We start from the raw sequence: 57,671 nt of genomic DNA on the forward strand, positions 1-57,671 counted from the left end.
TTGAAAATGCTTTAATAACAGTTGCTGGATTTTTTTCGAATGATTTGTCATACTGCTTCATGAATGACTCTACTTTTTTCACATCAGAGACAGCCGTAGTTAAGATAGAAGCATTGGTAACACGTTTTTTATCACTAGAGCTTAACTTATTATATTGAGTGGATAGCTCTTTAATTTTTTCTATAGACACTGTGTACATATCATTGTTTATCATTGCAGCGATTTCACTCTCTAATTTTGATACGTCTGGAACATTGCCATCTAATAGTTTAAGTAATTTTTCATACTCATCTTTAGCTAAATGCTGTTGGTTTGCAGGTAACTTTGCATAAGCTGTTTGCACTGATTGAATTTTCTTAACCTGCTTCGTAACATCTGTTTCTTCTTTAGCATCCTGTACTTTTTTAAGGAACGATTTGGCGCCTGAAATATCTTTACTTGCTGCTGTTAGTAGGTCGTAATTCGTCACATATTTACGGGCATCGGATGATAATTTTTTATATTCCGCTGTAGCATTCGCTACTTCTGTTTCTAATTGTTGCAGAGAATAGTTGGTGATGTTTGCAAAAGAATCGATTTTTGTTTTTAAAGCTAGGGCTGCTGCTTTATCTTGTGGTTCCTTACCACCGTTACCAACAGTCACATCTGGTGAATTATTTAAAAATTCTTTTGCATTATACACAAGTGATTGCTGTAAACTTGTTAGCTTATTATAGGCTTTTAGTGTACTGCTATAGCTTGATTTTAACTTACTCTCTGAGACCCCCGGTGTTTTCTTAAGTTTTAGATAGGCATCCATATCCTTAATAACTTTTTCAGCCGTCTTAAGATCTTTTTGCAATGTTAAAATACGATCATAGTCTTTAATTTGGGCCGCTGAAGTCTTTGTTAAGTTTTTATAATCACTGATTATTTTATTGACATTATCTACGTTCTCTTTCCATGTCTCTCTTGTTGGATTAATTGGATACTGCTTGTCCCCAACATACGATTGAATTAATGCGTTTAATTTCATAATTTGAATTTGTTCTGCATTTTCCGCATTCTGCAATTTTTCTTTATACGTATTTGGAACTAATAGCATTTGCTTGTAAGTTAACTTTTCGTAAGTAGAGCGGATCGATTTTGCAGTAGTCACTTGCTTGCTCGGTGTATCATTTGGCGACAATTTATCAAATGATTTTAAGTACTGCTCAATTTTCTTTATATCTTGCTTCGCTTCTTTTAATATTGTTTGGTTTTGTACGATTGCTTGGTAATCTTTTGACAGTTTTGATATACGCGTTTCAATTTGGTTCACTGCCGCTTGTAAAGACTCTAAGCTAGAAGGAACATACTTGATATAAGAATTTTCGTAGGATATTAATGCAGAAATTTGTTTATTAATCTCTCGTACTTCCGTAAGCTCGTCAATTTTGGATGGGTTATGCAATGCCATTTTTATCGCATTGTATATTTCATCATTAACATCTAAACTGCGCTGTAAATAGTCCAGCTTATTATAGTCCGCTTCAAGATTTTTCAAAAACTGAGGTAAATCCTTTTTATCAACATTGCCCATTTTATTCAATTTTTCTTTTAATGCATCGACAGCTGCAATATCTGCAAGTGCTCTTTTCAATACTTCATAATTAGTAACATTCGCTTTAGCAGTAGATGATAGAGCTTGATATTTTTTATCTAAGTCTTTCGCAAGTGCCTGAAATTCTCCAAAGGTTGTTGTCAAATTATATTTGTTGCCATCCTTCAGTAAATCTTTAATATTCTTCGTTAATGTCTCTGTCGGCTGTTTAGATACTGTAAGTACTTTTGAGGGATCCGATTCAAGTGTATGTGAACCTACTTTCGCAGTTACTTTCACAACAATATCTTTCGGTTCCTTGTCTAAGGCATCCGTAGGGATCGTAAATGTTGCTCCTGTTGCCCCATTAATAATGGAAAAGACTTCTCCTACTTTATAAAACCATTGATAGCTGTATGTAATTTGGTTACTTTCTAATTTCGTACCGTTTGCATCAATTACATTGGCGCCTACCACTTTAACAGTATCACCTGGTGTCACAAAGTTAGTTGTTGAGTAACCTTCAAAAACTGGTTCTTCAATGCTTAATTGCAATGGCTTTATCGTACATGTATTACTTTTATAAGTATCACTTGAAGTGACCGCTTTTACGATAATTGTTTTCTTTTCTGCTTCAGCAGGAACTTTAAAGGATATGCCTGTAGCACCAGGAATCAGTTTTTCAGAACCATCCGCTTCAATATAGTACCATTGATAACTGTTTACATATGTATTAGACGGTAAATTTTTCACATCCGCTGTGATTATGTCATTGACCTTCGCATCTGCGTTTATTTTAATAGTTGATGTTTCTTCTGCCCCTACTACTGCTGGTGCAACAATGACTGCAGGTATTGCTGCAACTGATAATAAAAACTTTTTATTCAAGACGTTTGTCCTCCTTTATACCTTCTAAATTTTATATCGGTCTGAATCTAAAAATTTCCCTATAATTTAGCAATCTATCCAAAAAGGTAGATAATACTTATCTTTTTAAATATAAATATTACTTATTTGATATCTCCACTATTATATTTGCGGTTACGTTCAGCAAAATATATAATCCATTTAACTATATGATATAAAAAAATAGGTCTAAGTGCTTTTCATTACAACAGGAAATACAGGAAGAAATAACACCTTCTTAACTCCACTCAACAAACGGTTTCCAGTATTAATAAATATATGTATAATACAACTGTTATTAGGAGGTCGATGGTAATATGGAAAATCTTTATAAACCTAGCTTAACAAGCCCTGATGTATACAGGACTAGAAGTTACGAAGTTAGTAATTTATTTTTTGTTGCTATGTTTGGTGGTATTTTTGCCATTGTAGCATTAGGTATGCAAAACGCAAAATGGCTAAAAATTGAGAAAAAATACATACAGCTACTAACGATCATTAGTATTGTACTCATTATTGCGAAACTGGCAATCGTTTATGCAATCGGACAACAAATACTACCAATTGAAGAGAAATATATAAAATTTATTGGACGATTATTTGGGGCGGCTTGTTTTTTCATCTTCTTTACATTTCTAAACGAACCCTATAAAGAGCATTTAGCAGTTGATGGTGAAGCAGAATCATTATGGAGGCCAGGGTTTATCGTTTGTATGATCTCGGGCTTAATTGAGGCTGTTACTACTTTGTTCATACTAGCACTTTAGGAAAGGAGATAAATAGAATATGAGTGAATACGAAGAATATGAAGAACCATCTTTTGAAGTCATAGAGCATTATTTCGATATAGGAAAATATACCCGAGTAATCGAACTTATCAATGAGGAACTACCTGACCATTTTGAAAACAGCAGGCTTTGGTATATGTTAGGATACAGTAATTATGCAATAAACGAATTTGACGAGGCAGAAGAACAGTTTCACGAAGCAATGAGATTAGGCTATGATGAGGATATCATATTTTATTTTCTCGGCCATCTTTACATGCAAACCGAGCGATGGCAAGAAGCAGAGGAAGCTTTTCTTGAAGCACTTCGCTTAAATCCAAATGATGCCGAAACACATGCTGCCTATGCTGTTTTAATGAAAAAGACAGGCCATCGTAAAAAAGCAAAGTTATTAATAAATAAAGCATTAGAATTAGATCCAGAAAATTCATATGTGTTACGTATGAACTTTATTTTAGAAGGCGTGCATGGAAATAAAGAGCAACAAATCCTTGCATTAGAACAATATATGAATTCAGCAGATAGTGAAATGGCTAAATTATTGCACCTTGGCATAAATGCCTCATTCCGAAATAATGAAAAAGAAGCGAAAGAATATTACAGACAAGCCTTTCTTTTAAATCCTGAAGATCAAACATTGCTCTCTATATTAGAAGAAATGGAAATTACAGCCCATCCGCTGTTAGCACCTAACCGTTTTATCGAGCGTTTAGGAGGTCCCTCTATTATTTGGTTAGTTGGTATTGGGATGACTTTCTTATTACTTGCAATAGGAGTCGACAATATTGCAATGGTATTTTTACAATGCTATGTAGTACTTGCACTATACACATGGATTTCAGTTCCATTAGTAAAAGGACTAAGAAAAATAAGGGGCCATCGATATGGATAAAATAAAATGGTTACAACAAATGGTAGAACAAAGCCCAGCCGACCCCCAAGCACACTATTGGCTTGGAAAAGAACTTGCAGATAATGGGCGTTGGCTAGAAGCCGTGCAAGCATATTCTACAGGCATTTCTCTCTGTACAGATGATACACTACGTATGGAAATTATTAATGAATTAACAAAAGCAAGTGTTCAAATTCAACAAACAAATTCAATAGATTTCCATTCACTAGTTGTTGAACATGAAGGTCATGATAATGATGAGATGATTGAGACTGAGGAAGCCATTGCCGCTTCTGCAGAAGAATTGCTTGAAAGAGAAGTCGAAAGTGACGAAACCGAGTCGGATCAAGACAACAGACAAATAAATCTTGGACCTAAGTTAAAAATTATTAACGGTGAAGTCCCTCAAAAAACCGTAAGAAAAGGTAAGGAACAAATCACTTTTGCGGATGTTGCTGGCCTTGATGACTTAAAAAAGACGATTAATCTTCGTATAATTAGCCCGTTTTACAACAAGGGTTTGTTTGCTAAATTTCGAAAAAAAGTAGGCGGTGGCGTTCTCCTCTATGGTCCGCCTGGATGCGGAAAAACATTTATCGCCAAGGCAACTGCTGGTGAATGCAAGGCAAATTTCTACCCTATTCATATTACAGATATATTAAGAGCATATACTGGAGAAAGTGAACTAAATTTAAAAAGCTTTTTTGATAAAGCACGCTTTCAAAGACCAAGCATTATGTTCTTTGATGAAGTAGACACACTTGGTTATAGCCGTTCACAGTCTTCAGAGAGTTCTAGAAGCTTAATTAATACATTTCTTACAGAGATGGAAGGAATCGATACAAGTACAGATGAAGTACTTGTCATGGCAGCTACGAATACCCCATGGGATGTTGATAATGCCTTAAAACGTCCTGGTCGGTTCGATCGCCTCATCTTTGTCGCTCCACCAGATATAAAAGCTAGAGAGCAAATTTTTAAATTGAAGCTAGCGGGAAGATATGCTGAAGAAATCGATGTAGCAACACTTGCCGCTCAAACTGAATTTTTCTCAGGTGCAGACATCGAAAATGTGATTGAATTAGCTATTGAAAATGTACTTGCAGAAATTTTAACAACTGGTAATGAACGTCCAATTACGACTAATGATTTATTACACACTTTAGAAGAGTTACAACCCTCTACATTAGATTGGTTACGGACCGCTAAAAACTACGTAAAGTACTCAAACCAATCAGGATTATATAATGATGTTGAAAAATATCTGCGGGCCCACGCTAAACGCATATAATAAATAAAATCAAAGAGGCATCTCAATTTGGGATGCCTCTTTTACATGTATGTTAATTTAGATTTTATGGGTATCTAAATACTGATGCCAGACTTGATCTTCCACACCTGTCCTTTAGCTTGCGTATTCATTTGTAACCTCCACTCTACAATATACTGACATTTTTTCACACATCATCTTGATGCAATTTCCTTGCCTGATGAGTTGCCAAGTCCGCATATCTTGTAGGGATTGGTAATCGGCTATCCTTTTCAATAAAATGCATCGTGATTTTAGTTGCTGTATCTAAATCAATGTCGTTTCCACATGAAACAAAAATTGGTTTAACATCCCTTCTACTCCTCAGAGCACGACCATATACTTCCCCTTCAATGACAATATCAGTAAACGCTCCTGTTCTATTTTCCGGCATGATAAAATCCGTATTTTCAATTTTATAATACGTTTTCGCTACACCAATTGTCGGTTTTTCTAAGTAGAATGAAGCATGTGTTGCAACGCCCATATTGCGCTTATGTAAATAACCATTTCCATCAAACATATAAAGGTTTGGATTCGTTTTCAACTTTTTAACAGCTTCTAAAATAAGAGGCAATTCACGAAAAGCTAAAAACCCGGAAATATAAGGAGTTGTAATTTCATCCATGTAATCAACTTGTTCCACTAATTTTTTTGAACAAAAATCAAAAACTTGAATGCAACAAACTCCATATTCTTTATTATTTTCACCCCAATAGGCAATATCCACTCCTGCAACAAGTTTAATTTGATCTTCAGAAAAATTGTTTTGTAGAGATATACGCTTTCTTAATTCATTTTGTTGAGATGTATAGTTTAGGATCATTTTTTCTATTTCCATGAAGATGATCATCTCCTCTTTATATAAATATACTATTACTATACGAAAATAATGGCATTTATCATAAAGATTGGCTCATCACCATAACGTGTGGTTGAATTCCGTTCCGGCTGGGCGCTTTGTTGCTGTCGCTTCGCTTTCGCACAGATAAAACATTTGCCGCTGACGCTTCGCTTTCGCGCAGAGCAGAGCTTCCTGGGGGCGTCCAGCCTCCACTTCAATCAACTTATATACATGGCATACGTTTTAACAAATGTCATCCCTATAAAATGGTGCAACTCAAAGCAAAACCTCCTAATCCATATTAGTACTGTGAAATCTACACAATACGAAAGGTTAGGAGGTGTGAAATTATTTATCTATTAGCCTCTACTATGAATTGGCCTTCTATTATAGGTGTCATGGCCAAAGTAATGGGTATGATTTCCTTCATCTACTTTAATTCGAATGGACATGCCTTCTCCTACATTGGTGTTAATAGAAAACTGACCATTAAAGGCCTGTACCCGCTCCTGCATACCCCTTATCCCCATTGAATCAGCTAGAATGATATCATCCTTTTTACATCCTACACCATCATCAGAATAATTGATTTCAAAACCATTTTCTGTTTCTAATAGGTGAATTTCAACAGTATTGGCATAAGAATGCTTCAAGGCATTGTTCAATAACTCTTGGAATAGCCGATAAATCATCAAGTTTAAACGCTCATCCTCTAAGTAAAGACGATCGATTGTGTAAATTAAAACAAAATCCGCACGCCTATGTATTTTTTGAATAAGCTTCTCAAGCGCAGCATTTAATCCCAATGTATCTAGTAAAGGTGGCTTCAAATTTTCACAGTAGCCTCTTAAATCATTCACCGATGTAATCATATGATTATGAATCTTAGTAAGGTTCGATTGAATATCCGCCTTTTTGTTTGCATGTATACATACATCCATTTCTCTAGCAATATGGAGTTGCTCTTGTAAAATCGTATCATGAAGTTCTTGAGCTAACTGATATTTTTCTTCTTCAAATCGTAACCAAAGTAACTTATTTAGCCAAGGCAGCTGACTTTTATCAGCTTCCTTCATATGCTTTAACTGTTCGAGAAGCTCCTCGACCATTTTTGTATTTTCTATAAAATTATTTAAATATAGAAGTAGTAATTCAAGCCATAATAATTCCTCATCCTTTAGATAAATGGATTTATGATGGTCTACAACTAGTATTCTTTTATAATTAACATCTTGGTGGATAAAGGCAATATAAAAATGATCCGTTTTCTTGATATCTCCCAAGCGGAGTTTCTCAAGTAAGTCTTCGTCAATTTGATTTTGTGTATGTTCTTTTGATTTGCCAGTTGAAATAACTTGGTGTGTTTGTAAATCATAGGTTAATACGTAAACATTATTCATCTCAAGATGTAAAGCAACTTCCTGAACAAATTTCTCAAGTAAGTCCTCAATTTTTACGACCCTTCCGATACTTTCAACTGTCTTATACAAGCGATGGATATAATCTCCTTTTGTTGAAAAAAGAATTTTTCGCTTTCGATAATCTACTTTCTCTTTAATATAGAAAAGTGCTATTAATGATAAGAAGGCAAAAAAGAATATTTCCGTCATTTTTGAAATAGATAAATCAGTAATCGAATAAAGGCCCATTAATAGCCAAATCGTAAAAGCAAATGAAAAATTAAAATAATGGCGCAAACGCGTAATAAAATATTCCATATCAAATATACGTTCAGTAAGCTGTGTAAATAGAAAACTATAAGGTATAAGCATTAAGAATAAGGAGCATACATCTGCTGAAACTATTTCTTTATGAAAGAATATAAAAGGCAACGCATAAAGAAAAAGAAATGGTAGAAAAGGAATAACAATACTTGATAATAATACTTTTAATTGCGGTGTTTTGTATTTGAAATAACAAATTATTAATGTACAATAATTAAAATAAGCAATACAAAAAATAACCATAAAATTGTATTAGAGATTATTGGTCTTGCAAATGGATAAATAATACTAAAAATACTTAGAATGACCGCAATCAATGGTATTGTATAAAACACTTGAATTTTTTTAAATAAAGCCCACTTTATTTCTAAAAAACTAAAATAATTTCTTAAAAAGTGTATTAAAAACACTAAACATAATAGCAAGCTACCACTATTAACAATTATTCCGATGTTATTTAATTTGCTAGATGCTCCGATGCTAACATATGCCAATGAAACAGTGAGTATAAACATATTAAGCAAGTTCAATAGCACATCTTTTTTTTGTTTGCAATATAAATAAATCGAGATAATTAGAGTTAGGAAATAGTAACAAGCAGGGACTATTAACAAATAATATAATTGTTGTGGAATGTCTAAGTGATTTATTTGTATTTCAATCGTTCTTCCATCAGCTTTTAGAATCGTTAAAACCTTAGCAGATAGTATAACCGAGTCGTACATAATACTAGGTAAATCATTAATTTGAGTATGATCTACTTCTAAAACAATATCTCCAGCTTCTATGTCTTGTTTATTTGCCCACTCTTTATAATAAGGATCGATAATAAGCCATTGTCCATTTTCATCATCTATTTCAATACTTAAAAAAGGCGCGCTATAAGTGACATAGAGCAAATATAACCCTAATAAAAGATAGACACTTATAGCAAGCCAGTAATACTTAAAATTTTTTAACTTTGCCAAATTCGACTTTTCATGCATAAATTTTCATCGAAAGATTCTATTATTGCCTTTTGTTCAAGCTCTGAAACACCAACTAGAGAAGCCTTTTTTTCTTTTAACAATGTTACCAACGACGGATTTTGTTCTAAAAATTGGATCATGTTCATCATTAAAATCTCCTCATTTCATTAGTTATTTTCTTGCGTTTGCTGTAGCCACATTTTTCCCAAAGTTGCTTTACCAATTATTTCCCAAGGAATAAATAACCAAATGTGTTACTACAACTTCATTATACAACCTTATTTTATACATTCAACAATTTTTTCTATAAAATACTAAAAAATATTAGATAATGTAGTATTTTTGCTCAATAGATATTTTTCGATTTTAAATTGTCAGATTATTATTACAAATCGCCATTTACGCCATCATTACAAAATAAAAAGCTTATTCCTTCTCACCCTTTTGGTTGGAATAAGCCAATGTAATATATAATGTTTTACTCTTTTTTACTTAAAGGAACTACTTTTAGTGTTTGTCCAATGGCCCCCAATGATTCAATAAGCTTTATAGCCTGATCGTAAGGATAGTCCTTAACAAGTTCACAAGGAAGATTTTTAGAACACTTTAGTAAATCAAAAGCAGCGATCTTTATGTGCAGAACATTTTTTATTTCAACTAAATCTTTTAATCCCCCATTTGGTGAAGCTGTTAACACAATATTACAAGTAACAATAGGGTCACCTAACTCTTCTTCCTCTGCCTCACTAGCACAACCACTATCAATCCAACTGTTAAAATCTACGGCAATGATAGATACATTTTGTGGATTCATATCTCCGCAACCCACTGCGAAAACCGTACTCCCTGCTGTATCGAGTTCCATTAAAAAGACAGTACCGCCTCCATCATCACCGATTGCAACATAGCCCTTTGCATATTCATTTACTTCCCAAGTTTCGTTTCGCTCTATTATTTCTTCTGTCCCGTAAATCAACACACCACCTGCAGTAGAGAGACCATTAGTGTATTTGAGGAAAGTTCTATATTCAGCGGGTAGCTTAAGATTCATCATGTCTTCAATGGCAAGTATTTCTTTTTCGCTTGCAGGTTCATATTTAGTTAAGTCTGTAATATTTTTTAATTCAAACATTTTTCACCATCCTGTGTATGTACCAAACGAACCTATTATCATCCCAAAAATTAATTTATTGATTACTATTTTCAATATACTTAGCATCAATCGAATCCACTAGCCAAACATTATCGTTTCCATAGTAAAATTTAACACCCTGGTCGTAGGCTTCTTTTGCTTTGATCTTCAATATTCGCGGGTCATGATCTCTTCTTTTTCCAACGAGAATAGCTGTCTCCATATCGACTGATAAATGTACATATTGTCGTGCTTGTGGAAGTAGTCCCTCTATCATGATTTTCTCCAGAAATCTCTTAGCCGTACCATGATACAATACATTTGGTGGTATGCTTTCTTCTTTTGCTATCTTATGGATACTATTTGAATGTCCATATAACGCTCTAATTTTATTGCCATATATCTCATGACGCTTCTTCTCTGCCATATTGACCATTTCTATAAAATCATTAACCTCTAACTTGCTCCACTTCGGAGTGGCTAAAAAAGCGTCTCTTAATTGTTTAAGAGAAACCCAGCCTTCATCATCTATTTCTAATTCATATTCCCATGGCGCGTGTCGCAGGGCATATGAAACTTCCTTGCTTAACTCTTCATAAGCCATAATTATTACCTCTCCCTTGTCAATTTAAGACGTTTCAATTCCGGAACTATTCTTTTGTAACCAATGTCTTGCCTCTTCGCCTACTAGAATTATTGGATGTTCATGTGACATTGATACTTTCTATAAAGGCATCCCTCAGTCCTCAAATCCCTGTTAATTTGGTTCCTTTTAGCAATGCTCTGTCAAACGATGCTAAACTTATATTAGCATTATGTAAAGTTGCTTCACGAAAATCCCCTTACATCTATTTAAACTTTTCTAAACTATAATATGGATTAGAAATAGTATCTCCTACTTCTTCGATTGTCTCTATTATTTCAACTAGTATTACTTGATCTATCCGTTTATTCATGTTTATAGATTCTTTTATTTTTTGAAAACTTTTTACTAGTCCAAGATTTACAACTATGGAAAGCATGATATCAACATCTTCATAAGAATCTGTATTCCATATTTTAGAAATCGTTAAATCCAATTTATCTCTTGTATTATTTTCTAATAATTCGTATGTCATAACTTGTCTATCAGTTAATTGACTAAGGATAAGTAAAAACTCACCCTTTTCAATCTTACTTTTTTCAAATTGAATTAAAGTTTTTTGAAAAATTAATGCTATCGTATCTGTTGCTAATATATCTGGTAAATTTTCAACTTCTTTTAGTTTCATATATCAATTTCCTACTCCTCCAATCCAAAACTAAAATGAAAGAAAGTAGTTTTTAATTTTTACCCATGTCTAATTCATGATTAATTACATAATACTTAAGTCTATCACTCTATTAAGCGGGCAGCCTTCAAACCACTGATGATCTGCTAACGTTAAATGGATCAACGTTCTCTTCTTCTAACAAATCCTCAAATTTCTCTGCCCCATATGTTGCAAAATAATCATATTCTGACTGTGAAATGAAAAATGCTAACAGTAATTTTCCATCCTTTTCGTTAGAGTCTGTACAGGCAATACTATATTCTTCCGGAAAAGCATATAACTCAGTAAAATAGACAGCGCTTTTATTATATTTTTGAACAAAAGCAGCATCAATATTCTCTACACCACTTATCGCTAAGCCTCTCCCAATATGCATTTGATTATGGATACAGTAAAATAACGTATTTGCGAGAATGTAGCCTGAGCTATTAAATGCTCCATCAACTACCATGGAAATCTCAATATAATCGCCCATTATTTCTGTATATTTACTCAAACCAAGTGTGGTATAAACCAAGCATTCTTCAAAAACATTGTCATACTTCAAAATTTGGATACTAGGCATTTCTTCACTATATTTATACACCTCTCGATCGATTGGCTCCCCTAAAAATTTAGTGTAATGATCGAAGTAAAGTGCTCCATAGTTAATCATCTAATTTCTCCTCGAGTTCCTTCTATATTATTTCTACTTAAATTTCAACTAAAGACAGCACTTCAAAACTAGCACAGTAAAATTTAATAATCCCGTTTTCATAATCTTCTACTAAATATTTATTACTTGATTCAAAACCATTATTACTTAAATTATTTATTGTAAAGCCCATCAATTGATTGTATTTATTTCCAAATCCTAATAAATCGAGGCAAGAAATATCATTAAATTTCATCTTCAACATATACCTTCTTCTATCCACTTCTACTAAAAAATCTACTTCTAAATAGGAAACTTCATCATAATATGAATTGTATCCTATAAAATAATGGAAACCTGTAATATAATGAACACTCGTTGTATTGAAATTAGGAATCTTTTTAGGTATTTCTGTATCTTCATACCACTCTTTTGTCATTCTATTAATACTCCTTCGGCCATTGTTTATGATTAAAGTTTCCTTATAGCACTTTCATCTGAAATAAAGACCGCATTCCCGATTAGCCCCAGGTTTAAATACATGGTGGAAACGAAATACCAGACAATTCTGTTCCTTCAGCCTTCAAAACTTCAGTTTTATTATGAAATATATCGACTATCACCGTTATTTCAATTTTTTTCGCGGAAAATATCCCTATCTTTTAAATATCTCCGATGCAAAAATTCAGTAAACGAATCAGTAATTTTATAAAATTCTCTTTTCTTATTTGATTCAGAAAATACGTAAACTGGTGGGTTCTCTCCCTCATTCATTTTAAAAAAGCAAAACATACAGCCCTGACACATCCAAAAAACAAATTCATTTTCAGTAAGCTTTAAAGCTACATTATTTTCTTCTAACAGTTCTGCTCCCCAAGTATTCAATTCTAACAATTCATCAATATAACAGGATTCTCCACGAAAAAAAGTGTTCTCAGTGCCTCTCCCCATTGTTTCCAGAAATTCAATGTAAGCAATCGGTAAATAATGATTACCTATGAATTTCTTAACTTCATGAATTTCTTGCGTTGTACAAGGGTGCATCGGTATATTGTCTTTTTGAAATTGTGTAACTAATTCATTCAAGTATTTCATGGTCATTCATTCTCCTTTATTAGGACACAAAATCTATACAATCAATAATAGTCTCTAAAGTAATTGGATTATACTAATAAAAAATGATGAATCAACAGCCTTTTAATAATAAAATTGGTTAAACCTTTCCTTTTGAGGGGTATATTCATCATCAAGCAATTCAACTTGTAGTAATTTTGTTTTATGCTCCAACTTGACAATGAATAGTTCATAGAAGTCTCCAGTAGTTGGATAAGAATATATCTCATATCCTTTAGAAAAGAGGACTTCAGTTAGTGATATTGCTCATACTCCTTAATTTTTAGTAACACTTTGCTAATTCGAACTGCTAATTTTTCTTGTTCATCTTTTGTTAATTGTTCATCACTAACATCCTTTATGCTGAACACTTGCAGCTCATATTTAACATCTTGAAAACCTTTCACTCCTGTTAATCCCTGATTCAATAAGTTTTCAGCAAGTGTAGTATAAACAATGAATTTTTCACTTTGTGTATTCCTACAATCTCTATCAAATCGTTGCAATACAGTAGAAACCAACGAATCTACATTTTTATTTTCTAACTCAAAATTGTTTATAAATTTGTGGACTTCATCTATTAATTCATCATCATACCAACAAACTCTTGAATAATAATCTAGCGGCATTTTTTTCAGCTCTTGTAAAACACGTTTTTGTCTAGAAAACAATTCATTAAATTGTTCCAATGTTAATTTATTTTCTTGTTTAATTACTGTAAAATCCAATTCCCTTAGTGCTTGTTCAATATAATTCTTAAAAGTAAAAAGAATTTTTTGATGAGTAATTATTATTTCCGAAAATACTACAAAAACCATTGCTTTATCTGTTTCACTTTTTTTCGCCAACATATCATATTCATAAAAAGTTCTTGCTATTGCCTCTCCTCTACTCATCTTTTCTTCTTCTACTAATTCATCATAATCTTCGTATATATAATTTTTATATTCTTCGTAACTAAACACCAAATCTAACTCCTCCTACCACTTTACAAAGCCAGGCAATAATTAGATTATAACTTCCAAATAAGTTTTTTTCAGTAAATAAATGATATATAGTCTGTTTCACCGTAATCTTTTAATCCTTCAACCTACTTCATACAAAAAAAGTACTTGATGCCTACAATCAAGTACTTAAACTTCAACAATATTTCATAAGCCTATGTTCTCTTCCATTACCAACACCTATTTTAATTGATTTCTTCCGGTATTTTAAATAAACAAAGAGTATCTAATGCTTCAAAAATGTTGTCGCCGAATTTATATAATGCACTTGCATTTTTGCCAAATACCTTACCCGATTGAGCGATAAACATAATTAAATAACCACGATATGCTTCACCAACTACAATAAGAGGCTCATTTATCCGCGCCTCAAATTCCTCAAAGTCTTCTTTTTCATAATAATCCCCTACTGTTTCTTCAGGACAAAAATGAAATGTTTCTATACTTCCGTCAGGGTGCTTAAATTTATATGTCATCCCACCAAAAACGGTTAATACATCACTCACACAATCATACACTTGATATCCCATCGCTTCCAAAAACATTACGGTTTTTGTTACGTCAATCTGATTATTTGGATCCCAGCCTGCCTGTAGTAGTATATCTCTCGTTTTTACCGACAATTTCTCCATAAGCACTCGTTACCAATACCCTCTCTCAAAATATCTATTTCTTTAACAAATACCGATATCCACAATACTGTATGCTCAACTGGATTTAGTTTCGATATATATACCCTTTGAGCTAACGTAGACTTCTTCAAAATCATCATATTCAAAGCTCGGCTCAACTTGGAGTACCTCATCAATATGCATCCCAATATGTATCTTGTTAGATAATAACCCTTTGTAATCTTTCAATGCCGTTATCTTAAAAAGCTTCCCATTCATCAAATTGAACCACAAGTCTACAGAATCTTTAATTTCATATCTTATAAAAAACGTTGTAAACAACCTTGACTTCTCATCCATATTAGCAATTAAATCGTAGAACTGGCTTATATGACTATAAAGCTTAACCCCTCCAAGTCCTTCCCAAGGAACGATTGGTGAATTGTTATCAATCACTCTACTTACTTCCTTTACGAATATAGTTCCAAGCCGTCTCGAGATCTTTAAATATCCATCCAACTTTATCGATTGATTCTTTACTATCAATTCCTAATAATAATGTTCTAACCGCTTCCTCACAGCCCAATCCGACAATAACAGCTAATGGTAATGTGTCATCTGTACTAATATTAAAAGCATATTCTAGCATATCTCCCCACTCGTAATGTAAATCTTGTAGATCAATAATAACGGCACCCGGATCCCATGCTTCCATTGCTGCCTTTCCCATAGCATTCATATAAATAGCATCAGTATTTCCAGCAGATCCGAACGCGTATTTACCAGAATACTTTATTACTAATATTTCGATTTCTTCTGAAACCCCAGTATAATATTCAACTTTAATATCACTCAGCTGAGAAAGTTCGACCTTCTTAAGATTTTTCATATTAATTCCCTTCTATTAAAAATAATTTCACGGAAGAATGGCATCGATTTCTATCAATACCTAGTGATGTTAATGACAGAATTGCCAAATTTACCGATTCACCAGCAACCAGAGATTTTAAATAATTACATGCCTTGGCCGAAAAAAATCCAAGCCAAATGTGCAAACTAGCCATCTATCCGAAAAAAATTAGGATAGATGGTCATTCATCGTGTGTTGAAGAGGTGCGCTTTTTTTATATTTCGGGCTTACAGAATATCTTGATTTATCTCCATTTATTCACCTCGTAAGAATTTTTACCTTTTAAAATTTTGAGTAATGTCAGTATCCATAACTAATTGAACGGTATTGAAGTAATCGTTCAAAAAAACTTTTGATACGTCTCCGTTCATATAGTTTTGTCGTTTGTTTATTCATCCAATATTTATTACGTTTTCTAAATGATTTCTCAAATAATAAGTGAAATCTTTAAAACACTCCATGAGTTCTCCCTATGATTTTCTGATATTTATAGTCGCTAGTATGTATTGGAATTTTCTAAAGGATTTTTGATAATTTTGTTCCATCAAACTTATTACCCCAGCCTTTATCCTCTCTAATAGAAGATTTTTCAAAAAGTTTAATGTCCGGTAATGGATAATTGTTTTTAATCATAGTATAAATAAGTATCTCTAAAGAGTTTAGACTATCTTCACCGTACCCACTTATACTACTATAAGCATGACTTTGTCCAAGCTCATGAATGTCTGATAATAATGAATTAATAGATTCATCAATTTTTTGATATAAATTATACAAATAATAAAATTCATTTTCAGTTAAACGTTCAAAGTCGTCTTCATCATATTCTTTAGATTCCAATAGACTTTCTGGGATTAATTCAGCTGTTGCTGAATTACAATCATCTAAATTATTGGAATTTGTGAATTCCCAGAGGTAATTTACAACGATTTTCCAGCTATTAAGATCATAGTTTAATGCTATTATTGCGTTTTCAAAACAACTTATGCCATATGCAACTCTACCTCTAAATGAAATTTCTTTAAATTTTCCTATATCCTTGAATTTTCCCTTTTTCTTTATTCTCTCTCTTTGTATATCAAGTACGTCTGTAATACCAGACTCTTCAAATCTTTCTATTATATATTCATGTCCGTATTGTAAAGCTAACATTCTTTCTTCTGTATAAATAGGTATTAACGTATAAAAATTAATACTTCTATTTTCCGAATCTATAAAACTTCTCATTCCTTTAGATGTACTGATTAAAATACACGATAATGCTGTATTGGAAGCGAATGGAGTTGGAGGTTCCCCATTTGGCAGCATGACTCCTTCCTCTAACCATTCATCATATTGATGTGGAATGTGAGCGACCATTCTCAACCACTGCAATGGCCAATAATAATCTTGCTTCGTCATTTCATTTCTACTTATTGGCCAATTTGCAGGCAACTTTAAGACTAATTCAGCGTACTTACTTCCCTTACATTCTTCTGAATCATCCATTGCACAATCACTCATTCCTGTAGTTACAAGAGTGATAAAATCATGTTCTTGCGACGGCAGTATAACTTGAATATCGATCGCTACCCTACTACCAGGTATGATTTCACTGATTGTATTATTGATGGGACCAAACTGTTCTGTTATAAAATCTAAAATACCAGTAGTTTCATTTTGCATCCTAGTTTCATACCCTTCTTTTTTATAAAGTCCTTACTTATAAAATTCTTCTACTGAAATGACTTCCATAGAGGTACAATAAAAATCAATAAATTCAAATCCATCATTTTCACCATATCCACTGTCATCATGTACATGATAACGCTGGCTGCTCACCAAACCTTGCTCTTTCATATCATGAACGATTAAGTCCCTTGACAACGGAAAAGTAGTTGCTTTTCTTATCGTTAAATCGTCCACATTATAATATCTAATCTTTATTTTGAATGGTTCCTTTGTTTGTAAAAGGACAACATGAAATGTAAGATCCATTGTTCCAACATAATTATCTTCAAAATCAATTTCGATATTATATTCAATATTTACTATTCTCTCGTAAACCCATGTACCATTTAGTGTCTGTTTAATTAGTTCTTTGTTTTTTAAATGCATAATGTTCTAACCACCTTTTTATCTACAAGAATATCCTGTTCTACATACCATAAACCTAATGGAAATCATACTAGGAATATCTGGAGCTACAATTGTAATCTCCTCACAAAAAGTTGTATCCATTTAAATGTAAAGCTTTAATATTTTCATGATATTTAAATGTATTGTTTTGCTACCTCACTTTTAGGCTTTAAGCTTACTATTTGTTCAGCTAATGTTTTAGCCTCTTGATTACTCAATAATTTATCAGGTATGTCATTAAAAAATAATAAATATTCTTTAAGCTCTACATCATCTTCATCGAATTCTACTGCCTTTTTTGCGTGATAATATGCTGCCTGATAAGCCCCCTCTAAATGACATAGTGGGTGAGATAATATAATTGAAGCAATATAGTGAAGGAAAGCTGTTTCCTTACTTTTTAACAGATCTAAAACAAAAGAATAATATAGGATGTTTTCTGATTTATAACACAATTCCAAAATACTGCATTCGAATTCATCTTTAGTCATACCATCCACTTGGGCTTTAGCTTCTGTAAATTTTAACGAAATAATTAAGTTTTCTAGTCTAGTTTTCATTTTTGATTTACCTCGCTCACAGTTAAATCAGAGTTATATCAACCCAATTTAGAAAAATAGTTCTTAATTTCATTCCCTAGATCATTTAAAATGATGGTTGTATTCTTAAAATCTACACTTTCTATTCCAACTGCTTCATCAAATCTTAGTTTTTCAAATGAACAATCAATAAACTTCACATTCTGAAAAATCGATGAGTGAAAACTAGAAATATCATAATTTACATTTTTAAATATTACATTTGAAAAACTCGCATTACTAAAAGAACAATTACGCATTTCTGAGTCAATAATCGTCATTTCAGAAAAATCACACTCATAAAAACTAGTTCTAAACCATTAATACCTGCAATATTTGTTTTTTTAAATATTGCATAATCCGAGTTCCCCTTAATAAAAATATTATCCTTGAAAATACAATCCTCAAAAGTACTACCGCATAAAGAAGCTCCACTTAAGTAAACTTTTAAAAAATCACATCCCTTAAAATTCACTTCTAAAAAGCTACTATTATTTAAATCATAATTTGGCTCATCACCAAAAGTCGTGGGTGACAAAATCAGCGGCCTGTTTCTAAACGTAAACGAAGGAAAAAACGGTCTTCATTTCGATAGCCAAAACCACGTCTTTTGATGAGTTTAATTTTATTATTCGTGCCTTCCATAATGCCATTCGATAGCGGTGAAATAATGGTATCCAACAACGCTTTTTCACGTGTTATCAATGTTTTTGCGATTTTAGAGACGGCACCACACATATGAAATTGATATCTTTTAAACCATTCTGTTAACCGTCGTTTTGCTTGTGTCATCGTTGTCGCTTTTAGTACATAACGCATATGATCCAATGCATGATAAATGTGTTTTGTATGCAAATCTTCCTGGTACCACTGTGCAATAAATCCACGTTCTTCTTCCGTTAATTGTTCAGGTTTTCGTGCCAAACAACGGTCGATGAATCGCGATTTATGATGCTTTTTGGCTTCTCCTAAATAACGTCGTCTTCGCTGTTGGGCATCTGTGAAAAATTGCACGAGATGAAAGCGATCCAGCACATGAATCGCAGTTGGATAAACTGTTTGTATCGCGTTTGCCATCGCTGGAGCGAAATCACTTACCACGGCACGAATAGGACCTATTACTTTCTGTAAAACGGCGGTAATGGCGTCTTGATCTCGATGAGGAACAATCGCCAAAATGTGACCTGTGTCGGCATTTAAAACACTGGTCGCATAATTATGTCCTTTGCGCAAGGCGAACTCATCAACGCAGATAGCTGTAGCTTTTTCTTCTACTAATTGATCTGGTGCATACAAGTAATACCAACGTTCAACAGTCGTATAGGGTAGTTCATATTCACGCGCTACATCAGCAATGGAACGCCCATGGCAACGCTGAACAAGCTCTTTACGAAACAAAGCTGATGACGCTTGTATAATCCCTAAACCAAAGTCATAGGTAAATGTAAGGTCACAAGCAACACAACGATGACGTGGAATTACCATCTCAAACCAAATCAATCCTAGGTGCCAAGCATAGCCATGACGAAAACGACGTAACGTTTGTGCATGACGAATTGTTTTCCCTTGGCAAAGTGGACATGGCACTGAATAAGCACCTACAGTAACAGGAAATACATTTGGTTCTTCATCAGATGGAAAAGAAACTTCGAAAAAAGATGGTAACGGTAATAGCATTTTGATAAACTTGGAGTACAAAGCGAAAACTCCTCTCGTGGTTTGTCTCGACAACAATTACGATACGTGAGTTTTCGCTTTTCTTCTATAGTAAAATGTAAAATTATTGAATTGATAGAAAATCAACCACCAGTTATGGTGATGAGCCATTATATAGGATGTTATCCTCAAAAAAAAGACTACACTTATCCTTAGATAATCCTAGTGAATAATCAGTGTATTTCTTTAATTGCTCATATATTTCTAACTTTACGCTTCAGCTCATTAGGATACACTCTTTATATTCCCGCATTGGCTAGCCTTTTATTTTTGAATTAAATATAGTCTATTACATTTAATATAGTATCTCTTAGTGCCTTATACTGTAAGTCTGGATAGGGTAATGTTTGTTCGTAAATTTCCAAAAATAACATTTTTAATTCTAATCTTTCATGTTGTGTCAAATCATCATCTATTTTTTCAAGCAATTGAAAAAAATCACCTAGCATAATACAAAGGTTAGATTCAGTATTTTCATTTTTGTCAATTAGGTATTCACTGTCAGGTAGTAGGTGTTTACTAGCTTTGTATATCACAATTCCTACCATCTCGTTATTCTGTAAAACAATTGAAAAATCTAAGGTCACCTTTACTTCAATGGAAGGCTTTGTTCTGATCCATTTTTCAGAATAGGATAGTAATATATCCTCTTCGACATAGTACTCGGTAAAATCTGATAATTTACAATCAAAATTCCCAACATTACTTATTTTTATATTTCCGTATTTTTCTTCTGCAAACATTATAGACGTTTTATCTCTTTTTACTATTATTGGCTCGTTCAATTTTATAACTGCACTTATAAAATCCAAACTGTCTTTGTCAAATAATATAGTATCTACATCAGACCATAACCAATTAAAGCTACCATAACTTGTATTTTTCAGCATTTCTATTTCGTAATAATTTTTCTCTTTACCAATCCATACACTAGACAAGTACCATCGTATTTCTAAATTGCTTATAATCTGTCCATCATTAATCATTATTTCCATGTTTATGCGCGGTAATTTTGCAAAGCAGATAACATAGCACACTTAAACTTTTTAACGTCTCTGCTTTATCTTTTACAACATTTCCTCCCTTTCAAATAATATCTTTAAATTATCACTTACGGCTTACGTATTTTGATACTTTTCAAGTTATTTAGTTTATGCAATAGGTTGTAACTTTTAAGAATTCCACTCAGAACTGCTTAGACCTCAGCAACAAAAAATGAAAAAGTTCAACTTATATAGCCTGCTTTTTTTAACATTACTACATTTACAGGTATAAATTGTTCTTGGCTTTTGGTGACTTTATCGGTTGCCTCAGTATATGAACATGTTTCACAAGATTTATACAAATTTATGCCATCGATATCGGAAAGAATTCTAAGATGGTCGCTTTGACAATGAGGACATATTGTTGAAGAAACAAATGTTATGATATCTGTTATTAGATTTGATACCCTTCTCCAAACTTCAATATCAGATTTAGGTGTTCGATTAATATAACTTTTAACAATTAATTTAAAATCGTCCCCTTTTGTACCAATAATATACATTTCGAGTTCAACCTTCACAATGAACCGGAACAATGTTCTTTCATTTTCTTCAAATTTATAAAACATATTCTGTTGAATATTATCAAAAAAATGCTCAATAGCTTCTTGATTACTTCTAACTATTTCTATTAACCTACGCAATAGAGTACTCAAATCTAATTTTTCTATTTCGCAAAACACTTCTAAGACTTCTGGCCATAATGAATCCCGAATTCTTTTTCTACTCATAGCCCGCACCTTTCATTGTCGCCGAAAATATTACTCTTACATCAAGAAAATGTTTTACTATCTTATATTTCTATTATTGTTTCGGCATGTTTTGTATCATTTTCAAAATTTTCAATCCAGAACTTCCGTTGCTCAGCTCCACCAATATTTATACCGAAAAGTTCTTGGCCATTGTTTAAGTTTAACTGAATGCTATCACAAATAAGTTGTTCCTTATTCAACTCCATACCATATATGATTATACTTTTAACAGTATTTTTAGCAGACATCGAATCTGTAAATATTATTTGTCTTACTGAAGTTTTACACCGCAGCATATCTTCATCATATTCAAACTTGTATCGTATTGAATCAACTATGCTCACACTTAGTTTTGAATACTGGTCAATTGATTCAAATTCGATACAATGTTCTCCTACTTCAAAATAATGTAAACGCATATCAGGATAGAACTCCGCAGCTCCATCTTCAATATCGACAAAACCAACTAAGTAAATATCTTGAACGGAATTATTCTTAAAAATATCTGTAAGTTTTTCCTGCATAAAAACTCCCCTTTATTTCGTGAAAAATTAAATACCTATGTCTATATGTTTTATGTACTTTTTACTATAGTATCAACAATAGTTCGTTGTAAATAAATTTCCAATCTCACTATATTTGGACCATCCAATTCAACGGCAAATTTTTCCTTTGAAATATTTTATAAAAATTACGATATCCTAGTTTTCCTTATAAAATCTTGATAATTATCATTTAAAGTTTCATTAGTAAAAGTTTTCAGCAATAACCTATTTGTTGAAGGAACAAAATAACAATCAAAAGGATGATGTACATGAAACAAAAGCTTTCACCTATATCGGCCAAAGAGCGGATAGAAACAATCGATGTATTAAGGGGGTTCGCATTATTTGGAATCATACTAGCAAATATTGTTTGGTTTCTTTATCCTGTCTACATGCAGGAAGATCCAAGTTTTAAAAATGAATGGACTTCTTTTTGGAATCAAGCCGATTACACAGTCAAATCTCTTCTTACTATGTTTGTCGATGGTAAATTTATTATGCTCTTTTCCATGCTGTTCGGTTTTGGAATGGTCATCATGCAGGAAAGAGCAGCCGCAAAGCAATTAAACTTCTGGGGAATTTATTCTCGACGACTTATTGCGTTATTTATTTTCGGTTGTCTCCATGCCTATTTCATCTGGTTTGGTGATATTTTAACAGACTACGCAATTTTAGGATTATTACTCCTTCTCATGCATAAGTTAAAACCTAATGCCATGTTAATCATTAGCATTACTTTATATAGCTTACTTTTTGGGGTTTTAACGCTAGGAGCTCTGTCTTCCAATCCTACTATGACCATGACTATGTCAGAGGAAAGTCGCCAGCTCATGCAAGTTACAATAGATGCCCACCAAAATGGAAGCATTCAAGAATTAATGGATGCCAACCTTATGGAAAGAACTTTTTATACAATGCGTAACGGATTATATATTCTTTTTTTAGGTGACCCTATTTTTTATTTATTCACAAATCTTCCGTTCTTACTAATGTTCCTATTCGGGGCAGCCGTTGCGAAGAAAAAATGGATTCAGCGTTTTGAAGACTATCGAAAAGGCTTTTTCATTACTTGGTTACTGACATTTATTACTGGTGGCACATTGAGCTGGATACTACCTTTCTTTTTAAAAAATGCATCAGCTGCTCAATTGATTCAATATATGAGCTCGCCACTCCTAACAATCTTTTATGCTATTAGCTTGATCTTCATCTATCAAACGGTTAAAGGGAAGAAAGTTTTACAGTGGTTAGCTTTCCCTGGAAGAATGGCATTCACAAACTATATCGGCCAATCAATTATTTGTACATTTTTATTTGGGCCGTTTGCATTTGGCGTATACGGAAAACTACACTTAACGACAGCCATCATCATTGCTATTGTCATTTTTGTGCTACAAATGATTTTTAGTAAGCTATGGCTATCCAAATTCCGCTTCGGACCATTAGAATATGTTTGGAGATCAATCACTTATTTAGGCATAAAAAAATAATTATTCAGTAAGCACGAAATATAAAAAAATAAGCGCACCTTCTCATGTCACCCTACATTAATTTTATGCATTTAACATTCTAAATTTAGATATACTAACTGCAACAACCTCTTAGAACACTAGATGAGGTCGTATAGTAAGAAGAGACGATACTCATCTTGACCCTTTTTTCATCATTAAGTGATTTTTATATTTTCTAAATACATACTCTTTACCTAAGTGCGTCTTGAATTTCTACTAGACCTTGCACAAAATCTTGAGAATGGTATTTAAATGAGCAACCGGTACGACAATTATAAGATGAAGGTAAATGTTCGAATCTTCTTAGGATCGAACGGGAAAAATTCCATAATACAAATCTCACTCGACACAAAAATTAACCTCTTTTGATATAATTTCAATTAATGTTTCCCTGTTCCAGGCCAGTAATATCTTAAATAGTTTGTAATCGCTTGCTGTTTCCTTTAATTTGTTACATGTTTCTTGTATTTTAATATTGTCAATTTCAACAATAAAGTCTCCTACCTCCTCACCTATAGCATCAAGTGCTTTTACACTTATCGTATCTATACAGTCGATACCTATTCCCCATATTTTATCGAATGGAATTTGTCTGCTGCGTCCTAGCATCTTACATTCGTCTGGTGTTTGCGCTCTTATAATTTGTAATGCAATTTTATCAGCACCAAACAATTTAGCTTTACGATACATTACAGCTTGTTCACTCCATTTAAAAAGTTGTCCTTGATGCTTAAATGGAGAGTAATAAAAGTTAGAAAATACATCTTGCTTTCCCTAGAAAAATACAAAGTCGTTAGCTTCTTTCATAATTAATGCTCCTTTTTTGAACTTAATTGACAATCCTTTTTTATTTGGTTTTAAATCCTCAAAACCTGGCTTGAATTTGGTCTCACTCAAGATTTAATCCAATTGAGTATTAGGCTTTCAATCTCTATTAAGTTTTTTTCATTTAACACACAATTGATTACTAATTCATCATTATGATTATCCATCGTACTATTTATCCAATGAGAAAGTTCTTGTTGGTCTCCCATATCTGTCTGAAGTATTCTGATAATCTTTTCATTTTTCAATGATTTTGCAGAAAAAATGGGATTTGCATTCATCATACTTTTCCCGTTCGAAAATTTAGTGTTGTAAAAAGGAGAAATCCATTCATTTTTATTTTTACTGTTTTTATCTAAAATGCTTAGAAAAAAATCAAGCCAGAATTGCTCTAACTCAGCATAAACATATTCATCTTCTAAATAAGTATTGAATTTCTGAAATTTTTGATGTGGAATCATTTACACCCCCCTTCCCTTTTGCAGGTGATGGATCAGGAACAATCGGGTCTGGCTGTGTATACATCCCCGCTTGTGGTGAGTAGTACCTATATCGATTATAGTAAAATCTTATTTCTTCATCCGCATACTGACCTTGATACCTAAATGGGATGAAGTCTTTCTCACCTGTAAATTCTTTCACTCGTCCATAAATATCAAGCTCAGCTGACCAAACCTTATTACCTTGTTCATCATAAGATTCTACAGGCGTTCCTAGATAATCACTAATAATACTGTAGTTACCTTCACTCGTGATTTTAACTGTACGAACCCATCATTAAACACCCATGTGACTAGATTATCTGGTATTTCTGAGTCGTTCTGTGATGGATGCTCATCTATATTTTCAAATATATCTGAATTATTATGCAAGAAATACTCATGTAGGATAGTATTCCCATCCCAAACGAAACTTGTTGTTTTCTCGTCAGAACACTTTTCTATTCGTCTACCAAGCGAGTCATACTTGAAAGTAACTTCTGTGTAGTCTGGTTTGATGACCTTCGACATTTGTCTCATAAAGATACTCTTTTAACATTTTGCAAATAGGATATTTAAATTCATTTGGTATATTTTTTATATTACCTTTCACAACCCACCTAAATAATCTCATAGACTTTATTTTGGGAGGAATGCTTGCTATTGATATAATATAGTTCCATTTGTTTGAATATTCCTCGAATTGAGGTAATTTAACAAGTCCTGTCGCTACTGCAAGTCTAATTTTATTATTTTTATGATTTACAAATTGTAGAAAGAAATTATAAATATTTTGGGTATCCGCTTCAAATTCATCATAAAGCTGGCGCATAGACCAAAAAACTCTATCAGATATTTGACCTAATGACCATAGTACCTGTTCTACAACCTTTTCATCTGATTCATATCGATACCCAACATTAATTAATTTTTGTATAAAATCTGGATTAGATAAAAATTCCGAAATTGGTGATCCAGTCTCTAATCTAGTTGCTTTTTCAATAGTCTTAATTAATGATAATGTATTTTCTGGAGTCGAATTGCACAAATCTTCAAGTGCTTTTGTCACTGCTTCTAATTTTTTTATGTTGGACATTTTATTTTACCTCCTCTATCAACATTTACCGTTTTGTCCTAAACCATCATGTTAGTACTAAATTCTTGAAGTTTTTAGTTTCTCGTACCAAAAAATATGTCCCAATTAAAGATATCAAATAAATATATGAAAAAACATATATAAAGGAAGGCTTCAACGTCTTCTTTACATATGTTTTTAATTTCTTTATTTGGTCAAATGAAATTTAATTTAGATTCATTGTGAAAATGTTAAGCCAACATAAAGCTATCTTTATTTATCAAGATCTACAGACCAATCAACCTCTTCATTAAACCAATTACATAATTTTGTTGAACCATTATCCATTTTCAAAGGAATTTCTCTTGCCCACATTTTAATGTCATTTATGAAAATCTCTTTTTCAAGCCCTTCAAAGTTATGTTTTTCTAACGCCCTGTTTAGAAACTCTAAGATTAAATTCCCCAAATGATACCGTTGCTCTACTTTATACATTTTTTCATATTCTTCTACCGTAACTGCCATATCAATTGTCAGATAGTTATCTTTTTTAGTATATCTGATAAATGATTTTCTTTCATAGGATTCAGGTAAGCATCTAATGGCTATCCCGATTGAAACATCGACATTCTTATATTTTGTATTTATATTAGATACCAATGCGTTTCTTAATTCACTAGCTAATTCACCAACTCTCGCACCCGCAGTGTCTGTAACTATTGAAAAATCCATACAACTCACTCCTTCTTAAACTTATTTAGTGACTACACTTATTGCCTGGAGGTAAAAATCCTTTCCATTGTTCATAACCTCTAATTTTCATATTTCCATGATATTTTACAGTTGCATTTGATACGTTTGAATGCAAAACTTTCATCTCAACACCCTTGCTTTAAATACATTTGACCAACCGGATTTTTCTTACCCCATTCCATTACATCGTACCAACCATCCTGCATTGCAATTAATGCATATAGATCATCCAGTCCAAACGAGTCTATTTTTACATTTGGATTATTCACATATGCGTACAAGGTAGGATTTCCACCCGCAAGTCCAATCGGGTCTATTTGAGTATAATTCCCTTGTTCTGGGTCATAGTATCGGAATCTGTTGTAATACAATCCGATCTCTATGTCATCATATTGCCCCTAATACCTAAACGGAATGAAATCCTGCTCACCAGTGAACTCATTCACTCGCCCAAAGATATCAAGCTTAGCTGACCAAACCCAAGTGTCATCATAATAATCAGCTCGAATGACATCTTCCCTATACCGTCGTGTTGATACGCTTCAAAATATTACCTGGACGATGAATCATAAGATAATAATTTTATTGATTGTTCAAATTAAAACACCCCCTGAAAATTAGACTTCTGATCTAACTTTCAGGAGGTAGTAAACCCTTTTTTTGTCACACACTCAAAATATTACCCTTAAAGTTATACTATACCTTTAAGGAGACTTTCCCCCATTTCGCTGTTCGATGTTTCCCTAACCAATTTTCCATTTTACTTCCCTTAGGGCAACCTGTTTTCGGATATTTAATAGGAATGAGTAGCAACAAACTAACTTCATCATCAACTTCATCAATTTGCTCTAAATCGGGATTAAATTGATAATCAGTTAGAATAAATGCATCAGTGCTTTTTGGCCATTCAAGTTGATTCCATTCAGTATCAGTCTTTTCAATAACCATCCCTTCACGAAGTTCATTTCCATCTAACCTATATTGACCCAACAAAAACATTAATTGTGCAGGAAAAGATTCAACGCACTTTTCGTCAACTAGTTGACGATTTACCGGCCAATCATACGGGACACTCATCATTAATTCAATTCTTGGTAAGGATTCAAAAACACCAATAGTAAATATTAACTTGAATTTCTTGTCATTTTTTATTAAAGCTGTTCTTAAGTCTATAGTATTTTTTGTTAGCACTGTAGATAATATTGAACCAACTTTATTATCAATGTGCGCTAAAATTCCATCCCCTCTTTCATTCATTAAATCAATTTGTTCATGTGCAGATAAACCTCCTTTTGACTTTAATAATTCAATAATATTTTGATGATCGTATACAGAAGCTAAATCTAGTGCTGTTTGGTTAAATCGCCTATGTAAACGATTTATATCAGCCCCACTGTCCAGAAGGTACTTAACATTTTCTATATGTCCCTCAATTACCGCAGACATTAATGGTGTAATAATTCCTCTACTATCTCCATCCACCCATGCACCAATTGAAATAAATTCTTTTACCCACTCTATGTCACCCTGTCCAGCAACATATTCTAGTGATGAACAGTACCAAGAGTCAACAACATTCACATTAATTCCTTTTTTAATTAAATATGAACAAGTATTTTTCTTTCCGCGCGATGAAGCAAAATGTAATAAACTCTCATTTTTCTCAACATTTCCATATACAGGAATATTAATAAATTCAGGATATTTAATAAGAATACTATCAAGTAATTTTACATCGTCTTCGCGAATTGAATCATAAATCTTGTAAAAAATATCAGTATTATCCTCAAATATTTTTTTAATATCTTCCATTTAGAAAAATTTTCCTTTCTTAGCATTTTTATCTAATAACTTCAGAGCTTCTTCAACAGCTGTCTTTCCTTCTTTATTTGCTTCTACCAGTGTATCATGTACATACTTCGCAGCTTTTTTAGTATGTGCGCCACCACCATTTTGCGCCCAAGTAAAGTTTCGAATGTCATCATTAAGCCCTATATTGTGTTGTTTTAAAATATCTTGAGAATCTGTAATGTAAAAGGTTACTTGCGTATGGTTATCTTTCGCGAAAATGACATCATCATAGGCATTGTACTTTAATTAAACGTCGTTACCATCTGATAGATTTGCCCGTACAAGTCGATTTAAGTTATCATAACGGAACTTTTCTGTGGCCGATATTCTTTAACTATTCTTTGCTCTTACTTATTTGTTCAAGTGCTAGATTTAGACATCAATCGTTTCCTAAAAATCATTTTTAAAAAAAGAGTTGCAATAAAACCCGATCAGGATTTATGCCACTCTTTTGATGTAAGTATAAATATCTTTACAATATTCACCAAGGTTTTAATTTGTACGAATCATATTGTGATGTTTAAAACATGTAACATTTCTTTTCTTTTATTCATAGAGAATGATGATTTACACAACAGTGTAAGAACTTAAATTACATCCCAGAATAAAAGGCAATAGCGTATTAGCATCATCGAAAAACCAAACTATTTAGATATTTCTGTTTCTTTTATACTTTTTCTCTACACAAGTTAAAAATTGTCAATTGTTTCTTATCCCAAAAGTATTAAATTTACTGAGGGTTTCAAGGCTAATATCATAGTGATTTTCAATTGGCGTATTAAAATATTTCATACTTTCTTTATCAATCAACCATGACAATTTTCCGTCTTCTATAAATGTATTTGAAACTAATCTTATAGATTCAAGAAATTCTAACTTATCTAAAAATTTCAAAGACGGTATATTCCCGCATGCTTCTATAGTTAAGACTCTCAAATTTGATAATGTTCCGAGAACCTCCCAATCATTAACCTTTTTACAATTTTGAATCCATAACTCTTTAACCGAAGAGTTGTTTTTAATTCCATCAATTGACTCTAATTTTGACAGATATCGTAATTTCAGTTGCTCTATTTCTTTTAAATCCTTTAATCCATCTATATTTTGAATAGGTGACGACCAAATCCCTAATATTTTTAATTTTTCTAATTTTACAAACTCGTCAACATTCTTCTTTTTATAATGATGAATTATTAAACGTTTTAAATTCACACAGTCAAAAATGTTTTCAATTTTTTTGTTGTACAAAACAAAGAAATCTTGTAATTTTATTAGTTTTGATAAGTCTAAGCTTTCTTCACAGCTTCCTTCTAAACTGAGATATTCTAAGTTCACTAACTTTTCGACGGCTTTCAAATTCCCATAACTTTTTCTACCTAAATCTAAGAATTCTAACTGAGTTATTTCACTTAAAAAATCTACATTCGGTAAAATCTTCTCTTCCATCTCTAAAGATATTCCATTCACGTTATTATTCTTCAAAAAATTTATTACATCTTTATCTATGGATTTCGATTCTTGGATAAACACATTATAATTTTTAAAATCAGTCTTTGAAGTAACTATATCATACATTTAATTTCCCCCTTAAGGTTTACATTTAGTACTTATTTTAATGTTTTTTCCAGGGCTGTTAATTTTATTCGATAGTTCTATTTTATCAGGATTAAATTTCTTTGTTTTGTATTTCTCTATTAAATCATCTTCTAGTTTAAATAAGTCTTTATCTGTTAAAGCATTAGGATCATGGATAAAGCCAACTTTATCTAAAACAGCTGGATCTAGTTTTCCTTTGTTTAGATGTTGATACAACCTCTTATAAAGATTTTTTGCTTTCCCGACATACATTTCATTTCCTTCTGGGAAGAAATAAACGCCACCTTTTTTTGCAAAAGGACCTAATAACTCTTTTAAGTACAATCTATCCCCATATTTAGTTGGCTTAAATCCACCTAAATCAAACTCTGTCAGAGGATCATAAATATATCCATACAACGTAGGATTCCCACCAGCAAGCCCAATTGGATCTTGTTGTAAATACATCCCCTCACTTGGAGAGTAGTAACGGAATCTGTTGTAATATAATCCGATTTCTCTGTCCTCATACTGCCCCTGATACCTAAACGGAATGAAATCCTGCCCCCCAGTGAATTCCACCATTCGTCCATAAATATCAAGCTCAGCTGACCAAACCTTATTACCTTCTTCATCAAAGGCTTCAACAGGCGTTCCTAGATAGTCACTAATAATACTGTAATTACCTTCATTCGTAATTTTAGCTGAAGTGATAAACCCATCATTAAACACCCATGTGACTAGATTATCTGGTATTTCTGAGTCGTTCTGTGATGAATACTCATCTGTATTTTCAAATATATCTGAATTATTATGCAAGAAATACTCATGTAGGATTGTATTCCCATCCCATACGAATTTCATTGTCTTTTCGTCAGAACACTTCTCTATCCGTCTACCTAGCGAGTCATACTTGAAAATAACTTCTGTATTATCTGGTTTGATAACCTTCGACATCATGCCATTGCCATAGTACTCGTACTTCCACGTATCACCGTTCTTCTCTGCCTTTTGAACAAGATTACCCTCTTCATCATAAGAGTATGTTGCCTCTCTCGTTTCAAGCAATCTGCTACCGGCACCATAGACACGATCAGTCTTTTCCTTCGTTTCATATAAATTCCCAACATCATCGACACTACGGTGTAAGAAGTCAAATTGATCGCCTTGATTGGACCAAACGAGGTTACTAAATTCATCGTAGCCATAGGAAACTTTTACACCTGTTAACTCGTTTACCATGCTTCGTAAGCGATGATTGACATCCCAATTATACACGCGTCTTCGTGTATCGCGGTTTTGACTATTTATTCGATGGTGTGTCGGTCTACCTGTTACATCATACTGCCAATTGCTGATGACATCCCCTGGTAAGATTCTCTCTATTTCTTGACCGAGTTCATTGTACTGCATTGACGCTGTCCATTTTTCTTGCTCTGAGCTAGAGGCTGTGATTTGTGACACATCTCCCATTTCATTACGAGCGACATCGATTTTTGCACCTAAGCTACTCGTAATCTGTGAACGATTGCCTAATTCGTCATAGCTACTCGCAATCCAATGGTCATTTTGCCACTCCTTGATCACTTATCCAGATGGGTCTCGCTCTAGCTTTACGGTCACATGCTCATTTTCAGTCTCAATTAACGAACCGTTTTTGTCATAGCCAAACGTTTCCCATGTGTCATCATAATAATCAGCTCGAATGACATTTCCTAGATCATCCTGCTGATACGCTGTCCAACGATCGCCGGGACGTTGAACCCTTTGAACCAATCCTGCCAAACTTCGTTCATACGTTCTTTCCATCTCATCAAAGCCAATTTCCTTGATAACATTCCCTTTCGTATCGCGTTCAAACTGATACGCTTCACCTTTTTCGTTGATGACAGCGGTTAACTGCTCTTCTGTATCATAGGTGAATTTGACTTTCTTTCCACTTTGTTCTCGGGATATTAAACTGCCCAGAATGGTGTAATCAAAGGCTACTTGCGTATGGTTATCTTTCGCAAAAACAATATCGTCATAGGCATTGTACTTCAATTGAACGTCGTTACCATCTGATAGATTTGCCCGTACAAGACGATTCAAGCTATCATAACGGAACTTCTCTGTAGCCCCTAGGGGATTGGTCGTTGTGGTACAATTACCACGATGGTCATATTTCCACTTCGAACTTGTCCCATCTGGCAAGGTTACTTGACTTAGGTTCAGATCAACATCATAAGCTAAGCTTACCATATGGCCTTGCGCATTTGTCACCGTTTTAATTAAACATTGTTCATTATAGGAAAATTCAGTCTTCACGCCATCTTCTAAAACATTTGCCTGTAATGTCCCATTTTCATTATAAATCCATTGACTGCTTCCCCCCTCTGCATTTACAGCCAGAATCAACCTATCCTTCTCATCGTACTGAGAGGATAAGGTACTGCCATCTGCAAGAGTAATCGTCGCCGGATTTGCCCACTCATCATAGCTAAACGTCGTCATATGTTCATCTTCATCTACTACTTGGAGTAATTCAAAATCCTCATTATATTGATAACTAACATCACTACCATCTGGATGAACAATTTTCGTACAGAGATTATCTTCGTTGAAATAATAATAATAACTCTTATGACCTAAGCTATTCGTAATTTCGTTATAGCCCTCATGATACGAAAGCTCACCTGCAAGGACATTGCCGTCTCCCCAAGTTTTGATGACTCGTGCACCTGTCGTTGGGCCATCATAGCGCCAGAAGAAGCTATTTTTATTACGATCTATATTTTGCATCATTAAATGATTGTTATATTTTAAATGCGTACTTTGCCCTAACGCATCTTGAATTTCGATTAAATCTTGTTGATCATTGTAAACATAACGAACTAATACTTCACGGCTCATCTGATTACGTAAGGCAACCTATGTCATTTTACCTACCTCATTAGTAGTAACTTCGAGCACTCTACCAACACTGCCTGTTACTTGACATAGGAACCCTTTAAGGTTATACGCTATGATGGGCTTGCTCATTTCTAACTTCTTTTAATCGGTATTTCGTCTCTGTTGTTTGTTCAAATACATAAATCAATCGTGTATCATGTTCAAATAAATGATACTCCTCACCTGTATTTGTTAAGGTCATTCTTTCTCGTTTGTTAAAATACGGCAAATTTATTGGTAAAATTAGAAACCCTATTGCGCAACCATCCGTCACAACAATCCCAATCAGGTCTTCTTCTTCAAAAATTTCTAAGGCTATTTCTTGGTAGCGAGGGTTTCCCTTCTTTAATTTTTCTTGTCAAATAAAATTGTCAGCAGGGGAGAGTATTAAGTTAATACACGGAACATAAATAATTCCTTTCTAACAAGAAAACACATGTAAAGAGAAGCCTTTAGCCTCCTCTTTACATGTGTTCATTTTTACACGCTTATTTAATTTACGTATTCACAATTCTAACCACTTTCTTACAGTCCATAATTCTCGATTACTTATCAAGATCTGAAGACCAATCAATTTCATCTCTAAACCAATTCTCTACTTTTATCGACCCACAATCCATTTTTATAGGAATTTCTTTTCCCCATTTTATAATATCATCAATAAATTCTTCGTTATCTAACCCTTCAAATGTTCTCTTTATTAATGCTTTTCTTAAATATTCAATAAAGATATTTCCTAGATGATATCGTTGTTCAATCTTATACATTTTTAAATAATCTTCCAATTCCACAGAAATATCAATAGCCAAACAATTATCTTTTTTTGTATATCTAATAAAGGATTTTCTCTTATATGATTCAGGTAAACAACGAAACCCTACTAGAATAGTAACATCTACATTGGCATACTTACTATGAATTCTAGGTATTAAATAGTTACGTAACTCACTTGCCAATTCTCCAACCTTTGAACCCGCCGTATCAGTTACAATGTTAAAATGCATATCATATCATACCCTTTCAAATTTAATGGCGACATTTATTTCCTGATGGTAAATGTCCTTTCCATTGTTCATAACCCCGAATTTTTTGATTTTCTAAATGTTTTACAGTAGCATCATTAACATTCGTATGCAATATCTTCATTTCTACACCTATTCGATTTAAATATGCTAATGTATATCTTTTCTTAGCATTTTTTGAAGTGCCGATTTTCCAAAGTTCTCCCTCTTTTAAAAATACTTTACCAACTGAATTTTTCTTTCCCCATTCCATTACATTATACCAACCATCTTTCAATGCAAGTAACGCATATAAATCATCAAGTCCAAACGGGTCTATTTTTAAATTTGGATTATTCACATATGCGTACAAGGTAGGATTTCCACCCGCAAGTCCAATCGGGTCTATTTGAGTATAATTCCCTTGTTCTGGGTCATAGTATCGGAATCTATTGTAATATAATCCTATCTCCCTGTCTTCATACTGCCCCTGATACCTAAATGGAATGAAGTCTTGAACACCGGAGTACTCCACCACTCGTCCAAACATATCTAGCTCAGCTGCCCAAACCCTATTACCTTGTTCATCATAGGCTTCAACAGGCGTTCCTAGATGGTCACTAATAATACTGTAATTACCTTCATCCGTTATTTTAGCTGAAGGTACGAATCCATCATTAAACACCCATGTGACTAGATTATCCGGTATTTCGGAGTTATTCTGTGAAGAATTCTCTACTAGACTTTCAAATTTATCTGAATTATTCTCCAAGAAATACTCATGTAGGATAGTATTCTCATCCCATACGAATCTCATAGTTTTATCGTCAGACCGCTTCTCTATCCGTCTACCTAGTGAGTCATACTTGAAAGTAACTTCCGTGTTATCTGGTTTGGTAACTTTCGACATCATGCCATTGCCATAGTACTCGTACTTCCACGTATCACCATTCTTCTCAAATTTCTGAATCAGACTACCTTCCTCATCATAAGAGAATGTTGCCTCTTTCGTTTCAAGTAATCTACTTCCGGCACCATAAACACGATCTGTCTTTTCCTTCGTTTCATATAAATTCCCGACATCATCGACACTTCGGTGTAAGAAGTCAAATTGACCGCCCTGATTGGACCAGACGAGGTTACTGAATTCATCGTAACCATAGGAAACTCGTATTCCCGTTAACTCGTTTACTATGCTTCGTAATTGATGATTGACATCCCAATTATACACGCGTCTTCGTGTGTCACGGTTTTGACTATTTATTCGATGGTGTGTCGGTCTACCTGTTACATCATACTGCCATTTGCTAATGACATCCCCTGGTAAGATTCTCTCAATCTCTTGACCGAGTTCATTGTACTGCATTGACGCTGTCCAATGTTCTTGCTCTGAGCGAGAAGCTGTAATTTGTGACACATTCCCCATTTCATTACGAGCGACGTCGATTTTTGCACCTAAGCTACTTGTAATTTGTGAACGGTTGCCTGATACATCATAGCTACTCGCAATCCAATGGTCATTTTGCCACTCTTTGATCACTTGACCAGATGGGTCTCGCTCCAGCTTTACTTTCACATGCTCATTTTCAGTCTCTATCAACAAGCCATTTTTGTCTTAGCCAAACGTTTCCCAAGTGTCATCATAATAATCAGTTCGAATGACATTTCCTAGACCATCATGTTGATACGCTGTCCATCGATCACCTGGACGTTGAATTCTTTGAACCAATCCTGCCAGACTTCGTTCATATGTTCTTTCTATCTCATCAAAGCCAATTTCCTTGATGATAATTGAACGTCGTTACCATCTAAAAGATTTGCACGTCTAAATCGAAAATGTATTTATTTTTGTTTATATCTTGGTCTGGCCGTGCATATATCCGCACATTTATATTTTAATCGACATACACGGGCGAGCGTGCGATATTCCTGTTGAGGATGTAAACTAAAAGCTTGGAGGGAATATCATTTCTAACTAAAAAACATATGCAAAGTTGACTTGAATGTCTTCTTCACATATGTTTTTGAGATTTCTTTAGTATTTTTTTGCAATTTTAATGGCTAAAATCATTTAAGAGAACTGCCAGTATCCAACAATAGGATCCATAACATTTTCATTCTTAATTTGTGCATAAATGTAAATAGCACCATATGAAAATGGATAATTCCCTTGAATAAAATCATCTTCTTCTGGATATCCTTGTTCATCAATTTGAAATAAAAATTCAAATGAATCAGCTACTAACTCTTTAGTATAAAAGTTTTTATTTTGGATGTGTTCAGGAGTCCCCCAAAATTTTATTAAGAAAATTTCATTATCACTTGTGTCGTTATTTATTACTCCACAATTAACAACGGCATACTTCTTCATATCTGGATTAGTAAACACATCTTTGCTACTTTCATTGGATACAGGGTGTTCCACAAGTAGAATTGTACAATTAGGATACTTGTTATTTTCTAAGTATTCATCATACTCTCTAGGAAAAAAAATTGTAAACATCATAGCTGAATTTAGTGGATTTACTAATGATAAGAAAAAGTAATATTTAGAACCATATCTACTTTGAAAATCTTTCTGATCATCAAAGTATGCTGGGGCATTCCCCCCAATCCAGCTAGTATCACCGTCAGTAAATTTTCTTCCCTTAAAAATCAGAGCTTTTGACCTATCACTTAATATATTACTCAAATTTTCCATTGTTTTTTCGAAACCATATTTCCTCTAACTGGCTTCTTTCCCCTTTCTAAGATTTACAAGGAATGAGACCATGTTTTTTGCCATGTCCAATAGCTTGATCTCTTAACTCCATAACCTTATCGGTTGCAAATTTCTTGGCATCAGCTAAACTCATACCTCTATTATTAACAAGATCTTCCATTATCGCACGCCTAGTTATAGCAGCATTTCGATTAATATTTGTTAATGCACTTTGTCTTTTTAAAACATTTTTATCATACAATCCATATTTTCTTTGTGCTCTATTTATATTCTGGTGAATTGGTTTTTCATGTAATGCGATTGAAGGATTGTCATATGACAGCGGTTTTTCCATTCTTTTGGTACCTAAATTGTGTTTCAACCAACCGTTTTGTAATAATTCATGACCAGTTAGTCCGTCACCAACATTTGATGGGGCATTAAAAATTCCGTACTTTTCAATATCAAATTCATTTATCAATCCAAATGGATCAATCGTAGTATTAGGATCACCCACATAGCCGTATAAGGTAGGGTTCCCGCCTGCAAGGCCGATAGGGTCAACCTGTGTATAACAACCGTCATCAGGTGAGTAATAGCGGAAACGGTTATAGTAAAGTCCCGTTTCTACATCGTGATATTGCCCTTGATACCTAAATGGAATAAAATCTTTTGAACCTAAAAATTCTTTTACTCTCCCGTATATATCAAGCTCAGCTGACCAAACCTTATTACCTTCATTATCATAGGCTTCGACAGGCGTTCCGAGATAATCACTAATTATGCTGTAATTACTATCATTCGTGATTTTAGCTGAAGGTACGAATCCATCATTAAACACCCATGTAACTAGACTATCATTTTCTAATTTAACTAGAGCTTCCTCTGAGAAATACTCATGTAGGATAGTATTCCCATCCCAAACGAAACTTGTTGTCTTATCGTCAGAACTCTTCTCTATTCGTCTACCTAGCGAATCATACTTGAAAGTAACTTCTGTGTTGTCCGGTCTGATCACTTTCGCCATCATGCCATTGCCATTGTATTCGTACTTCCACGTATCACCATTCTTCTCAACTTTCTGAATCAGATTACCTTCTTCATCATATGAGAATGTTGCCTCTCTCGTTTCAAGTAATCTGCTTCCAGCACCATAGATACGATCTGTCTTTTCTTTTGTTTCATACAAATTCCCGACATCATCGACACTACGGTGTAAGAAGTCAAATTGATCGCCTTGATTGGTCCAAACGAGATTACTGAATTCATCATAACCATAGGAAACTCGTATTCCCGTTAACTCGTTTACCATGCTTCGTAAGCGATGATTGACGTCCAATTATATACTCGTCTTCGTGTGTCACGGTTTTGACTATTTATTCGATGGTGTGTCGGTCTACTTGCGACATCATACTGCCATTTGCTGATGACACCTCCTGGTAAGATTCTCTCAATCTCTTGACCGAGTTCATTGTACTGCATTGATGCTGTCCAATTTTCTTGTTCTGAGCGAGAGGCTGTGATTTGTGACACATTGCCCATTTCATTACGAGCGACATCTATTTTTGCACCTAAGCTACTTGTAATTTGTGAACGGTTGCCTAATTCATCATAGCTACTCGCAATCCAATGAAACAGGCATAAATGAGATTCCTGTTTGGATATTAATAAAACTGTCAGATTATTATGGTGTCAGTGTTAATTATATTTTAGGGAAAATAAATGAGAGACAGACCTCACCCAAAAGGGGAATAATAAAAAAGAGTAGCAATCCCCAAAGAATTTTTGCTACTCTTTTGATGTAAATATAAATATTTTCACAAGTAAATCCACTGAATTTTTAATCTGTACGAATCATATTGTTCTGTGAAAAGTTGCAACATTTTTTCTCTTTTATTTCATAAGCACTCCACTCGCCAGTGTATTTATTCTTTGCCAGTATATCAACACCATGACCAGATTTATCTTGAATCTGAACAACTTCTGAGTATCTGCCACAATTGTTCAATCGATTGACTATTTCATTCTCACCGACATTACCTAAAGATGTATTCAATCCTTACTGATCTATCCAGCTATTCGGATCACTCACATATCCATAGATTGTAGGATTATTCCCAGAAAGTCCTATCGGGTCTTGTTGTATATACATTCCCTCTTGTGGTGAGTAGTACCTAAATCGATTATAGTAAAACCCTATTTCTTCATCCGCATACTGCCCTTGATACCTAAAAGGGATAAAATCTTTCTCACCAGTGAACTCATTCACCATCCATAAATATCAAGCTCAGCTGACCAAACCTTATTACCTTCTTCATCAAAGGCTTCAACAGGCGTTCCTAGATAGTCACTAATAATACTGTAATTACCTTCATTCGTAATTTTAGCTGAAGGGATAAACCCATCATTAAACACCCATGTGACTAGATTATCTGGTATTTCTGAGTTGTTCTGTGATGAATACTCATCTATATTTTCGAATATATCTGAATTATTACGCAAGAAATACTCATGCAGGATTGTATTTCCATCCCATACGAATTTCATTGTCTTTTCGTCAGAACACTTCTCTATTCGTCTACCTAGCGAGTCATACTTGAAAGTAACTTCTGTGTTGTCTGGTTTGATGACTTTCGACATCATGCCATTGCCGTTATATTCGTACTTCCACGTACCACCATTGTTTTCGACTTTTTGAACCAGATTTCCTTCTTCATCATAAGAGAATATTGCCTCTCTCGTTTCAAGCAATCTGCTTCCAGCACCATAGACACGATCTGTCTTTTCTTTTGTTTCATACAAATTCCCGACATCATCGACACTACGGTGTAAGAAGTCAAATTGATCGCCTTGATTGGTCCAAACGAGATTACTGAATTCATCATAACCATAGGAAACTCGTATTCCCGTTAACTCGTTTACCATGCTTCGTAAGCGATGATTGACGTCCCAATTATATACTCGTCTTCGTGTGTCACGGTTTTGACTATTTATTCGATGGTGTGTCGGTCTACTTGCGACATCATACTGCCATTTGCTGATGACATCTCTTGGCAAGATTCTCTCAATCTCTTGACCGAGTTCATTGTACTGCATGGATGCTGTCCAATTTTCTTGTTCTGAGCGAGAGGCTGTGATTTGTGACACATTGCCCATTTCATTACGAGCGACATCTATTTTTGCACCTAAGCTACTTGTAATCTGTGAACGATTGCCTAAACGACTATTCACTTTAACACTACAAAAAATTGCACAAGATGGAGATAAATAAAAAAGAAAAACATATGTAAAAAAGCCCCATTAATCACGTAAAAATGAATGTTTTCAGCTATAAAATACTTTTAGCAGTATTACTTCCAATTTCAGAGTATTTATACTCTATAACTCTTACTTCAATTGAAGGATAAATTTTATTTTCCAATAAAGTATCAAAATTCTTATGAATAATAATAGAGAGCATAACATCCTCCTTTTCTGGATGAACTAGAGTTGCATAAAACCTGTAATCATCAGGTATTTGTTCTTCAATCAATTTTGGAGGATTACCACCTATTCTACCTCTCACATGATCATCAAAAGGAATACATTGAGCAAACAATTAAAATCCACCCTTCCATTTTATTAGTTTTTAGGAAATTTTATATAACCTTGTCCCTTAGCAAAATTAATTGCATCCTCCCTAAGTTTCATCGTTTATTCATTAGAATATCGCTTCGCATTTACAGGTTCCCAACCTCTTTTCAACAATCCTTCATCTTTTCCAAATGTCTCTTGGACTCACTTCTTAATTCGTCATAACCATAGGTCACTCGAACACACTTTAACTCGTTTATTACAACCATATCCAAAAGGTTAATAGATTTAATAAAAAGAAAGAGTAGCAATAAATCCAGATTCTTGGAATTTACGCTACTCTTTTGATTATGTTTTGAAATAAATATTTTTTTGTAAGCATAGCCTCCATTTGCTGTTAATACCCAGCCTCGGATGAATCAGAGTAATTAATACACGGGAAACAATACCACCAAAATTTAATAAATACACCTTTGTTAGAGATGAGGGATTTAGTAATAAATTTTAGTTAATTAGTTAATTTCCTTAAAAACTAATGAATTTAAACTATATTGTTCTAAAGAATTTTTAATCATATTCGATATAAATATACTTCTTTCGCAATCTACACACCCATACTCAAGACCCTCCAATCTTTTTTTATCAAATATAGGCATGTAAAAATTATAATCCTTTTCTAATTCATCATATGCATTAAATTTGGATTCTTCCCAATTAATACAATTAATAGTATTAGTAAAGTTAATTATTTTATAGTTATGTGGTATCTGAATCCCCTTCGAGTCTAAAAGATTAAATACAATCCATTGAACATCATCATTAATACCTACTATTTCTTGCCATGTTTTAATAAATTTCTCACTCACCAAATAAATCCCCTTAGTGAAAATGATATCTTGTTTAAAAAATAAGTCTGTATCGCCATAAACAATAATATCAAAATAACTAATTTTTGCATCTAATGATACTCCATAATTTATCATCCATTTATTATTATTTGGATCATCAATGTTAATAATCAAATCTTCATCAGAAATTGAAACATCAAAACTCTCAATTATATGGTATTTTATTTTTATCCGCATCTAATTTCTCCTGACATTAAACCTTTTCGTAAGTCATCCATTAAATCATTTACCCTATTTTTGTAAAACAAATCTCCTGCATTCAGAGCTTTACCTTCTTTCAGTATTCTATCAAGTTCCTTTCCAACATACTCATTATATTTTAAGTGTACTTGATTATAGCCATTGTGCAAAGATCTATTAGGGTCCATTCCTTCAAACATTGGTAAATGAACAACGTTACGTGAAATTTTATCAACATCTATACCTGATAGTCTTATTGCATCATGAATAAACCCTGTCTTCCCATAGCCACCTAATGACTTCGGAATAATGTGATGCCTTTGCCACGCTTGAAAAGATGGTATTTCATCCATAATACTCCATAATCCAAACGGATCTAATTGTGAATTACAGTCACCCACGTACCCATACAAAGTAGGATTTCCACCTGCAAGTCCAATCGGGTCTACTTGAGTATAATTCCCTTGTTCTGGATCGTAGTATCGGAATCGATTATAATACAATCCTATTTCTACATCTTCATACTGTCCTTGGTAACGGAATGGAATAAAGTCTTTCTCACCTGTAAATTCATTCACTCTACCGTAGATATCAAGTTCAGCAGACCAAACCGAATTACCTTCTTCATCATAGGCTTCTACAGGCGTTCCTAGATAGTCACAAATAATACTGTAGTTACCATCATTCGTGATTTTAGCTGAAGGTACGAACCCATCATTAAACACCCATGTAACTAAATTATCTGGCATTTCGGAGTTATTCTGTGAAGAATGCTCCACCAGATTTTCAAATTTATCTGAACCTTCCTCCAAGATATATTCATGTAGGATAGTATTCCCATCCCAAACGAAACTTATTGTTTTCTCGTCAGAACACTTCTCTATTCGTCTACCAAGCGAGTCATACTTGAAAGTAACTTCCGTGTTATCTGGTCTGATGACCTTCGCCATCATGCCATTGCCATAATACTCGTATTTCCACGTATCACCATTCTTTTCGACTTTTTGAACAAGATTACCCTCTTCATCATAAGAGAATGTTGCCTCTCTTGTTTCAAGCAATCTGCTACCGGCACCATAGACACGATCTGTCTTTTCCTTCGTCTCATATAAATTCCCAACATCATCGACACTGCGGTGTAAGAAGTCAAATTGATCGCCTTGATTGGACCAAACGAGGTTACTAAATTCATCGTAGCCATAGGAAACTTTTACACCTGTTAACTCGTTTACCATGCTTCGTAGGCGATGATTGACGTCCCAATTATATACGCGTCTTCGTGTGTCACGGTTTTGACTATTTATTCGATGGTGTGTCGGTCTACCCGTTGCATCATACTGCCATTTGTTAATGACATCTCCTGGTAAGATTCTTTCAATCTCTTGGCCGAGTTCATTGTACTGCATCGTTGCTGTCCAATTCTCTTGCTCTAAGCGAGAAGCTGTGATTTGCGACACATTCCCCATTTCATTACGAGCGACATCAATTTTTGCACCTAAGCTACTTGTAATCTGTGAGCGATTACCTAATTCATCATAGCTACTCGCAATCCAATGGTCATTCTGCCACTCCTTGATAACTTGTCCTGATGGGTCTCGCTCCAGTTTTACTTTCACATGCTCATTCTCAGTCTCAATTAATGAACCATTTTTGTCATAGCCAAACGTTTCCCAAGTGTCATCATAATAATCAGCCCGAATGATTTTCCCTAGACCGTCATGCTGGTACGCTGTCCAACGATCACCTGGACGTTGAGTCCTCTGAACCAATCCAGCTAGACTTCGCTCATACGTTCTTTCCATCTCATCAAAGCCGATTTCCTTGATAACATTCCCTTTCGTATCGCGTTCAAACTGATACGCTTCACCTCTTTCGTTGATCACCGCATTTAGCTGCTCTTCTGTGTCATAGGTGAATTTGACTTTCTTTCCACCTTGTTCTCGAGACACCAAGCTGCCAAGAATGGTGTAATCAAAGGTTACTTGCGTATGGTTATCTTTCGCAAAAATGACATCATCATAGGCATCGTACTTTAATTGAACGTCGTTACCATCTGAAAGATTTGCCCGTACCAGACGATTCAAGTTATCGTAACGGAATTTCTCTGTGGCCCCTAGCGGATTTGTCGTTGTTGTGCAGTTACCACGACGATCATACGTCCAGGTTGAACTTGTCCCGTCTGGCAATGTCACCTGACTTAAATTCAGATCAGCATCATAAGCTAAGCTTACCACATGGCCTTGCGCATTTGTCACCGTTTTAATTAAATATTGCTCATTATAGGAAAATTCCGTTTTCTTTCCATCTTCTAAAACATTTGCCTGCAATGTACTATCTTCATTATAAATCCACTGACGACTCCCCCCCTCTGCATTAACAGCCTGAATCAGTCTATTTTTTTCATCATACTGAGCGGAAAAGGTACTGCCATCTGCAAGAGTAATCGTCACTGGATTTGCCCATTCATCATAGCTAAATGTCGTCACACGATCATCTTCGTCTACTGCTTGCAGTAATTCAAAGTCCCCATTATATTCATAGCTAACTTCACTACCATCTGGATGAACAATTTTCGTACAGAGATTATCTTCGTTGAAATAATAATAACTCTTATGCCCTAAGCTATTGGTAATTTCGTTATAGCCCTCGTGATATGCAAGCTCCCCTGCAAGGACATTGCCATCTCCCCACGTTTTGATGACTCGTGCACCTGTCGTTGGGCCATCATAGCGCCAGAAGAAGCTATTTTTATTGCGATCTATTTTTTGCATCATTAAGTGATTGTTATATTTTATATGCGTACTTTGCCCTAACGCATCTTGGATTTCGATTAAATCTTGTCCGTCATTATAATCATAGCGAACTAAGACTTCACGACTCATTTGATTACGTAAGGCGACTTCCGTCATTCTGCCTGCCTCATTAGTAGTAACCTCTAGCACTCTACCAACACTGTCGGTTACTTGACATAGGAACCCTTTAAGGTTATACGCAAATTGAATATGATGGTCTTGCTCATTTCTTACTTCTTTTAATCGGTATTTTGTTTCTGTTGTTTGTTCAAATACATAAATCAATCGTGTATCATGTTCAAACAAATGATACTCCTCACCTGTATTTGTCAGGGTCATTCTTTCTCGCTTGTTAAAATACGGCAAGTTTATTGGTAAAATTGGAAAACCTACTGCGCGACCATCCGTCACAACAATCCCAATCAGGTCATCTTCTTCAAAAATCTCTAAGGCTAGATCGTATGTAAAGTGCATACCATGACCTGTTAAGCCAATACGGCTACTATCACTGTACCAAGCGCGTTCCCATGAAAGGGGGATAGGTCCAGGTAGTTCAAAGTCGACACCTTCATAAATCATACGTCCTGTAATTAAATCAACGGGTTCAAAACCTCTTTTACAGAATTTTTTACTTAGCCCTTGTGTACAATTAAATTTCTTTAATACCCCATGATTAAATTTTGTTAGCCCAGCTTTGGCCATATCCTTCATACCTTCTACTGCCTTCGATGCAGCGAGCAATTCATCCATCGATGAAATGACTTTATCTGCGGCCGTCTTCACGGCCTTAGTTGCTTTGTTAGCTAGTTCCGCTAGTCCCTTTACTGCATCTAAGGTTTTAGATACTTTCGGATAAGCTGCCTTCATCCCTTTTGCTACAGCTTTTGAAGCATCTATTGCCTTATCAGCACCTTTTGCAGCATCAGCAGCTTTATCTAAGAGTTTTGCCCCTTTTTTGACCTTGTAGGCTCCCTTGGCGGCATCACCAACTAATGGGACCGCACCTACTAAGTTCATGGCTGCATCCATGTAATTCCCTCTTGCCAAGCTGATTCCTGCATTCGCAATATCTGCAAATGTACCGATGACAGGAATAAATCCAGCAACATCCAATGCTGCACTTACGCCATCTACTAAACTACTAAACCAGCCTTTCTTCTCTTTCTTCTCTTCTGCCTTTTGCGGGAAGATTAAGTCAACTTTACTCATTGCTTCGATTGCTTCTTCATTTAGCTTCGGTGGCTGGCTCTTCTTCTCTATACCTTCTTGTTCAATAAGCGTACTAATTAATTGTGTGTCAGCGGCCATAATCACATGACTTTGTTCCTTCGCTGATATCGCAATCCATTCTTCCGCCTCTACGGCTAGCTCTTTCATCCCACTAATTTCGAGAGTTTCATCCGCCGCTAGCATGATGGTACTGTTACTTTGAAATGTTACACCATCTCCATCATCCATCTTTAAGTCCAAGACACCATCTACAGCACTAAAGGTAATATCCCCTACACCTAATGTCACATCTTTCCCAACATTAGTCGCCAAGGATTTAACGGTAGTGTCCGCCATTTTCTTCGTCTGCTTTTGCCCGCCCTCTGGTGTGACTGGATTCACACGCACAGAGCTGATAACGATGGCTTCTTCTTCGACTGCACTTGGAAAATGCAATTGAGCACGTGCGCCTATTTGAGGCATTAAATACATAACACCATTGGCATCTGCTGAATAAGCAAACCAATGTGCTTTTGCTTGATCCTGGCTTTTATCGATATCTAAATGAATTTTAACGGTGTTTTGCGTGACATCAATGATCTTTCCTGTAAACGCTGCGCCAATGAGGTCTAAATTGCGTACTAATCGCTGACGAATACTTTTCTCTGGTTGGGCAGTATATTGAAACTTCAACACACCTTCATCAAGATGGGTTTCTCTAGCCGTTACGATATAGGAGCTTCCCTTGAATTGCACCAACGTGCCCAGCTCATGGGGTTCCGTGCTTTCAAACTCACAAAATGTATAATCGGCTTCACTCACATCCGTGCCATCGTTTTCAGTAATCAACCGGTACGCATCGACATCCATTCGTACTATAGAAGGCAGATGGTCGATCGTTATGCTTTTTCTACTTTGAGGTGTACCAAGCCAGAACCGAGCTCCCTTTCCTTTTAAATCAGGAAAAACAACGGCGTGCAAACGGGAGGCCATTCTTTTAATAAATTCCCAATCTGTTTCTAAGTATTGAATCGCGATACTACCAATGGCTTGACCGTTAGAAGCTTGGTCAATGTAATCCCCGTTAGGATAGGCTTTCACGATGTTATTTATTAATTGCACATACGTCATATTGGCATCTTGAAAAGAACGTGAGCGCTTTGCAATATCCATATTTGCTGTAAAGGATACAGCCTCAACGGAGACATAGTGCACCCCTTGTGCTGCCTGCAACTCCGCATTTTCAATTCTTCCCGAGAACAATATGGCACTGTCTCGTCCAAATTTCACAACCACTTCATCTGTATGATTGACCCGCTGAATATACTTTTGCGCTTGCTCTTCAGCAATCATTCCCGTAAAGTACAATCTTGCATGATCATTGGCCTTATGTTTAATAGTTAGTTTATCTAAATGAATAAGTGGATAAGGCCATTCGAGCACAAGATCCTCATACGTACTAACCATGTGTACTTCCTTTTCTTCTAGCGATTTCATTACTTACCTCCTTTCAATTAACCTCGTCTTTTAAAAACCTTGTTTCGGTATTTCTACTTCCTCTTGTCCGTCATGAATAATTTCGATTTTGCCTCCACCTGCTGAGCATTGGGTATGGCAGCGGCTTAATAACGCTTGCTTCCCCTCGAAGTTGACATTTTCCATTCCTTCCATCCAATCAATGGAGCAAGTTGGTGTACATGGCTTTTGCAACTGTAAACAAACACCAAAAGTTGGAATGTTGTCAGGGTTTCGATCCCCTACATTCATGACGGCTTTCTCTTTAATATAAACGCCATGATCTTGCGGCAAATTTAAATAATTGAGGTGGCTACCATGTTCACATGAAATGATTGCTCCATGTACGACATAACTAAATTGCTCCTGTTCTGAACCTTCTGTTTCCAAACTTTCTACAACTTGAGCCATTAAATATCCTTCCTTTCGTATCGATTGAACACTGTTTCAAATTACGACAGTGTTTTGGAATGATTTATTAGAATGATCTATCGTCCTTGTAGTTTTACTCGTTGTAAATGAATCCCGAGATATGGTCGTCGCAGCATACTTTCTGCAACATCTAGATTGACGATGGTGAACGATTCCTTTTTGCCGTCGACTTGAAAAATACAATCCAGTTCCACTTTCTTCGGGTCAATCACGAGTTCCTTTATTTGTCCGTCTGGATAATAAATCGTGTCATCGGAAATACAGTTCTTCTTTACAATGTCCATAAGCCAATGCACACGCTGTGTTCCTTTCTTCACATCCGTGAAGACAATGGCTGTAAATTCTAAGTTATCCTCATATTTCACCAATAACCCTTTTAAATCATCCGACACGATTCTACGAGGCTTCTCTAAATAATCCAGATATACCGCATTCTCTTTTTCTATTACTTCCCCGAATACAGATGAACAGATAAAGTTATCATCGAGGTCTGTCTTGAAAGGAATGATTGGATTTGTAATGCTTTGATCTTGCCGAACAATAAAATACTCCATCTTTTCCTCCTGTAACTATCATTTCTATTAATTTCAACGTTAATGAATCCAATGAATGTCTTTTATCTGGTCTGGGCTAAATAGACACTTCTCTTGATCGCGTTTAAAGAAGGTAGCTCCTTTTAAATTGGCACCTGTAAAATTGGCGCCTGCAATTTGTGCAAACTCAAACCGTGCATTTTCCAAATTCGCATGACTAAAATCAGTACCTAAGTAACACGCAACCTCGTTATCGGGAAGCATCAACGTTTTCCCCTGTGCATGTGTAAAATTAGCACCTGCTAAATTAGCATTTCGAAAATCAGCATCTTGGATGGCTGCATAGGAAAAATCAACATTCGCTAAGCTACAATCTACAAAACTAGTCCCGACGCAAACACTTTGTTTCAATGAAGCCCCTTCTAAGTCACTGCCATTGAAGTTTGCATAGGAAAAGTCCATTTCGTTGAAGTGTTTTTGCTGTAATGGTAGACTTGAAAAGTTTTCAAACGTATACGATTTGTCCATCTCGTTTTTCTCTAACCATGAGACAAGATTTTCCTCCACCCGTTCTCGTTCGTCGATGATCGCAACATCTTCACTAAATCCTTTATATTCACCGACACGAAATCGTAAACACGCGGCTCGTTGAAAGTCTATTTCAGGTACGCTGTCTTTTTGATAACGGAAAAGATAGCGTACCAATTGAATAATATACTGGTGAAACAGAATCACTGTCTGTTGAATAATTCCTCGAACGTCAGCTGCTTGGATGGAGAGATATGGCTTTCTTTCTTTTTCAAGCGTTTTGTGTAAATCTATAATCGCCTCACTAAGCCAATCCGCTTCATACTGTGCCGTGCATTCTCCCCATTCGTAGTACCATTTTTCTCCATACGCTTCTAGCAAATACGTACACTTGTTATCTAGTAATGATGTTCGCAGCAATGAAAAATGAATAAAGGCAACTGGCGCTAACCTTCCCTGCTCTTGCTGATCTCTAATATTTGCAAACAGCTGTTCAAGCGAGTGAATGATTGGTTTTAGTAAGATTTCCTTCTCTTGGCGAAACTGTCGATCAACCTTCTCTTGTAATCGGCTGATATGAACTGACACGCATTCATCCATAAAATGCTGTAATGCTTCTTCTCGTTTCATGCGTTCACATCCTCACTAATTTGCTCGTACTTCTGTTCCTTTGATCTCCATTTTGTCTTCCATCTTGATTGAACTGTCTTTACAAGTCATCTCTATTTTCTCGGTCGCATTAATCATAATTTGCTTCGCATTGATGGCGACTTTATCTGTTGCTTGTAAGGTAATATTTTTATCACTTATGATAGAAATCCCATTATCATCCATAAGCGAAATCATTAATCCTCCACCAGATATGACAATACGATCGGGTGCAAGTAGAATTTGTTTACCGTGCTTCGTTCTAAGTGTTTTGACATCTGGATCAGCCATCCGTGCTGGGTCTTGGCGGCTATCCTCTGGTGGTGCAGGTCTTGAGCCACCTCCTCCACCTCCGCCACTAGCACTGGCACTTCCACCACCGCTTGGACTAGGCGGGTTCGTCGCTGCTAACATTGAACTAGATTGTGGAGGCGCTTTTGATACAGAACTAATCGCAATCCCTTCATCCTCACGATTGCCTGGGAAATAGATTCTAACGTTATCAGATAGCTCCGGCATGAAGTACCAGCCTGTATTATCTTCTGATGCATAGATCGTTGAATACGGAAACCAATACGCTGTATCTTTTTCTTGACCCTCATCGAAATCGACATGAATACGAATTTTGTCCCCCGCAACATCAATTACTTTCCCTTGAATAGAGGCGCCAATAATAGCTTGATTATAAGTAGTGTGGACACTGAAGCCGTTCTGAGGTGTTAACGTATAGATATGCTTGAACAAGCCATCTTTTAAAGTTGAGTAGATTTTATAGACATACAAATTCTTTGATTGGAACGTCACTTCATTGCCTATTTTGAATGGTTGGAACGATTCTACTTCATAGTACATATAGTCACTATCAGTAATACCGTCAAGATGATTTTTACTGGACACAAGGAAATTGCCAATCGCCTTTTTAACTCGATAATTAATGGCCTCCATTTTCTGCGTGCCTCCAGCTTGAAACGGTACACCGAAGTAAAACTTGGCGGCCGGATGAACCGTATCTGGCACCAGGCCTGTATGGAATCGTGATGCCATTCGTTTAAGAAACTCCCAATCTGTCTCTATATACTGCATCGTGAAACGACCAATACTAGCGCCTTTAGTGGCATAATCCATAAAATCTGCACCTTTTTGATCGGCAATACATGCATCTATTAATTCACTATAGGGCATACTCGCATTTTGATAAGTTTGGTTTTTCTTCTTCACATCTAACACATACGTATGCGAAACTGCTTTAACCTCCAAATAATAGGTGCCCAAAACCGATTTCACTTGTACATCTAACGCAAGCCCATTAAAAATAGGAATAGTTTGTCCACCACTGCCGATTTGCAATACTTCAATAGCTGTTTCGGCATCCGTCATATACACATAGGAATCTTCGAATTCATCTGGAATCACGCCTGTTAAATGCAATGTAGCATGCTCATTCATTTGTTGCGTAATTTCGATTTGATCGACGCGAATATTATAGGGCATCACGATGATATCTTTATACGTCAAAGCTGTTTCCTTGCTCATTCGACAACACCTTCCCCATCTAATAATTTGTTTTCAACCGAGATAGATTCCATCATGCCGTAAGCAATGGGTTTCCAAATATTCATCTCTTTTTTCAAACAATTAACCGAGCCCATCGTCACATTCTCGCCTACTATAAACAAAAACATTAAATTATAAATCTTGTTATCTAGTGCTGGCGAAATGAAGTCAAAGTAACCAATTTGTACATCGTTAACTTCAATCATGGCGGTATCCAACATTTTTGTAGTTGGCTGCGTTTTTTGAAGGATGTTCCTCATGGCCTCTGTGAAGTCTTCTAATTCCTCTGCTTTTATCTGTTGTTCCATGATTTTCAGCGTGACGTTAATTGAGGTACTTTCGCTTGTGTAAATATAATCGGGTCTACGACTGGATGGATATTTAATATCCATTAATTCAGGCTCCATCACATCAAATGTTGCAGGCATGCACATCCGGATTTGATCCTCATAAAAACTCATCTCTTTAAACTCAATCGTTTCATCTTCAATCATGAGCTGACCATCTTTAATCGCCTTCACAATATCAGTATGTAATAATTGGTTTTCGATGTTCTCCATTCGTTTCTTCTGCCTTGCATGTTTCGTCATCTCAATAACTTCTTCATCCATAAAACTCATTTTTTTCGCTCCTTTGTTTCGATTAGTCTTTCTATCTCATGACCTTGTATTTTTTCACTTTCCTATTAAAGGTTAACTCAGCTGTCATGTTCGAAAATAGCTTCGGCATTCAGAACGGAATCTTTCCTTCCATGACAAGCTGAATCAATGACCGACATATTCTGCTCATCTATATTGACAAAGTCCTTGGAGGGCTCCTCATACGGTGTATATCCTTCTTATTAAACCGCTTCCTGCTGAGCTAATTCACGTAGTCCGTTCATGAACATTCTTCATCTGCAGACCATCAGCTAGTCAACAATCATGCGCTTTGGTCGCCCTTGGCTATGCCCTGTCATACGACCACCGCGCTTTGATTCCAATAAAATACGGTTCAAGTATTTATGAATTTGACTATTAGAAAATGTTTGGTAGTCTAGCTCTAGCCGATTGCAAATATAAAAATCAATCGCATCTCGTTGAACCCGCTCCTGATTTATGCACTCTAAAGCAAAAGCTATATCATACGGATTCGCTGGGCGATTTTTTAACAGCTCTCGTGCAAAATAGTGCAAAATGATTGGATGGTATGTGCTTTTTTGAAAACCTGCAAATTGACTGTGAAGATAATTAACCGTATTGTATTCAGTCGCAATATCGGAAAAATCAATATACTCCGAGCGCAGTTTTGCACCCGATTTTAATTTAAAGCGCGCTAACTCTAGCTCATTATTTGCAAGTTCTAATGAATCATCTAGGACTATTTCTGTTGTGAAGTTTCTAAAATCTAATTCATTCACTTCATCAGCAAAGCGTACTTTTAGAATCTTTTCGTTTCCGGTCGCTTCATAAGGAAGCTCATAGCTACTATGTAGCATATAGAGCTTTCCGTTATGCTTAATAATGCCTTTCCCTATAATGAGGCTTGTATCTGCTACGATAATATTGGCACCAGCAATAATGCCATTAGAATAATCTTGGAAATACAAATCTAAAAATTCTCTTGGGTAATCTCGCAAATTTTCCAGCATTTCTCGCTTTAAAATGCGCCCTTTTTGAAAATGTGGATATTGATTGGCAAACAAGCTGTCACCCACCTCTTTTCTCGTTTTTCACTGTCATCCTCTGGAGGTTTTACTTTAATCCATCAAAGAAATCTAGCTCAGACAAATCTGTTTCAAAAGCAAAGAATTCCTTCCTTCCAATAAACAGCTGTTCGTCTTTTCTTGTTACTGGTACGACATGGAAGCCCCAATGATCTTCGCCTGCGAAGACAAAGAACTTTACTTCTCCATTAACGATGGAATCTGTCTCGTCTTGTGGAATTTTATCTTGATAATACGCCGCGATATTCTCATAAAGGACAGGCACAAAATCCTCTTGACGATTAAAGTAAGTGTATTTATACGATAAGTTATCATCACTACCCGTTAGGAAGAATTCAACCTCTGTTACACCCCACGGACGGGAAATTGTACCGTGAATTTGATTCAACCTCTCTAAACTACTGATGAGTAATTTTTCCTGACGATTATGTGTAAAGGCGCTAACCGTATAAGGTACTACTGGTGCATGATTCGTCACTTCCGTTTCGATCATGCCAATCTTTTTCGCATTTAAATAACGAAGGGCTCCTCTTAGGCAGGCAAGTTTTAGTTCAGGTACTTTGCCGACATTTTCAGCCTTTTGTCTAAATTCAATGCTGCGTCCTGGTACAAATTCCTTTAATGCCTCGCGGAACGCATCGATTTTACAAGATTGTCCAGTTAGTTTGATAATGGAATATTCTCCTAGAATTCCACTCTCATAAAACTCCTCTAAAAACTCTCGCACAATATCATAAATATCAGCCTTAATAAGATGATTGATTTCCTTAATGTTGAAGAAGACATTTGGATAATCATAAACTTCCTTAAATTGATTGTTTTCTAGCATGGATAGACACCAGCGGTCTACAGCTGTGACATTTAAATCACTATCCTGCTGCATATCACTATCCGAATAAAAACGACTTCTTAAAATGCCTGTTTTTCGGAAAAATTCCTTCTTCATTTCCTCTGCCATTTCCCATAAGAAATAATAATTGTTGCGGACACGTAGGTATTCATCACGTGTTCGATTTTCATACTCCTTAAAACGCGTAGGGATAATGTACTCGGCATCTAAAAAGGCTTTTTCGAATTGCTCGTACACTGCTTCTGTGCCGTAATCGTCTACATATCGATAAATATCCTTACCAGGGATATCAATTAATGCGTCAATATCATAAGCATTTTTCCCTCGACTATAGTAATTCGCAAAGACAATTTTCATAAATTGAAAAATACGATATGTAATATTGTTGCCACCAAAATTCGTATCGCCATTTTCATACGTTGTATGAATATCAATTTTGTATGAAATACGCCCATCCTCTATTCGAAACTTACAGGAGGAAAGGTCTGTAGTTCCACCTCCACAATCGATTACGAGTGCTTTATATAGCTTGCCATCTAGAAAGCTATTATTCTCTATTTGATTGGCGATTGTATTATAAAGAACCGCCATGCCTTCATCGAGGGCATGCTCCGTTTCGATTTGGTATTCAGGTAAAATCGCGTGAAACATATCTAAAAATTGCGTTTTCAGCTTAACCGGACTGGAAATATGCAAATGTTTGAAGCGACATTTAAATTGATGCTCCGCCATGCGAATAATATAAAGCAAAAACTCTCTTAAAATTTGGCTTCGTGGCACAAGTGCCGTATTTCCGTTGGCATCCATCACCTCTTCCAATTTGGCATAATTACTAACCCAACGTTTAATGCCTTGGAATTTCGTTGCCAATGATGTATAGCTATTTTTTTTCATCATTTTTAACGCTTCATAGCCGAAGTGATAGCTAACTTGGTCTGCATTTGAGCAATCTGCTACAGTCATGACCGTCGGTACTACTTCGATCCATTCGTTTTGATGAAGTGAATCTGGAAATTGGACAAAATTGATGCTATTTAGCTGAATTCTTTCATTTAATAAATCATGACTGCAAGGGGAAGAGACATAATCACTCTCTAAATAGACACCAGCTGTTGTATTTGTTGTTCCAAAATCAATAGCAAGAATAGCATTGGTTGTTTCTAGCTGTTTAATCTCTAAATCTGGTATTGGCACCTTATAGTAGTGAAGATTTGTAGGCGGAAGTGGGGATTCCTGATAGTACGTCTTATAGATATACTCAGAATCTTGCTTTCTTAAAAAAATAAAGCTATAGTTTTTATTTTTTGTTTTTCGTATCCCAATCGCTTCATCAGCAGCGAAGAAGTACTGATTTGGGACTTGGTCGTCTTTTAGGACATTTAAAATACCGCACAGCTCCAATTGCTCATTTACTAGCAGTACATTGGATTCAACGAGAAAGCCGCCTGTTTCTACGAAATACTGATCGGGTTTATCCATCTTCATCCCACTATACAAGCTCATTTTGGCTGGAATTTTAATATCACCATTGTCAGACATAGGTGTTTTTAAATACTTTTGCATGGCCGCTTCGACTCTTTCAAAGCCCCCATCCTTGCTTTCTTTAATAAGAGGATTTTCTTCAGCACCACGATATCTTAAAATCTTGTCGATTAACTCGTCTCTTGTCAGTGAATTAATAAGCCCTGTCACAAGTTTTTCCTTATAACAAATATTTCTAAGCTGGAAGGTTGTCATTTCCATTAATTCTACCCGTGTATAGGTCATATATTTCTTTTCTGTATAACGCTTATTGGCATATAGCTTATATGAATATTTAGTCGTCATTCAAAAATCCCTCCTCTGCCCTGTTCAGTAAAGAACTATTCGATCTAGCTTCATTGTTTCCTCTGCACCCATAATACCGAAGTGATATTGCCAATAAACCTCTATATGAAAGCCAATTGGCAGAAAAATTTCTTGTACAAGCTGTACCTTTCGCTGATTTTGTTCTGTCTGCTTCTGAGGTATGTATAAAAGCAGCTCATCCTGCTCCTCCGATTTCACATAAATGATGCAATGCTTAAAGAGCCTTTTCAGCGTATCCTTTAATAAGTAGATTTCTTCCCCTGTCTGGTAAAGCCTTAGCATATTCAGGACAACTATTTCTTGCTCCTTTTTCGTAAAAGCATGAATATTGTCACGTACCAAATTGCCAAAGACATTTGCTTCGATTTCTTTAAGAATAAAGCGAATAAAGAACTCTCTTTTATTCATGCCCTGCATACGATCGATTTCAGCTAAGAAATGCAAGGCGATGTCAAAAAGATAGTCCCTAAACTCTATATTTGTAGTATTGTCCGGATGGAAAAGATTGTTGAAAATCTCGTAATAGCGATAATAAGGATTTACTTCAACATGCTGTTCAATATCCTGTGCATTTAATAGTTGTGGGCTAAGTTCCATATAAGGTGAATAGACTTCGGCAAGATGAAAATATATATCCTTTTTAGAAAGACCTTCATCCTCAGCCTTAATGAGCAAATCCCAAATATAGTTCATAGCCAAACACCTACACATTCATATTCGAAGAAATGTCGTTGCACTTCCGACACGAGGAAGCTCAAAATATCATTTGAAATAAAGTTTCTTTCCTCTTTCGCCTTAAACTTTAATAGCATTGTTTTTTTATGACCATGATCTCCTATTATTTCCGTTAAGAAAGGGTTCGCAGAGTGACTAAAGCTTGTTCCTGAAAATGAGTCCAAGATGTCAACATCTACAAGCTCAAGTCTAGTGGCTACCTCGAAGGAATTAATCATACGAGTAATTTCGCCCTTCGTTTTAACACTAGCCGTATACGTATTAGCAAATTTGTTCATAAAATGCTCTATTCGTCGGTTCGATACAAGCTCGTAATTTAATTTCCCGATCTTCTCATCTTCCATTTTTACAATTTTTATGAGCTCCCAAACCCCTGATTTATCTTGCGGTGAAACAACTGTCAATTCATTGTCTGAACGTTTAACGTAGCGAACATTTTGCTCATCAGCTTCAACAAGATAGCCATGTTGATTTCCGAGCTTTCGTATGGAAAGGACATGCTCAAAATTCACCTTATCAACGGCTGGCACGGGAAACCCAACATTTTTCAGCGAATGCCGTTCAATGTTCCAAAGCGGCACCATATTCAGTCGTTTTTGCGGCTCATACTCCTCTAAATCAATGATTATTTCAGTGATTTCAGCATCCTCGTTTAAAGAAGGACAATCGACCAAATTCACATCAAAAAATTTATAAGCGAATGGATGATTGATTGTCCTCCATGGTAAGCCATTTATTTGGAAGATTGGATATAGCCTGTCGATTTCCTGCAAGTAGCTGGTGTTTCTTGTAAGACTGACCTTAATCTCTACTTGTCCTTCTGTCGTGACTAGCTTTCCACTGAAACGTCGCTGCTCAGCAAGTAACTGTCGAATTTGCATGGAATCACACTCTAAAAATAATGGGAACAGTACGGACGGTTCATTTTTTTTATACGATTCAAGCAGTTTTTTTATATTGATAGGTTTACTTTCTAAATCAGCTGGCCGCATCGGGAATAAGCATTCATGAATGGGATCAATATCTTCCTTAGAACTAAGCGTCACATAAATGTCAAACCTGTCCTCTACATCATCTATTTCGTTGAATATGCGCTCCTCAAGTCTTTTGTTCATTTCATCCTGATAGTCGATTAAATTTACAAAAACGCCACTGACAATATCCTTTAGTAGCTGACGTTGTTCTAGATCCTCTATTTTACGTAACCGTTCAAACATGAGCTCTTTCATCAATTTATTTTCCCTCTTTCATCAACTCAGAATCAGATGGCTGATTGGCAGCTGTCCCTTCATCCATAGGTGGAATTTCTTCCTCAGGTACTGCTTTACCAGCAGCTGGTCCTTGAGGAACAGGATTTAATTTATCATTGGCGTTCATAACCTTTCGCTCTAGACCTAAAACCTTTGATAGGAGCTCTGTTTCCTGATAAATTTCCTGTGCAAGTGTATAATATTCAATTGCTTTTCCGTACTCTTGGCGTGCATAGCTTTGATCCCCG

Annotated in this window: 58 protein-coding genes and 3 pseudogenes (2 of these 61 cut by a window edge); 4 read left to right on the forward strand and 57 right to left on the reverse strand. The window is 35.1% G+C overall.

All coding sequences use genetic code 11. From position 1 onward, the window contains the following. Window positions 1-2,449, reverse strand: partial view of a hypothetical protein gene (locus BFJ97_RS11610; protein ID WP_068984795.1) — the 5' portion only. It extends 407 nt beyond the left edge of the window; only the first 2,449 of its 2,856 coding nucleotides appear in the window; the start codon lies at window positions 2,447-2,449; its stop codon lies off the left edge, out of view. A 335-nt stretch (window positions 2,450-2,784) separates the two neighbouring features. Between BFJ97_RS11610 and BFJ97_RS11615 the strand changes: the two genes are divergently transcribed. Genes BFJ97_RS11615 through BFJ97_RS11625 form a run of 3 tightly spaced genes read left to right on the forward strand, consistent with a single transcriptional unit; the run spans window position 2,785 to window position 5,438 of the window. After that, window positions 2,785-3,234 (forward strand): hypothetical protein, encoded by a 450-nt coding sequence (locus tag BFJ97_RS11615; RefSeq protein ID WP_068984796.1) that lies wholly within the window; start codon window positions 2,785-2,787, stop codon window positions 3,232-3,234. A 19-nt stretch (window positions 3,235-3,253) separates the two neighbouring features. After that, entirely contained in the window at window positions 3,254-4,147 is an 894-nt protein-coding gene (locus tag BFJ97_RS11620) for a tetratricopeptide repeat protein (protein WP_068984797.1), read from the forward strand. Further along, window positions 4,140-5,438 (forward strand): ATP-binding protein, encoded by a 1,299-nt coding sequence (locus BFJ97_RS11625; protein ID WP_068984798.1) that lies wholly within the window; start codon window positions 4,140-4,142, stop codon window positions 5,436-5,438. The genes BFJ97_RS11620 and BFJ97_RS11625 overlap by 8 nt, the downstream gene beginning before the upstream one ends. A gap of 166 nt (window positions 5,439-5,604) precedes the next feature. Here BFJ97_RS11625 and BFJ97_RS11630 read toward each other — a convergent pair whose 3' ends face one another. The 25 genes and pseudogenes from BFJ97_RS11630 to BFJ97_RS11735 all read right to left on the reverse strand — a co-directional run bounded on the left by BFJ97_RS11630 (window position 5,605) and on the right by BFJ97_RS11735 (window position 22,440). After that, entirely contained in the window at window positions 5,605-6,297 is a 693-nt protein-coding gene (locus BFJ97_RS11630; RefSeq protein ID WP_068984799.1) for an endonuclease V, read from the reverse strand. Between the two features lie 78 nt (window positions 6,298-6,375). After that, window positions 6,376-6,522 (reverse strand): hypothetical protein, encoded by a 147-nt coding sequence (locus BFJ97_RS24705; RefSeq protein ID WP_175401736.1) that lies wholly within the window; start codon window positions 6,520-6,522, stop codon window positions 6,376-6,378. A gap of 137 nt (window positions 6,523-6,659) precedes the next feature. Continuing rightward, entirely contained in the window at window positions 6,660-8,018 is a 1,359-nt protein-coding gene (locus BFJ97_RS25685; protein WP_368072744.1) for a sensor histidine kinase, read from the reverse strand. Window positions 8,019-8,224: 206 nt separating this feature from the next. Continuing rightward, a complete protein-coding gene (locus BFJ97_RS25690) occupies window positions 8,225-8,992 on the reverse strand; it encodes a hypothetical protein (protein WP_368072745.1) in 768 nt (255 codons plus the stop codon). After that, window positions 8,980-9,141 (reverse strand): competence pheromone ComX, encoded by a 162-nt coding sequence (gene comX / locus BFJ97_RS11640; RefSeq protein ID WP_068984800.1) that lies wholly within the window; start codon window positions 9,139-9,141, stop codon window positions 8,980-8,982. The genes BFJ97_RS25690 and comX overlap by 13 nt, the downstream gene beginning before the upstream one ends. A 329-nt stretch (window positions 9,142-9,470) precedes the next feature. Next, entirely contained in the window at window positions 9,471-10,124 is a 654-nt protein-coding gene (locus BFJ97_RS11645) for an SMI1/KNR4 family protein (protein ID WP_068984801.1), read from the reverse strand. Between the two features lie 55 nt (window positions 10,125-10,179). Further along, complete coding sequence (locus BFJ97_RS11650) at window positions 10,180-10,728, reverse strand: RNA 2'-phosphotransferase (protein WP_068984802.1); 549 nt, start codon at window positions 10,726-10,728, stop codon at window positions 10,180-10,182. A 142-nt stretch (window positions 10,729-10,870) separates the two neighbouring features. Further along, a pseudogene (locus BFJ97_RS25695) lies at window positions 10,871-10,951 on the reverse strand (hypothetical protein); the annotation flags it as partial. A gap of 21 nt (window positions 10,952-10,972) precedes the next feature. After that, window positions 10,973-11,395: a hypothetical protein gene (locus BFJ97_RS11655; RefSeq protein WP_068984803.1), complete on the reverse strand. Its 423-nt coding sequence runs from the start codon at window positions 11,393-11,395 to the stop codon at window positions 10,973-10,975. A gap of 127 nt (window positions 11,396-11,522) precedes the next feature. Next, window positions 11,523-12,092 carry a suppressor of fused domain protein gene (locus BFJ97_RS11660; RefSeq protein WP_068984804.1) on the reverse strand — a complete coding sequence of 190 codons (570 nt, stop codon included), beginning with the start codon at window positions 12,090-12,092 and terminating at the stop codon, window positions 11,523-11,525. Window positions 12,093-12,129: 37 nt separating this feature from the next. After that, a complete protein-coding gene (locus BFJ97_RS11665) occupies window positions 12,130-12,510 on the reverse strand; it encodes a hypothetical protein (RefSeq protein ID WP_068984805.1) in 381 nt (126 codons plus the stop codon). A gap of 191 nt (window positions 12,511-12,701) precedes the next feature. After that, window positions 12,702-13,166: an SMI1/KNR4 family protein gene (locus tag BFJ97_RS11670; RefSeq protein WP_068984806.1), complete on the reverse strand. Its 465-nt coding sequence runs from the start codon at window positions 13,164-13,166 to the stop codon at window positions 12,702-12,704. Between the two features lie 272 nt (window positions 13,167-13,438). Further along, complete coding sequence (locus tag BFJ97_RS11675; RefSeq protein WP_223553532.1) at window positions 13,439-14,149, reverse strand: Imm3 family immunity protein; 711 nt, start codon at window positions 14,147-14,149, stop codon at window positions 13,439-13,441. A 224-nt stretch (window positions 14,150-14,373) separates the two neighbouring features. Next, window positions 14,374-14,820, reverse strand: coding sequence for an SUKH-3 domain-containing protein (locus BFJ97_RS11680; RefSeq protein WP_068984808.1), 447 nt, complete (start codon window positions 14,818-14,820; stop codon window positions 14,374-14,376). A gap of 75 nt (window positions 14,821-14,895) precedes the next feature. Then, a complete protein-coding gene (locus BFJ97_RS11685; protein ID WP_223553507.1) occupies window positions 14,896-15,255 on the reverse strand; it encodes a hypothetical protein in 360 nt (119 codons plus the stop codon). A gap of 1 nt (window position 15,256) precedes the next feature. Further along, the gene (locus BFJ97_RS11690; protein WP_068984809.1) at window positions 15,257-15,688 is read right to left on the reverse strand and encodes a hypothetical protein; all 432 of its coding nucleotides are present in this window, start codon (window positions 15,686-15,688) and stop codon (window positions 15,257-15,259) included. A 537-nt stretch (window positions 15,689-16,225) separates the two neighbouring features. Further along, a complete protein-coding gene (locus BFJ97_RS25180; protein ID WP_223553508.1) occupies window positions 16,226-17,374 on the reverse strand; it encodes a suppressor of fused domain protein in 1,149 nt (382 codons plus the stop codon). Window positions 17,375-17,407: 33 nt separating this feature from the next. Beyond that, window positions 17,408-17,806 carry a hypothetical protein gene (locus BFJ97_RS11700; RefSeq protein ID WP_068984810.1) on the reverse strand — a complete coding sequence of 133 codons (399 nt, stop codon included), beginning with the start codon at window positions 17,804-17,806 and terminating at the stop codon, window positions 17,408-17,410. 155 nt (window positions 17,807-17,961) lie between these two features. Next, the gene (locus BFJ97_RS11705) at window positions 17,962-18,387 is read right to left on the reverse strand and encodes a hypothetical protein (RefSeq protein WP_068984811.1); all 426 of its coding nucleotides are present in this window, start codon (window positions 18,385-18,387) and stop codon (window positions 17,962-17,964) included. Between the two features lie 38 nt (window positions 18,388-18,425). Continuing rightward, the gene (locus BFJ97_RS11710) at window positions 18,426-18,686 is read right to left on the reverse strand and encodes a pentapeptide repeat-containing protein (protein ID WP_068984812.1); all 261 of its coding nucleotides are present in this window, start codon (window positions 18,684-18,686) and stop codon (window positions 18,426-18,428) included. Next, window positions 18,683-18,943, reverse strand: a complete 261-nt coding sequence (locus tag BFJ97_RS11715; RefSeq protein ID WP_068984813.1) for a pentapeptide repeat-containing protein — start codon at window positions 18,941-18,943, stop codon at window positions 18,683-18,685. Before BFJ97_RS11715 ends, BFJ97_RS11710 begins: the two co-directional genes overlap by 4 nt. 2 nt (window positions 18,944-18,945) lie before the next feature. Beyond that, on the reverse strand, window positions 18,946-20,103 hold the full coding sequence (locus BFJ97_RS11720; protein ID WP_068984814.1) for an ISL3 family transposase: 1,158 nt from the start codon (window positions 20,101-20,103) through the stop codon (window positions 18,946-18,948). A 293-nt stretch (window positions 20,104-20,396) separates the two neighbouring features. Continuing rightward, window positions 20,397-21,059: a hypothetical protein gene (locus BFJ97_RS11725; protein WP_139114428.1), complete on the reverse strand. Its 663-nt coding sequence runs from the start codon at window positions 21,057-21,059 to the stop codon at window positions 20,397-20,399. 287 nt (window positions 21,060-21,346) lie between these two features. Next, the gene (locus BFJ97_RS11730; protein ID WP_068984816.1) at window positions 21,347-21,895 is read right to left on the reverse strand and encodes a hypothetical protein; all 549 of its coding nucleotides are present in this window, start codon (window positions 21,893-21,895) and stop codon (window positions 21,347-21,349) included. 62 nt (window positions 21,896-21,957) lie between these two features. Then, window positions 21,958-22,440: a hypothetical protein gene (locus tag BFJ97_RS11735; protein ID WP_068984817.1), complete on the reverse strand. Its 483-nt coding sequence runs from the start codon at window positions 22,438-22,440 to the stop codon at window positions 21,958-21,960. A gap of 290 nt (window positions 22,441-22,730) precedes the next feature. Between BFJ97_RS11735 and BFJ97_RS11740 the strand changes: the two genes are divergently transcribed. Then, window positions 22,731-23,951, forward strand: a complete 1,221-nt coding sequence (locus BFJ97_RS11740) for a DUF418 domain-containing protein (RefSeq protein WP_068984818.1) — start codon at window positions 22,731-22,733, stop codon at window positions 23,949-23,951. Between the two features lie 360 nt (window positions 23,952-24,311). On the opposite strand, the pseudogene BFJ97_RS11745 reads toward BFJ97_RS11740, so the two are convergent. From BFJ97_RS11745 to BFJ97_RS11890, 31 genes and pseudogenes are all read right to left on the reverse strand, one after another. Next, window positions 24,312-24,728 (reverse strand): annotated as a pseudogene (locus BFJ97_RS11745) (hypothetical protein); the annotation flags it as partial. A 137-nt stretch (window positions 24,729-24,865) separates the two neighbouring features. Continuing rightward, complete coding sequence (locus BFJ97_RS11750; RefSeq protein WP_068984820.1) at window positions 24,866-25,258, reverse strand: hypothetical protein; 393 nt, start codon at window positions 25,256-25,258, stop codon at window positions 24,866-24,868. Beyond that, window positions 25,209-25,553, reverse strand: a complete 345-nt coding sequence (locus tag BFJ97_RS25700) for an RHS repeat domain-containing protein (protein ID WP_083227008.1) — start codon at window positions 25,551-25,553, stop codon at window positions 25,209-25,211. Before BFJ97_RS25700 ends, BFJ97_RS11750 begins: the two co-directional genes overlap by 50 nt. Window positions 25,554-25,757: 204 nt before the next feature. Beyond that, window positions 25,758-26,372 carry a hypothetical protein gene (locus BFJ97_RS11755; RefSeq protein ID WP_068984821.1) on the reverse strand — a complete coding sequence of 205 codons (615 nt, stop codon included), beginning with the start codon at window positions 26,370-26,372 and terminating at the stop codon, window positions 25,758-25,760. A gap of 252 nt (window positions 26,373-26,624) precedes the next feature. Beyond that, the gene (locus tag BFJ97_RS11760; RefSeq protein WP_068984822.1) at window positions 26,625-27,083 is read right to left on the reverse strand and encodes a hypothetical protein; all 459 of its coding nucleotides are present in this window, start codon (window positions 27,081-27,083) and stop codon (window positions 26,625-26,627) included. Between the two features lie 146 nt (window positions 27,084-27,229). Beyond that, window positions 27,230-27,490 (reverse strand): annotated as a pseudogene (locus BFJ97_RS23650) (RHS repeat-associated core domain-containing protein); the annotation flags it as partial. Window positions 27,491-27,800: 310 nt separating this feature from the next. Then, on the reverse strand, window positions 27,801-28,916 hold the full coding sequence (locus tag BFJ97_RS11775) for an ankyrin repeat domain-containing protein (protein ID WP_068984823.1): 1,116 nt from the start codon (window positions 28,914-28,916) through the stop codon (window positions 27,801-27,803). A gap of 738 nt (window positions 28,917-29,654) precedes the next feature. After that, on the reverse strand, window positions 29,655-30,530 hold the full coding sequence (locus tag BFJ97_RS11780; RefSeq protein ID WP_068984824.1) for a hypothetical protein: 876 nt from the start codon (window positions 30,528-30,530) through the stop codon (window positions 29,655-29,657). Between the two features lie 12 nt (window positions 30,531-30,542). Next, window positions 30,543-32,117, reverse strand: a complete 1,575-nt coding sequence (locus tag BFJ97_RS11785; protein WP_068984825.1) for an RHS repeat domain-containing protein — start codon at window positions 32,115-32,117, stop codon at window positions 30,543-30,545. Next, window positions 32,118-33,422: an RHS repeat protein gene (locus BFJ97_RS11790; RefSeq protein WP_068984826.1), complete on the reverse strand. Its 1,305-nt coding sequence runs from the start codon at window positions 33,420-33,422 to the stop codon at window positions 32,118-32,120. A gap of 103 nt (window positions 33,423-33,525) precedes the next feature. Next, complete coding sequence (locus tag BFJ97_RS24715; RefSeq protein WP_175401738.1) at window positions 33,526-33,663, reverse strand: hypothetical protein; 138 nt, start codon at window positions 33,661-33,663, stop codon at window positions 33,526-33,528. A gap of 343 nt (window positions 33,664-34,006) precedes the next feature. After that, complete coding sequence (locus BFJ97_RS11795; protein ID WP_068984827.1) at window positions 34,007-34,465, reverse strand: hypothetical protein; 459 nt, start codon at window positions 34,463-34,465, stop codon at window positions 34,007-34,009. 22 nt (window positions 34,466-34,487) lie between these two features. Then, window positions 34,488-36,065, reverse strand: coding sequence for an RHS repeat-associated core domain-containing protein (locus BFJ97_RS25445; protein ID WP_139114430.1), 1,578 nt, complete (start codon window positions 36,063-36,065; stop codon window positions 34,488-34,490). Between the two features lie 468 nt (window positions 36,066-36,533). After that, the gene (locus BFJ97_RS11805; RefSeq protein ID WP_068984829.1) at window positions 36,534-37,163 is read right to left on the reverse strand and encodes a hypothetical protein; all 630 of its coding nucleotides are present in this window, start codon (window positions 37,161-37,163) and stop codon (window positions 36,534-36,536) included. A 46-nt stretch (window positions 37,164-37,209) separates the two neighbouring features. After that, complete coding sequence (locus BFJ97_RS11810; protein WP_139114431.1) at window positions 37,210-38,502, reverse strand: RHS repeat domain-containing protein; 1,293 nt, start codon at window positions 38,500-38,502, stop codon at window positions 37,210-37,212. Further along, on the reverse strand, window positions 38,469-38,696 hold the full coding sequence (locus BFJ97_RS11815; RefSeq protein WP_139114432.1) for a hypothetical protein: 228 nt from the start codon (window positions 38,694-38,696) through the stop codon (window positions 38,469-38,471). The genes BFJ97_RS11810 and BFJ97_RS11815 overlap by 34 nt, the downstream gene beginning before the upstream one ends. Window positions 38,697-39,222: 526 nt before the next feature. Further along, window positions 39,223-39,435: an RHS repeat-associated core domain-containing protein gene (locus BFJ97_RS25705; RefSeq protein ID WP_068984832.1), complete on the reverse strand. Its 213-nt coding sequence runs from the start codon at window positions 39,433-39,435 to the stop codon at window positions 39,223-39,225. Continuing rightward, a complete protein-coding gene (locus BFJ97_RS11825) occupies window positions 39,429-40,394 on the reverse strand; it encodes a hypothetical protein (protein WP_068984833.1) in 966 nt (321 codons plus the stop codon). The genes BFJ97_RS25705 and BFJ97_RS11825 overlap by 7 nt, the downstream gene beginning before the upstream one ends. A 97-nt stretch (window positions 40,395-40,491) precedes the next feature. Continuing rightward, a complete protein-coding gene (locus BFJ97_RS11830; RefSeq protein WP_217492396.1) occupies window positions 40,492-40,761 on the reverse strand; it encodes a hypothetical protein in 270 nt (89 codons plus the stop codon). A gap of 487 nt (window positions 40,762-41,248) precedes the next feature. After that, window positions 41,249-41,821, reverse strand: coding sequence for a hypothetical protein (locus BFJ97_RS11835; protein ID WP_083227010.1), 573 nt, complete (start codon window positions 41,819-41,821; stop codon window positions 41,249-41,251). Then, window positions 41,812-47,322 (reverse strand): DUF6531 domain-containing protein, encoded by a 5,511-nt coding sequence (locus tag BFJ97_RS11840; protein ID WP_068984834.1) that lies wholly within the window; start codon window positions 47,320-47,322, stop codon window positions 41,812-41,814. Before BFJ97_RS11840 ends, BFJ97_RS11835 begins: the two co-directional genes overlap by 10 nt. 30 nt (window positions 47,323-47,352) lie before the next feature. After that, complete coding sequence (locus tag BFJ97_RS11845) at window positions 47,353-47,751, reverse strand: DUF4280 domain-containing protein (protein WP_068984835.1); 399 nt, start codon at window positions 47,749-47,751, stop codon at window positions 47,353-47,355. A 77-nt stretch (window positions 47,752-47,828) separates the two neighbouring features. Beyond that, complete coding sequence (locus tag BFJ97_RS11850) at window positions 47,829-48,326, reverse strand: hypothetical protein (protein ID WP_068984836.1); 498 nt, start codon at window positions 48,324-48,326, stop codon at window positions 47,829-47,831. Window positions 48,327-48,365: 39 nt separating this feature from the next. Then, entirely contained in the window at window positions 48,366-49,463 is a 1,098-nt protein-coding gene (locus BFJ97_RS11855; protein WP_068984837.1) for a pentapeptide repeat-containing protein, read from the reverse strand. Window positions 49,464-49,478: 15 nt separating this feature from the next. Next, complete coding sequence (locus BFJ97_RS11860) at window positions 49,479-51,014, reverse strand: phage baseplate assembly protein V (RefSeq protein WP_068984838.1); 1,536 nt, start codon at window positions 51,012-51,014, stop codon at window positions 49,479-49,481. Next, window positions 51,011-51,655 carry a hypothetical protein gene (locus BFJ97_RS11865; RefSeq protein ID WP_068984839.1) on the reverse strand — a complete coding sequence of 215 codons (645 nt, stop codon included), beginning with the start codon at window positions 51,653-51,655 and terminating at the stop codon, window positions 51,011-51,013. The genes BFJ97_RS11860 and BFJ97_RS11865 overlap by 4 nt, the downstream gene beginning before the upstream one ends. Before the next feature lie 290 nt (window positions 51,656-51,945). After that, complete coding sequence (locus BFJ97_RS11870; protein WP_068984840.1) at window positions 51,946-52,719, reverse strand: DNA and RNA helicase; 774 nt, start codon at window positions 52,717-52,719, stop codon at window positions 51,946-51,948. Window positions 52,720-52,768: 49 nt separating this feature from the next. Next, window positions 52,769-55,417, reverse strand: a complete 2,649-nt coding sequence (locus tag BFJ97_RS11875) for a molecular chaperone (protein WP_068984841.1) — start codon at window positions 55,415-55,417, stop codon at window positions 52,769-52,771. Window positions 55,418-55,441: 24 nt separating this feature from the next. Next, on the reverse strand, window positions 55,442-56,137 hold the full coding sequence (locus BFJ97_RS11880) for an iron-dependent peroxidase (protein WP_083227011.1): 696 nt from the start codon (window positions 56,135-56,137) through the stop codon (window positions 55,442-55,444). Continuing rightward, window positions 56,128-57,402 carry a normocyte-binding protein gene (locus tag BFJ97_RS11885; RefSeq protein WP_068984881.1) on the reverse strand — a complete coding sequence of 425 codons (1,275 nt, stop codon included), beginning with the start codon at window positions 57,400-57,402 and terminating at the stop codon, window positions 56,128-56,130. Before BFJ97_RS11885 ends, BFJ97_RS11880 begins: the two co-directional genes overlap by 10 nt. 4 nt (window positions 57,403-57,406) lie before the next feature. Next, window positions 57,407-57,671, reverse strand: the final stretch of a protein-coding gene (locus BFJ97_RS11890) for a serine/threonine protein phosphatase (protein WP_254660160.1). 1,382 nt of this gene lie beyond the right edge of the window; only the last 265 of its 1,647 coding nucleotides appear in the window; its start codon lies off the right edge, out of view — the gene reads right to left on this strand; it ends in the stop codon at window positions 57,407-57,409.

The organism is Lysinibacillus xylanilyticus (genome assembly GCF_001708185.1).
Lineage (GTDB): Bacteria > Bacillota > Bacilli > Bacillales_A > Planococcaceae > Lysinibacillus > Lysinibacillus xylanilyticus_A.

Excerpts from the sequence above, each read along its gene's own strand:
- BFJ97_RS11690 (WP_068984809.1), bottom strand. The coding sequence starts at position 15,688 with ATGAAAAATCTTAAGAAGGTCGAACTTTCTCAGCTGAGTGATATTAAA.
- BFJ97_RS11650 (WP_068984802.1), bottom strand. The coding sequence starts at position 10,728 with ATGGCTTATGAAGAGTTAAGCAAGGAAGTTTCATATGCCCTGCGACAC.
- BFJ97_RS25180 (WP_223553508.1), bottom strand. The coding sequence starts at position 17,374 with ATGCAAAATGAAACTACTGGTATTTTAGATTTTATAACAGAACAGTTT.
- BFJ97_RS11855 (WP_068984837.1), bottom strand. The coding sequence starts at position 49,463 with ATGAAACGAGAAGAAGCATTACAGCATTTTATGGATGAATGCGTGTCA.
- BFJ97_RS11660 (WP_068984804.1), bottom strand. The coding sequence starts at position 12,092 with ATGATTAACTATGGAGCACTTTACTTCGATCATTACACTAAATTTTTA.
- BFJ97_RS11860 (WP_068984838.1), bottom strand. The coding sequence starts at position 51,014 with ATGAGCAAGGAAACAGCTTTGACGTATAAAGATATCATCGTGATGCCC.
- BFJ97_RS25685 (WP_368072744.1), bottom strand. The coding sequence starts at position 8,018 with ATGGAATATTTTATTACGCGTTTGCGCCATTATTTTAATTTTTCATTT.
- BFJ97_RS11780 (WP_068984824.1), bottom strand. The coding sequence starts at position 30,530 with ATGTATGATATAGTTACTTCAAAGACTGATTTTAAAAATTATAATGTG.
- BFJ97_RS11795 (WP_068984827.1), bottom strand. The coding sequence starts at position 34,465 with ATGCATTTTAACATTGTAACTGATACGGCGGGTTCAAAGGTTGGAGAA.
- BFJ97_RS11670 (WP_068984806.1), bottom strand. The coding sequence starts at position 13,166 with ATGAAATACTTGAATGAATTAGTTACACAATTTCAAAAAGACAATATA.
- BFJ97_RS25705 (WP_068984832.1), bottom strand. The coding sequence starts at position 39,435 with ATGGTGAATGAGTTCACTGGTGAGAAAGATTTTATCCCTTTTAGGTAT.
- BFJ97_RS11775 (WP_068984823.1), bottom strand. The coding sequence starts at position 28,916 with ATGGAAGATATTAAAAAAATATTTGAGGATAATACTGATATTTTTTAC.
- BFJ97_RS11760 (WP_068984822.1), bottom strand. The coding sequence starts at position 27,083 with ATGGATTTTTCAATAGTTACAGACACTGCGGGTGCGAGAGTTGGTGAA.
- BFJ97_RS11835 (WP_083227010.1), bottom strand. The coding sequence starts at position 41,821 with ATGCGGATAAAAATAAAATACCATATAATTGAGAGTTTTGATGTTTCA.
- BFJ97_RS11750 (WP_068984820.1), bottom strand. The coding sequence starts at position 25,258 with ATGATTCCACATCAAAAATTTCAGAAATTCAATACTTATTTAGAAGAT.
- BFJ97_RS11845 (WP_068984835.1), bottom strand. The coding sequence starts at position 47,751 with ATGGCTCAAGTTGTAGAAAGTTTGGAAACAGAAGGTTCAGAACAGGAG.
- BFJ97_RS11730 (WP_068984816.1), bottom strand. The coding sequence starts at position 21,895 with ATGAGTAGAAAAAGAATTCGGGATTCATTATGGCCAGAAGTCTTAGAA.
- BFJ97_RS11885 (WP_068984881.1), bottom strand. The coding sequence starts at position 57,402 with ATGAAAGAGCTCATGTTTGAACGGTTACGTAAAATAGAGGATCTAGAA.
- BFJ97_RS11655 (WP_068984803.1), bottom strand. The coding sequence starts at position 11,395 with ATGAAACTAAAAGAAGTTGAAAATTTACCAGATATATTAGCAACAGAT.
- BFJ97_RS11740 (WP_068984818.1), top strand. The coding sequence starts at position 22,731 with ATGAAACAAAAGCTTTCACCTATATCGGCCAAAGAGCGGATAGAAACA.
- BFJ97_RS11705 (WP_068984811.1), bottom strand. The coding sequence starts at position 18,387 with ATGAAAACTAGACTAGAAAACTTAATTATTTCGTTAAAATTTACAGAA.
- BFJ97_RS11620 (WP_068984797.1), top strand. The coding sequence starts at position 3,254 with ATGAGTGAATACGAAGAATATGAAGAACCATCTTTTGAAGTCATAGAG.
- BFJ97_RS11790 (WP_068984826.1), bottom strand. The coding sequence starts at position 33,422 with ATGAGCCGTGAAGTATTAGTTCGTTATGTTTACAATGATCAACAAGAT.
- BFJ97_RS11755 (WP_068984821.1), bottom strand. The coding sequence starts at position 26,372 with ATGTCCAACATAAAAAAATTAGAAGCAGTGACAAAAGCACTTGAAGAT.
- BFJ97_RS24715 (WP_175401738.1), bottom strand. The coding sequence starts at position 33,663 with ATGACCTTAACAAATACAGGTGAGGAGTATCATTTATTTGAACATGAT.
- BFJ97_RS11680 (WP_068984808.1), bottom strand. The coding sequence starts at position 14,820 with ATGGAGAAATTGTCGGTAAAAACGAGAGATATACTACTACAGGCAGGC.
- BFJ97_RS11805 (WP_068984829.1), bottom strand. The coding sequence starts at position 37,163 with ATGGAAAATTTGAGTAATATATTAAGTGATAGGTCAAAAGCTCTGATT.
- BFJ97_RS11615 (WP_068984796.1), top strand. The coding sequence starts at position 2,785 with ATGGAAAATCTTTATAAACCTAGCTTAACAAGCCCTGATGTATACAGG.
- BFJ97_RS11735 (WP_068984817.1), bottom strand. The coding sequence starts at position 22,440 with ATGCAGGAAAAACTTACAGATATTTTTAAGAATAATTCCGTTCAAGAT.
- BFJ97_RS11645 (WP_068984801.1), bottom strand. The coding sequence starts at position 10,124 with ATGTTTGAATTAAAAAATATTACAGACTTAACTAAATATGAACCTGCA.
- BFJ97_RS11850 (WP_068984836.1), bottom strand. The coding sequence starts at position 48,326 with ATGGAGTATTTTATTGTTCGGCAAGATCAAAGCATTACAAATCCAATC.
- BFJ97_RS11630 (WP_068984799.1), bottom strand. The coding sequence starts at position 6,297 with ATGGAAATAGAAAAAATGATCCTAAACTATACATCTCAACAAAATGAA.
- comX (WP_068984800.1), bottom strand. The coding sequence starts at position 9,141 with ATGATGAACATGATCCAATTTTTAGAACAAAATCCGTCGTTGGTAACA.
- BFJ97_RS11665 (WP_068984805.1), bottom strand. The coding sequence starts at position 12,510 with ATGACAAAAGAGTGGTATGAAGATACAGAAATACCTAAAAAGATTCCT.
- BFJ97_RS11865 (WP_068984839.1), bottom strand. The coding sequence starts at position 51,655 with ATGAGTTTTATGGATGAAGAAGTTATTGAGATGACGAAACATGCAAGG.
- BFJ97_RS11700 (WP_068984810.1), bottom strand. The coding sequence starts at position 17,806 with ATGCATTTAAAAAACAAAGAACTAATTAAACAGACACTAAATGGTACA.
- BFJ97_RS11710 (WP_068984812.1), bottom strand. The coding sequence starts at position 18,686 with ATGACGATTATTGACTCAGAAATGCGTAATTGTTCTTTTAGTAATGCG.
- BFJ97_RS11875 (WP_068984841.1), bottom strand. The coding sequence starts at position 55,417 with ATGACGACTAAATATTCATATAAGCTATATGCCAATAAGCGTTATACA.
- BFJ97_RS11625 (WP_068984798.1), top strand. The coding sequence starts at position 4,140 with ATGGATAAAATAAAATGGTTACAACAAATGGTAGAACAAAGCCCAGCC.
- BFJ97_RS11840 (WP_068984834.1), bottom strand. The coding sequence starts at position 47,322 with ATGAAATCGCTAGAAGAAAAGGAAGTACACATGGTTAGTACGTATGAG.